Genomic DNA, 55,723 nt, shown 5'->3' on the forward strand with positions numbered 1-55,723 from the left:
CTCCCATTTCCCGCGTCCCAGTCCCGTCCGGGCGCCTCGCGCCCACAGATAGGCCGAGCCGAAGAGGAAGGCGGCATTGTCGACCGTATCGGCGCTACCCGGCACGAAGTCGAAGCCTTTCGACACGAAATCCGGCACGCCGGGCAGGCTCGAGAGGTTCGAGCCGTCCTTGGGAATGGAATCGCCCAGTGAGAGGCCGCTTCCGATCGCATAGGAAGGCAGGTTCCATTTGTCGGCCATCGGCATGGCCGGCCGGCCCGTACGGGCCTCGCGCACCGCCTTGGCGAAATAGAAGGCATTGCTTCCTTCGAACAGGGCTCCGCCGGCACCACCCAGAGTGACCGAGGTGGGGATGCCGGCCGCCTGGGTCGGCAGATAGCTCAGCGCATCGCCGATCTTCATGATGCGGCCCAGCGGCGTGTGGAGCGCCGTCCATTTGCCCGGCAGGGCCGCAGCAGCGCTCATGGTCAGACCGCGCCAGGCGAGACCGCCGGCTCGCATGTACACTTGGATATGCGGCGGCAGGGCCGGCCAGACGGCGGCGAAGGTGGCCGTGGCGGTCGTGGTCAGGGCGAGATCGTCGACGCCCATCGCGCGCATCTTCGCAAGCGCCCGCACCGGCGCCGAGGCGGGCGTGTAGCCGTTGAGGGCCGAGCGCTGGTCGGCCTTCAGCAGGGCGGTCTGGAATGGTTTGAGCACATCGACCTGAGCCGGCGTGAGGGCCTGCAATTGATCGTCCTTCAGGCCAGCCAGCTGGCTCGGCCTGAGTTTCCTCACCTGCTCCGGTGTCAACTCACTCAGTTGCGAGGGGGTGAGCTCGGCCAGATCGAGATATTTGATGCGTTTGGGCGCGATGGCGCGCAGCTGGTCGGGCGTCAGATCCCGCAACTGGTCGGGCGTGAGATCGATGATTCCGCCCGGCGAGAGGCGGGCCATGTCATCCGGAGACAGGTTGCGGACCTCGATGAGTTCATTGAGGAGCGTGCGCCCTTCCTCGCTCATCGCCTGCTTCTGGGCGTCGCCAACCGCCTCCATCTGTGCCAGCGTCAATTCGGGAATCTGCTGGCGCGTCAGGCTGGCTGCCATGTCAGCGACGGATGCATTGGGCAAAGCCCGCAGCTGTTCGCCGGAAAAGGCTCTGATCTGCGACTTGGTCAGTGCCGAAAGCTGATCGGGCTTCAGCCATCCGGCCTGGTTGGCGTCCAGACTGGCAATGTCGAGATATTTGACCCGGTTGGCCGGGATCGCGCCGATCTGGGCCTGCGTCAGTTGCCCCTGCAGGCCGGATCGCTTGAAGGCTTCCCATTGCTTCAAGGTCAGCCAGGAGACCTGGCTTGGCGTCATGGTCCCGATATTCAGGTCCGCAACGCGGTTCTCCGCGATCGAGCGCGTTTGCGCCCGCGACAGATGAGGCAGCAGCCCGGCCTGATTGAAGGCTTTCCATTGGCTGTTGGTCATCGCCGCGATCTGGGCCTGAGAGAGGCCGCCGATCTGTCTTTTTGTCAAACTGGCGCTATCGAGATATTGGACGCGATTGTCGGGTATCGCTCCGATCTGGCCTTGTGTCAGATGTTCCTGCAGGCCGGCCTGATGGAGCCCCTGCAATTGCTTGCCATTGAGGGCCGCAACCTGGGCCCTGGTCAGCGAGCGAACCTGGGATTTCGTCAGGGATCCGGCGTCGAGATTTCGCACCCGGTTTTCCGGAATAGCCTGCAATTGACTGCGCGTGAGCGAACCCTGCAGGCTGGCCTGTTTGAAGGCTTCCCATTGCTTGGGCGTGAACGCGGCGACCTGGTCCGGCTTCAGCCAGGGCACGTTCTTGGCGTTGAGCTGGGTGATGTCCAACTGCTTGGGATCGGTGGCCTGCAGCTGCTTGCGCGTGGGAGGCGTGCTTTTCGGCGATTGCCCCGAAGGATTGGGGCCGGTCTTCTTGCCCAGAGTGATCGGGTCGATGGGGCTATCACCGGCAACATGCACGTTGCTCGGGGAGGCAGGAGGCGCAGTATTCTTGCCACCTTTGAACCAGAAGCCCTCTTGAGCGGCATGATTGGGCTGCTGGAGTGTGGCTCCTCCGGAAATATCGGTCAGCGGCAGGCCGGGCAGTTCGACCACCTGCTTGCCGCCCTCAGCAGGCCGGATGGCGCCGGCGAGCTCGACAGGCCCGTCATAGGCGCGCGTCCGCACGCCGAGCCTGTCGGCCACCTCGCCGGCGAGAGAACGCGTAAGGGGACCGCCCGTCTGATGGTCCAGGGAGCCGGCGCGGCAGGCGAGGATCGTGATGCTCTGACCGTCGCGGTAGCCGGCATTGCGCAGGTCTGCGATCAGCTGGGTCGCGCCGGGCAGATTGGTCTCGTCGGCGATGACCAGGAAGGTGTCCTCATCGGCGGCCCCCCGATTGGACAGTTCGATCGAAAGATCCTTCGCCTCGACCGGCCGTCCCCCGACCGTCACCGTGCCATCGGGGAGGTAGTTCAGCGTGCGGCCGTTTTCCGAGCTGAACGCCCGCGAATTGACCGATGCAGGCACTGTCGTCGTGTGGGGTCCACCGGCCGCCTCGTCGGCCGCGACGAGCGGCCTGGTGGCTCGCAATCCCCTGACGCCGAGGCCCGTGCCGGCCACGCCGACGCCGAGGCTGGTCAACGCGCTGGCAAATTCCAGGCCGCTCATCTGGTCGCCATAGGCAGCCAGGTCGTGGGCCGACACCGCCGTCAACGGCACGCCCGTGCCGATGGCCGCCCAGTCGAGGCCGCGCGCGGTTCGGTTGAGCCCACCCGAACTCCTCATATAGGCGTCCGCCGTCGTCGCGGCGGAGGTGCCTTGCCCGGTCATGCCGATACTGGCCCGGAACGCCTGCGTCACCGACAATTCCGTGGTTTTCGCCATGCCGATGGTGCGCAGCACGCTGGATCCCATCGGCAGGACGGTGGTGGCCACCGTGCCGATGTTCATCATCGATTCCATGTCGCCCAGTTCGCCGCCGTGGTTGAGATAGTCCACTTCCTTGATAACGGCGCGGGTGCCGAGATAGGCGCCCCCGGCATAGGCCACGCCCGCGGCAAGCGGCGAGAAGGGGTTGGGAATGACGGCAACGGCCGTGGCGAGGGCGGTGCCGATGCCCACGATCGGATCGACGATCCTGTCCAAGGTCGAGACATTGCGGGCCTGGACCACCTCGAGGTCGATCTTGCCGTCGGCGCCGGGCTTCATGTTGAGGCCGGTCGGCACGATCAGCTTGCCGCTTTCCTGGAACTGGCGGTTGTTGTCCTGGAAATCCTTGATGGACTCGAATTTCTGGCCGGTGGCATCGACATACCAGGTCTTGTCGCCATTCTGGACGGCGAAAAGCGAGACCTGCTGCGCACCGACCTTGTCGTCGACATAGAACAGGGGCACGACCTTGACCGAGGCGGTGTTGCCGCCGATGTCGCGGATCTCGTCGACCACCTTGTCGAGGGTCGTGCGGCCGTCTTCGCTGGAGGTATCCAGGCCGAGGGTGCGAGCGACCAGCCCTTCCTGGGCCTGGCGACCCTCGAGCGGCTTGTATTGGTCATTATAGCCGGAATTGTAGAGGTTCTGGAACGTAGCCTGGTAGACCGACATCGCCTGGTCGCGATGGTCGTCGAGATAGACACTCTGGAGATGGGCGTAGTAGGGCGCCGATCCCGCATCGTCCAACAGCTTGAGCGGCTGGGTCAGCAGGAAGGAATACCATTGCTCGGAGCGCTCGGCCGATTGGCGGGCATTCTCGACGCTGGCGCGCTGATCCTGCGCCGCGTCGAGCCGGATCTGGGCCGCAGCGACGTCGGGGTGCACCCACAGCCACTGGCCGTTGATCTCGATGCGAACCGGCTTGCCGGCTTTGACGATGGTGTCGATACCACCGCGCTGCACGTCGCCGGCCATGTCGGGGGCTACCCCTACCTTCTGGCCATTGACCGTGACTTCCACGGGCTGGGTACCCTGCGGCAACAGGCCTGCCGGCGCTTCGACGCTGCCCGGACCATGCTGCTTGAGGGCTCCGTCGAGATCGGTCTTGAGCCCGGTGATCTGCTTGTCGAGACCGTCCCGCACCAGGCCGAGCTGGTCCTTCATCATGGCCTGGATCTGCTGGCCTGCGGAGACCTGCGCCGCCTTGGCCGCCGCGAGGCCACCCCGGCCGTCGGCATAGCACATAGCGGCATTGGCGGGATTGTTGAGAAGCGCCTGCCACTGCTTGTTGAGCTCGCCGTTGCGCAGGTCCTCGCGGATGTTCTTGTCGCTGGTCGAGAAGGTGAGCTGAACCCGCTTGGTGTCGTGCTCGTATTTGGTCTCCAGGTAGAGCTGACGATCCTTGGGATCCTCGATGACGTTCTGTTCCTTGATCTTGCCCAGATAGTCGCCGCCAGCGGTGGAATATTCTTCGTCCCAATCGAACATGTCGGGATGGGCAGCCTGGTACTGGGCCAGAATCTTCTGCCTGAGATCGGTGGCCTGAACTTCCTGGGCCGATAGCGTGCTCGTGGCCGAATAGAAGTTGGAATAGGCCGTGGCTGCATCGATCTGCTTGCCAGCATTCTCGCTCAATGTCCTGGCATCGCTGAGATTTTTCTCAGCTGCCGTGCGCTCGGGCGTGCCGGGCTTGGTGGCGTTGACCTCCTGCTGCCGGACGCCGACCAGATAATCCGCCAGCGCCTTGTCTCCCTGACTGGCGGAGAGCCCGGCCTGGTAGAACAAGGCGGTCACATCGTCGTGGGCCGCCTTGGACTGGGCGTCCTTCAGTTCGTAATTGGTATGGTCGTTGGTCGCTCTCACCGTCGCCTGCCCGGGCGGAGGCGGGGGAGGCGGCAATGTCGCCTGCTTGGTGATCGCCTGGTCGAGCAGGCCCTGGGCCTTCTCGTAGCTCTCTCGCGCCGTCGTCGCATTGGTGAGCTGGGTGTTGGTCTCGTCGAGGGCCTTCCGGGCGTCGGCGAGCGAGCCTTCCGGCGTCGGCGCGTTCCATTGCAGGCCGAAGGGAGCCAGCTTGTCGTCGAGCAGAGCCTTGGCGTCGGCCATCGCGCCCTTATAGGCGGGATCGAGCGCGTAGACGTTCAGTTGCGCCTGCGACTGGTTGACCTTGGCGCTTGCCTCTGCGCGCTGCCCGATAGCGACGTTTTCGGCGGCCATCGCCTTGGCGACCACCGGATCGACCCATTTGCCGTTCATCGGCACCCAAGCGCCACCCGACGGGGCCTTGCCGGGGGGCGGGGTGCCGTAGGGGTTTTCCGCCGTCGGATTGGTTCCCGGCTGGCCCTCGCCATATTTTCCGATGGCATCCTGGGTTTTCTGGTGCAGGTCGTCGACGGCCTTTTGCAGGCCCGGCAGCTCCTCGCCGGCGAAGATGCCGTCGAGCGTGGTCTTGACGATCTCCGCCTTCTTGGCTTCCTTCGGATCCGAACTCTTGGGATCGATGGAGACGAGAGTCTGGGCGAGCGCCGCCTCGGCGCTGTCGGGCTTGACCTTGACCTCGCGCCCGGTGCCGTCGTTGTGCAGCGTCATGCTGCCGTCCGGCTTGGTGGTCAGCGTATAGCCGTTGAAGGTCACGGAGACGGTGGTGTCCTTGCCCTGCTTTACGGTGCGCGTGGTGCGGCCGTTGACCTCGACCACGCTCTTGGTCTCGGTGCCGTTGGCTTGCGTGCTGGTGGTGACCGCATTGCCCTTGTCGTCGGTCGTACGCACCGTGTGGGAACCGTGCTGGTAGTCCTGGTAATAGCCGGTGACGGTCTTGCCGGTCCTCTGATCGACGATCTCGGTGGACTGCACGTCGCCATTGTCGCTGGTGGGCTGGCTCGTCTTGACCTCAAGGCCGGCGGCCGCCAACTGGGCGGTTACCTGCTCCCTGGTCAGTCCGCGCTCGGCGGCGATCTGGTCGATGCTCTTGCCGGCCGTGACATCCTTCTCGATGCCTTCCGCTCCCTTGCGGGTCGGATCCTGGCCGGCGGCGAGCGTGGTCGTCTGCCCCTTGGCATCGGTCACCACCGTGGTGGACTTGCCATCCGCACCGGTCGTCTTCACCGTCGTCACGCCATTGGAGAGCCGTGTCGTCTGGGTGATGGTTCCGGTTCCCAGATCGTCCTCGCGGCGGGTCGTCGTCGCCCCTGTCTTCGGGTCATATGTCGTGGTGATCTTCTGGCCGGATTCGTCGCGCACCGGCGTGTCGGTTTCCTTGCCCTTGGCGTCCTTCACCTGGGTGTAATAGCTGCCGTGCTGAAAATCGTAATATTCGGTGACGGTCTGGCCGGTCCTGGGATCGCGGATCTGTGTCGTGCGAACGTCGCCATTGTCGCTCTTCGGGTCGGTCGTCTTGATGTCGAGACCGCCGGCCTTGAGCTCATTGAGTACCTGGTCGCGCGTCAGCCCGCGTTCGGTTGCAATCCGGTCGATGCTCTTGCCCGTCTGCACGTCCTTGACGATGGCGCCGGCATCGGCCCCCGGTTTCGGCGTATCGGCGGGAGCCGGGTTGTCGACCGGTATGACCGCGGGCGTGCTGCTCTGGGTCGTGAGGAACAGGGCCGGGGTTGCAGTCGGCGTGCCGGACGTCTTGATCAGGGGCGTGTTGCTAGCCAGGGACAGCGGCGTGACGGCCGGGCTCGCTGCCGTCGTCGGCGGCTCGAGCTTCGTCAATTCCGTGTTGGTCTGCTTGAGTTCCTTTTGCAGCTTGGAGGCCTCTTCGGCCTCCCCCATCTTCTGCGCGAGTCGGATCTGCTCGCGCAGCTTCTGCGCCTGGGCCCGAAGTTCTGCGATTCGATCGATGTCGTTCTTGGGGGTGATCTTCGGCGGAGGCGGTGGTGGCAGAAAGATGGGACGAACGACCATGCGTTGACTCTCCAAAACCAATCCGATTCCTGCGCACCTCCACCGGAACGCCGGAGCCGGGTCTCAAAGTGATGGCGACAGCCTCATCGTGAGGGCGTCCAGTAGACATCGTATTCGCTGAGGTGCTGCTCCACGGCGCGCATCGCTTCCTTGACGTCGACGCCGGACCGTTGAGCAATGAGGGCGATCAGGATCTCCGCCGCCGCGAGGGCCGGCGTCACGCTCCTGAAGAAGGAATGGGATTCGACCGTGACGATGACGCTGGCGCGTGCCAGGCGCGCCAGCGGCGACACCCGGCTGTCGGTGATCGCCACGATGGTCACGCCGCGCTTGGCGGCACGGCGTGCCACCTCGACCGTGGCGCGGGCATAGGGCGCCATGCCGACCACCAGCATGACGTCCCCGGGACCGGCATGGCGAAGGGCGTCGACCTCGCCCTTGGCGGCAGCGTCGAGCAGGGTGCCGCGATCGTCGAACAGAGAGAACAGACGGGAAAAGTGAGTGGCGACGACCTGTTCCGAACGCAGCCCCAGGCAATAGACGCGCCGCGCGCCGATCAGGATGTCGGCGACGGCGACATGCTGCATGGCGCTGGTATATTCGCCAAGGCGGGCGACCTGTGCGGCGAGCATGTCGGTGGTTGCGCTGACCGTCGAATAGCCTTGACCGTCCTCCGCAACGCTCGGTGTCTCTACCGCCTCGGCCGGCTTGGCAGCGGATTTGGCGCCCGGTTCGCGCAGGGCCTGCGCATAGAGGGCGCGCATGTCCTCATAGGCTTCCAGACCCAGCCAGCGCGCCAGGCGCATCATGGTGGAATGCGAAACGCCGGCCCGTTGCGCCTGCTCGCGCATCGATATCAGCGCGACTTCCTGGGGGTGGTCCAGCACGAACCGGGCCGCCAGCTTCAGTTGCGACGGCATGGTCTCGAACCGCTCCACCAGGAGCTGCGTCAACGGACCTTCTCTCATAGCGGCGACCCAAATCTGTTGATGACGAGAGTATGACATGGCCTTCGCCAATGCAACAATTGGAACTTATTAATAGCACGCATTCCAAATGGACTTTCATTCCGAGATTCACTAGCATGCCAATGACGGCGATCCGAGCGATGCCCTTCGCGGTCTTGTGATCTCGCCGTTCGAAGCGCGATTCAAGGAGTGAACGATGTCCGTGTCTTCCCTAAATCCAAACGCATCCAGCAGCCCCAGCGGGGCTGTCGACGATGCGATCGCGAAAATGGAAAAGATGTTCTTGCTGAACCTGAAGCTTCAGGTGGCGACGACTGAAATCGGCGTGAAAAACAAGGCCGCCGACAACATCACCCGCGGCAGCAAGACCTGAGTGACGAGCGCCGCCGGCCGGGGCCGGCGGCGCTTGAACCGCATTGTCGGAGCCGCTTTCCGAAGGCGCAGATCGGAAGGAAGGCTTCGATTGGGGATTGGGGACTGGATCGATGCCCACCGGATTGATCGACAAGGCTCAAGGTGAGGCGCATGCCCTGCGTCGGCCCTCGCCACCGCCGGCCGCGGATGTGAACGAGACCCGGTTCGAGCCCGAATCGGCCGTGGATTTCCAGGTGACCGACGGCCTCCACAGGGGGGCCAGTCTCGCCCTGGACGAGGTCGACTATACGATTGGCTCGGGAACGGATGCCGACATCGTCCTGAGAGATGCGGGGATCGCGCCTGTTCATGCGCGCCTGCGCTGCCGCGGGCGCCGGGTGGAAATCGAGGCCGTCGGCGGGGCGCTCACCCTTCCAAAGGCGGAAGTTCTGCCCGAAGGCCATGGCCGCCGCTGCCGCCTGCCGCTCGAAGTCGGCATCGGCGAGGCGCGGTTTCGCCTGGGTTCCCGCCGTCGATCGGCGGTGGCGACGCGTTTGGGCGGCGGGACGTGGCTCGGGCGGTTGCTGTTCGCCAGCGGCGCGATCATCTTCGCGGTGGTGGGAGCCTCGCTCGCCCTGAACGGCCTGCCGAGCGCCACGGCATTTTCCTCCCAGGCTCATCGGGCCGAAGAGCCGCAACCGCTTGCGGCCAATTCCGAAAAACCGGCCGCGCAGCCGGCGGCCGTGAGCCTGACCGGCACGGCCGCCCTGGCGAGCCGGGCCCGCGACGAGCTGGCGGGCCGTTTGGCCGATGCCGGATTCTCCAACCTCACGATCACCGCCGAAAAAGACCGCCTTGTCGTTTCCGGCGCGCTGCCGGCGCAGCAGGGGGAGGCCTGGCGGGACGTCCAGGCCCGCTATGACCAGGCCTATGGCGACCGCGTTCCGCTCGTCTCGCGGGTGGAGACGGGCAAGCCGGTGCAGTCGCCCCCGCTCACATTGCGGGCGATCTGGTTCGGGGATCGGCCCTATGTCATCGCCAGCGATGGTGCGCGCTACCATGAAGGGGCTTTCGTCACCGGCGGCTGGATCATCGAGAAGATCGGCGAGGATGGCCTGCGGCTGGCCAAGAACGGCTCCACGCTGACCTTGAAATACCGATGACCCGACGACTGGATGCCATTCGCCTCGATGCCCCCAATCTCGGTTCGTCCGGCCAGGAGACGAACGTCAAGGGGTTGCAGGGGCCTGCCGTCAACCGGCGGCGGCTGCATTCGATCGAGTCACGCTCCGAAGAAACCGGCAAGGCGGGCAGGAGCGAGCGTTCGGAAACGGCGGCGCGATCAGCAGGCAAAGCGGCGGGGCCATCGGCTAAGCGCTCCCTCGACGACGAACTCCAGGACTTCATCATGCCCAAGGGAGCCGGCTCGGCCATCCTGCGCCGCTCGGTGCCTATTCTGCGCTACTGCATTTCCGACCTGGTGCCCCAACTGGAGGGGGGAGACCAACTGCGCAGCCTCGCCCAATCGCTGATGGAAGAGGAAATCGAACGTCATCGCGACCTGATGGCACGGCTGCAGAAGGAAACCGACAGCTGACCGACCGGCAGGACACCGTGAAACTGCTGCACCTGCTGGGCTATCTCTATGGCCGCCACGGCCAGGTCAAGCGCGGCACGGCCTATCTTCTGATCGCGGCCCAGCTCGAGCCGGCGAATGCGGAAGTCCTGCAGACCCTGGCTCATCTGCTCGTGCTGGGCGGCGAGGCAGGCAAGGCGCTCACCACGATCGAAAGGCTGGAGGAACTGGAAAGCGCGGCTCACCCCGCCCTCGCCCTGCTCAAGGGCAGGGCCCTGCTGGCGGCGGGGCGCCCGGTGGAAGCGCGGCGGTCCTTTCAGGATTTTCTTGCGCAACGAGAGCTGAATGACCATGCCTGACCGCATTCTGACGTTCCTTGCCAAGGCCGCCAAACGCGCCGATCTCGTCATCGCGATCATGATGCTGGTCGCGGTGATCATGATGCTCATCCCGCTGCCGACCGAACTGGTCGACGTGCTGATCACCATCAATATCGCGATCAGCGTGCTGGTGCTGCTCGCCGCGCTCTACGTCACCCATCCGCTGGATTTCTCGTCGCTGCCGTCCGTCATTCTGGTGGCGACGCTGTTTCGCCTCGCCATCACCATCACCACGACCCGCCTCATCCTGCTGCAGGCCGATGCCGGCCAGATCATCACCGCATTCGGCACCTTCGTGGTCGGCGGCAGCATCGCCGTGGGACTGGTGGTGTTCCTGATCATCACCATCGCGCAGTTCCTGGTCATCGCCAAGGGCGCGGAGCGGGTCGCGGAAGTCGCCGCGCGCTTCACCCTGGATGCCCTGCCCGGCAAGCAGATGAGCATCGACGCCGAGTTGCGCAACGGCGACATCGACAAGACGGAGGCGCGCCGGCTCCGCCAGCGCCTCGAACGCGAGAGCCAGCTCTTCGGCGCCATGGACGGCGCCATGAAATTCGTCAAGGGCGACGTCATCGCCGGCATCGTCATCATCCTGGTCAACCTGATCGGCGGTATTGCGGTCGGGACCCTGCAGCACGGCATGTCGATGGGCGTGGCGGCCTCCACCTATGCCCTGCTGACCGTGGGCGACGGTCTGGTCGCGCAGATCCCGGCCCTTCTGGTGGCGGTGGCCTCGGGCACCATGATCACGCGGGTCGCCGGAGCGGACGGGGAAGGCGATCTCGGCGGCCAGATCGCCGGGCAGTTGCTGCGCGATTCGCGCACGCTTGGCCTGGCGGCGGTCATCCTGGCCGGTCTCAGCCTCGTGCCCGGCTTCCCAACCATCATCTTCCTGATCCTCGCCGCCATATTGGGCGCCGGTGCCTATGCCCTGCATCGTAACGCCAAGGGGACGAAGGACGCGGAGCGGGCCGCTTCCGCGATCGCCTCCGATGTCGCGCGGTCCGGCATGGCTTCCGGCTCCCTTGCGGCAGCGGAAGGGCAGGAGACCCTGCCTTCGACCCGGATTCTGGTCCGCTACGGCAAGGGCACGCTGCTTGAGAGGGCTGCGCTGGATGAATATGTGGGCGGCATTCGCCAGCGCCTCTATGACGATCTGGGCGTCGAACTGCCCCGGATCGGCGTCTATGAAGACCCGGCCTTGCCGGGGCAGCATATCCGCATCGACGTGGAGGAGGCGCCGGTCCTCGAGGCGGATCTGCCCGAAGGGCGCATCAAGGTCGAGGGGGACGCCGCCAACCTCGCCTTGCTGGGCCTTGACTATGAGGAGCGTCCTGCCGGACCGCGGGAGAATGCGGTGTGGGTCGATGCCGGTGCAGCGCCGGCGCTGGCCGGGGCCGGGCTGGCTTCCTTCGGCCCGGGCGAAGTCGTCGGCAGATGGGCCGAGGAGATGTTGAAGCGCTATGCCGGGCATTTCGTCGGCATCCAGGAAACCCGGGCCCTGCTGTCGGAAGCCGAGGAAGATTACGGCGAACTGGTCAGGGAAGCGCGCGAAGCCGTGCCGTTGCAGAAAATTGCCGAAGTGTTGCGCCGCTTGGTGGCGGAAAACGTGCCGATCCGCAATCTGCGCATCATTCTGGAAGCCTTGGTGGAAGCGGGTGGCCACGAGCAGGACCCGGCCCTGCTTGCCGAGCATGTGCGCGTCGCCCTGAAAAGGCAGATCAGCTTCCGCGCCGCCGACCGCAACCGCGTCATCGCCGCCTATGTGATGCAGCCCTCGGCGGAGGAACTGCTGCGCGCCGGCCAGCAATCGGCGGCGACCGGCGGCTTTGCCGGCCTGCCGGAGGAGCAGGCCCAATCCATCGTCGCGCAGATCGGGCGGGCTCTTCGGGAAACCGCGCCGGATGCTGCGCCGGTCATCCTGGCGGCGGGAGACGTCCGGCGCCACATGCGCGCCTTCCTGGCTCAGCACGGCATCGAACTCGCGGTTCTGTCCTATCAGGAGCTTGCGCCCGAATTCAACGTGCAGCCGCTCGCGACCATCACAAGCCTGCAGGGCCAGGGCGCTGCCCGGCCCTCGCTCGCCACCACCCGCCCGGCCAAACAACATGAGGGGGCCGCCTGACACGGGGCAGGCACGGGCGCCATCGACAGACGACAGGAGAGGAACGGAATGACAAGTCACGGCAGGGCCGGCCTTTGCATGATCTCACATGCATCAGGCTTCGCCCCGGAAATCGGTTGGTCTTACCTGTATCGGCAACTGGCCGTGCTTGCCGCTTTCGCGCTTCTCCTGCTGGGCCTGGTGCAAGGCGCCCATGCCCAGACCATGACCAGCCTGCCGAGCAAGCCCAGCGTCGACCTCGCCGTGGGGCAGGGACGCCTGTTTCGCTTCAAGCAGCCGGTCGAATCCGTGCTGGTCGCCGATACCACCATCGCGGACCTGCAGATCGTCTCGCCGCAACTGGTCTATGTTTTCGGGCTGAAGCCGGGCCTGACCAACCTGATCGCGGTGACGGCCGACCAGAAGGTCGAGGCGACCACGGAATTCCGGGTCAGCACCGATCCCAGGCCCGCCCAGCGGGCCCAGAAGGTGATGCAGCCGCGCGGGGCGACCAATCTCACCATTTTCGGGGACCGCATCGTCGCCAGCGGCAATGCCGGCAGCGTCGACGAGGCGCTCGATACCGACGATGTCGCGCGCACCTATTCGCAGCCGGACCGGCCGCCGATCAACGACACCACCATCTCCGGCTCGCAGCAGATCAACATACGCGTGCGCTTTGCCGAGGTCTCGCGCTCCGAACTGCTGTCCTTCGGCGTCGATTGGGGCGTCTTCGCCACCTCGGGGAACTTCTCCTTCGGCCTGTTGAAGACCGGCGGCGTGAGCGAAGGCGGCGGCAATCTCGGGCTTGGCCTGCGATCCAATGCCGTCAATGTCAGTGCGCTCATCGAGGCGCTGCAGCGCAACGGTATCGTCAAGATCCTGGCCGAGCCGAACCTGACCGCGGTCACGGGCCAGACGGCGAGCTTCCTCGCCGGCGGCGAAATTCCCGTGCCGATCCCGCAAAGCCGCGATACCGTGACGGTCGAATACAAGTCCTTCGGCGTCTCGCTCAACTTCACCCCGACGCTGCTCCCCAACAACCACATCGCCATCCACGTCAAGCCGGAGGTCAGTTCGATCTCCGATTCCGGCGGCGTCAGCCTCAACGGCTTCAACCTGCCGAGCTTCGTGGTGCGGCGGGCAGACACCACGGTGGAGGTGGCAAGCGGGCAGACCTTCGCGATTGCGGGGTTGTTCCAGCAGAGATTTGCCAAGAGCCTGCAGAAATTCCCCTTCCTGGGCGACGTGCCGGTGCTCGGCACGCTCTTCCAGTCCGAGCGTTTCCAGCGCGAGGAAACCGAGCTGGTGATCCTGGTCACGCCCTATCTCGTCCAGCCGGTGCGAAGCCATGACCTTGCCACGCCGATCGACCGGCCGGCCCGAAACAAGAAGGCCCGCAAGCCGGCGAACACCGCCGGCATGGGCCTCATCGTGAAATAGGAAGGACGGCAGCATGCACGCGAATTTCCTGCGGGCCGGCCTTTGTCGGGGCATGGCGTTGCTCGGCCTGATCGCATTGGCCGGCTGCTCGGCGGGTCCCACGGCCGATTATTCGCCCGGCTACAGCTATGTGGCGACCAATGCGGGCCATGGTTCGGCCAAGGGTGCGACAGGCTCGGTGCTGGTGCCCGATGCCTGCCTCGGACCGCCGGCCGATGTCCAGCGACCGGCCTGGGGCACGGTGGAAGCGGCCATGCCCGATCTCGGGGCCCACCTGCCGCCGGGCTGCGCCAATGCCTACAATTTGCAGCGCATGACCGAAAGGCAGAGTGACCTCGTCGAAGGCCGACGCATGGGTCCGGCCGCCGGGGTCACGACTGCGCGTGCGGCGCGAAAATATCTGCTGGGGGAGAAAGAGGGGGATGCATCCTCATCGGAAAATCTCGGCGGTGCCGGCGGCAGTGCGACGCAGCAGTCCTCCGACTAGGATCGGATCCCGGTCCAGGGAAGCATCAGGCCATGGCTTAGCTGGCGCTGGCCGCGCTATTCATCAGGCCGAGCGCCTCGGCGCGCTCCTTGGGGCTGGCCTTGGCGCGGATCGAGCGGGTGCGGGCCAGCAGCGCGTCGACCTCGCCGCTGGAAAGACCGACGGGCGGGGCGGCGCGGACCTGGCTGTCCTGACCCAGCAGGCCGTAGCAGACCACGAGGTTACGCTTGTGATGCAATTGCGCGTCCGGAGCGGCCGCGACCTGCTGGATGAACGGCATCGCCTTCGATGCGTCGCCGGCGAGGGACGCGGCGAGCGCCATGTTGGCCTTGATGTCGAGGTCCGAGGGCGACAAGGCAAGGGCGCGCGAGAAGGAGGCCTCGGCCGCGCCGGTCTGGCCGGCCACGGTCTGCGCCACGCCGAGCCGATTATAGGCGCTGGACGTGTTGACGATCTCAGCGCCTTCGCCGAGGGCGCGGAGCCCGGCCTCGTTGTCGCCGGTCGCCATCATGGCCGAGCCCAGACCGACGAGGGCCTTGCCGTCCTTCGGCGATTTCGCCAGCGCGGTGCGGTAGGCGCTTATCGCATTGGGGTAGGAGCCGGCCCGCACATAGGCATCGCCGACCTCGACATTGGCCGTCGCGGAGGCGTCGGGCGCGGCGGCTGCCCGTTCATAGAGGGCGAGTGCGGTTCCTTTGTCGCCATGCGACTCGACATCGGCGGCCAGCCGCATCAGGCGAGAGGATTGGGTGTTCGAAGCACTGCCGAGACCGACAGCGGGCGTGTTGGCATTATGCGCCGTGGTGCAGGCCGAAAGCACCATCATCGCAAAGACGGGACAAAACGCCGTGCGCAGCCGCATGCCGATCCTCCTGAAAGCCGCGGGATCATATCGCAAGCCTCCTGGCGCGGAAACCATATACGCAGGTCATCCACGAGGAACCTTGGAGCCGCGCAAAGCCGCGCAGGAAATAGCGTGCTCGCGCATGGTATAGGGCGCTGACATGTCGCAGGAAAGCGAAGAGAAAAAGCTTCCCGCTTCGGAAAAGAAACTGCGCGATGCACGACGCAAGGGTCAGGTTTCCAACAGCCGGGACCTGGTTTCGGGCTTTTCGATCTTCGCGGCGCTGGCATTCCTCTATATCGCCGGCTCCGGCATCATGGATCGCATCAAGCAATTCGCCGAGCTTGTGGCGAGCGCCCAATCGGCGCCCTTCGCCCCGGCCGCCAGCGCCCTGATTCACCAGGCGATGCTTACGCTTCTCACCATCGTGGCGCCGCTGGCGGGGGTCGTGGTCTCCGTGACGATCCTGGTCAGTACCATCGCAACGCGTGGCCCGGTCTTTTCCTTCGAGCCGCTGAAGCCGCAATTCGAGCATGTCAATCCGGCCAAGGGCCTGAAGCGCATCGCCTCCATGCGCAATGTCGTCGAATTCGCCAAGAGCCTGATGAAGACGCTGCTGCTGGCGGCCGTGTTCGTCGCGATCATGGCGGCGTGGCTGCAGCCGCTCTTCGAGGTTCCCGGCTGCGGCCAGTCCTGCCTCGAGCCGACACTGCTCGCCATCCTCACGCCCCTGGGGGCAGCGGCCGCGCTTGCCTTCATCGTCGTCGGCCTCATCGACGTGCCGATCCAGCGCGGCCTCTTTCTGCGCGACATGCGAATGACGAAAACGGAATATAAGCGCGAGCACAAGGATTTGGAGGGCGATCCTCAGATTCGTCAGGAACTTCAGCGCCAGCGCCGCGACGTGGCCGGTCGGCCCTACAGGCTCGGCCTCGCCAATGCGGTGCTGGTCGTCGCGGGCCGGGACCATCTGGTGGGCCTGCGCTATGTGCGCGGCGAAACACCCGTCCCGGTCCTCGTCGGCAAGGGCGAAGGGGCGGCCGTGGCGGGCCTACGTGCGCAAGCCCGCGACCTTGATCTGACGATCGTCGAGGATGCGGCCCTGGCCGAGGCCCTGTTCGCGCGCACGGCTCCCGGCGCCTATGTCGAGCCGGACTATTTCCCGGCCATCGTCGCCCATCTGGTCAAGAACGGGCTGGTCTAGCAGTAGCAATCTCCATTTGAACGGAATTCGGAATGTCGACCTTCGGTCGACGAACTCGGACAATGTCGACCGAGCGCCTCGTTGGGAACGTGCATCTGTCGGACTACGGCGGCGCGCCAGTTGTGACTTCGGCTTCGACGGGAGCGTTTCTCCAGAACCGGTCAGGCCACGGGAATGGCGATGCCGAGTGCCGCAAGCGCGACATCGATCTGCGCGACCGAAGCCGGCCCGGCTTCGCCCTTGCGAACCTTGGAGGCGGTATTGTCGATGTGGACGGTGACCTCGCCCGAACCGTAATCGTCGGGAGCCGTGAAATCCTCCTTGGCATTGAAGCGCGAGGGATCCGTATAGGCTGAGTCGGACGACGACGTCTGCGGCAGCTTGGAGGCATCGCCCTTAAGGCCGGCGAGCGTATGGTGCAGGTTGCTCACCAGCGTGTCGCGCGCCGCCTCGGGCATGGCGTTGATCCAGTCGATGAAGGCCTGCCGGCTGGCGGTATCGTTCATCTTGAAGCCCTTGAGCTCGCCATATTGGATGAGGAGGGGCACGGGGCTGTAGCCTTCGCGGCTCTGGTTCCTCAGGGCGGTGGCGGCCTCTTCCGACAGGCCGGCATGCTCGAGGAAGGCGGTCGCGTCGGCGGTTTCGAATTCGTGGTTGTCGCGGTTGCCTGCCACGACGAACTGGGCGATTACGGCGCCGATGACGACCGCGAGCCCGATCGGGCCGAAGGCGGTGCCGGTGCCGAGCGCCGCCATCACCGTGCCGCCGCCGGCGACGAGGGAGAGGCTGCCCATCGCCGGGTCGCCCGCCTTGAAATAATCGACGGCGTTCCAGACATCGAAGACCGCGCCCACGGCACCGAGCACCTTCACGGCCGGCTTGCTGCTGGATCCGAAGACCTCAACCGATTTGTTGCCGCCCGAGAGAAGGCCAAAGCCGTGCGAGATTTCGATCACGCGCTGGCTGACGCCGGCGGCGTCGATCACCATTTTGAGCCCACCCTTCCAGGTGGGGTTGTTGGCAAAATTGACGCCGGAATTGGCCAGGCCCGCCAGGGTGGCGGCGGCGCCGATGATGCGCAGGATCTTGCCTGGCGTCGTGTCGTTCCTGAAGGCCTTGATGCCATCCCTGTCGGTGATGTCGTCCAGCCCCGCATTGAGCTGGCGCATCTTGCGCTCCACCTCGGCGGGGGCGTCCCCGGCTTTTGGCAGTGAATCCTCGACCAGCTTGATGGCCTTGTCGAGATCACCCTGCTTGATGCCGAGCATCCTGGCCATGCTGCCGTCCTTGAAGGAGACGAGCGCATCGTCGACCTTCTTGAACGTTGCCGGATTGCCTGGGTCGAAATCGGCGAAGCTAGGGATCACGGTGCGCCGGATCAGCTGGGTTGCAGCTTCCTCGACGATCTTGCGGCCGCGGTCGGTCAGGCGCAGCGTGCCTGCGAGCTTATCGAACTTGGGCAGGCCGAGCAGGGCCGGCTCCTGCGTCAGCGTCATGTTGAGCGCCATCGCGGTCTTGTCGTCGGCGAGCAGCTTGGCGACCGTGTCGTTGGCATGCTTCTGATACGAGGCGAGTTCGGGCGGCAGATGGCCCAGCTGGTCGATCTGGACCAGGAGCTTCTTGCCGTCCTCGCGGACCTGGGCGGCGAGATCCTGCTCCTTCTGCTGCCATTGCGTGCCCTTGCCCGTCTTGTAGTCGGCGATGGCCTGGGTGAGCTGCTCGGGCGTCATCAGCGGACCCTTGCTGGCGATCAGATATTGCAGCTCCTTGGTGTGTTCCAGATAGGCGTCGACATCCTTGTTCACGGTGCCGGCCGCGAATTGCTGCACATTGGGCGTGATGGTCTCATCGACGGGATAGCCGAGGGCGAGGGGGTAATCCAGGCGCGAGCCGTTGGCGATGGCCTGGGGGATGGAATTGATGTTGTAGCTTCCGATCTCGGCGAAGCGTTCGACGACTGCCGAAGCGCCCGGAGCATCGCCGATCTTGTCGATGATCGCCATCAGGTTCGACAGGCCTTCCATGCCGATGAGATCGGTGCCGATCTCGCGCTGGCGCGTGGCATTGGCGGCCTCGATGGTGGGCAGGGCAGCCTGCATCAGCCTGACCGCCAGGTCGGGGTCGGCCTTGTCCACCAGGCCGCGCAGATTGTACATCACCGTCGCGGCATCGCCCTGGTCGCTGGTCGCCGTCTTGGGGTCATAGTTCTTCAACGGCTGCGTTGCCTGGTCGGCTGCTGCCTGGATGAGGGGCAGCACATCCTGCGAATTCGCGATGGCCTGCCTCACCTCGGGTGTCGCCTTGGCGTAAGCCTCGGCCAGTTTCTTGAAGGCGTCGCCTGGGCTGCCCGCGGTATTGGCTTCATCGATGATCTTGCGAGCGGCTGCTTCCACCTGCGGCCCGGCATGGCCGGACGGGCGCAGGGCAATGCCCAGCTCCTTGCCGGCGGCCTCGATCGCGCTCAGCGCAGGACCGCCATCCGTCCAGTCGCGGTCGAAGAGGCGCTGCAGGGCGGCCGGCCGCTCTGCCTCCGGCAAGCCGGCCAGATAGGCCTTGGTATCGGCCGTGAGTTGTTTTTGCTCGGCCGCGAAATCATAGGTGGGGTCGTCGGAATCAGCGCCCTTGTTGCCGCGTTCGTAGAGGCCTTTTGCAAAGGCCTCCTCCGGATCACTCTCGAGGCCGCGTTCGCGGATTGCCGCTTCGGCACTGGCCTTGGCCGGCCCGCCGTCCGACCAGTCATAGCCGGCGATCCGCAACGCGGCTGCCTGGCGCTGGGACGGCGGCAGGGCATCGAGATAGGTCCCGATATCGGCCTTGATCGCCGCGCGGCCGGCATCCAGCTCCTGCAGGGAGATGTCGTCCTGGTAAGCGAGTTTGTTGCCCTGGCCATAGAGATCGTCGAGGAAGGCCTTCTCTCCGCTCGGTGCGCCATCGGCGCCGGCCGGGGACCTGGCGACCAGCTCGGGCGCGCTCTCCGGGACGATGATCACATCATTGGGGTGAATCGCCTCGCCATTGGCGTCGAAATGGCCCTTGTTGGCCGCGAGGAGGTCCGCAAACTTCACATTGCTCTCCGCGGCGATCTTCCACAGGCTGTCGCCCTTTTCGACGACGACCGTCTTCTCCGTCTTCGGGTCGAGCTGCTTGGGCCCGCCGGCATCGGCCCGTTCGCGCACGGCCTTGTCGATCTGCGATTCGAAGAATTTCTGCTGCTGCGGGGGCAGCGCGAAGCTCACATTCCGGATCGGGTCGAAGCGAAACCGTGCGTTCGGATCTATGCGATAAGACATGCTTCATCACCCCGCCAAGATCAGTCGTGCCATGGCAGCAGCGCGTCCGCCGCGAGCGGGCGCGCGGCCAGTTTGTGGATGGTAATATGGCCGGGGGTGGATGATGGTTTGATGACACGCCGGACCTATTTGGCGAGGGTCCGGCAGGTCCTGCGAGGCGTGTGCATCCGACACGCCGTTGCGCGCAAAGGCCCGAAGAGGTCGAGCGCCGCCTGCGGCAGGCACTTCACTGGGCGCGAATTCGATCCAGATTCTTCTTGTCGTATCTGTATGTCGCGGCAAGGGAGGCGCAGTTTCGCGGCGTAGCCTTTTGGTCGGCGGAGCGAAGCGGTGCCCCCATCTCCAGGCATTTGTCCAGGCGTCGCTTGGTGTCCGCCGCCTTGCGTTCGGCGGATTTGACATCGTCTGCCTTCATGTCAGCGGCATTGGACCTGAAGGTGAAGCAGCTCTTCGAAGGGCTTGTATTGCCGGCGTAGTTGCAGTTTCCGAAGGTGAAATAGATGCGGCCGCCGACATCCACGACCTCGTAGCCCCCGACATTGCGCTGATAGGTCACCTTCTGGAATCGCCGCAGTTTGATGCAATCGGAAGGAAGCGGGCGCCCCGCCTTGATCTTGTCGAGGGAGACGAAAAGCGTGCAGGCAGGCTGGTCGGGATACCGCGTATATTTCTCGCCGAGCATCTGAGCTGATGCCGATGTTGCTGCCGCAAGCGACAGCGACAAGATCATGACGAGAGACGAACTATGCATGACTCGCTCCTACTCCTCCATGGTTGCACAAATGTGATCACCCCGGTGTGGAGTAAGTGAGGCCTGAGGCTGCCCGCGAGGCCTCGCCCCTGATTTTAGCGGCCGAGAAGTCGCATTTCAGCCTTGGATCCGGTTCAGCACGGCGTCGCAATGGTCGACGAAGGCATCGGCATGCTCCTTGCCGAAGCAGAGGGGAGGCCGGATCTTCAGCGTGTTGCCACAGGCGCCGGCGGCGCCGATCAGGACACCGCGCTCGCGCAGGCCGTTGATCATGGCGCTCGCCGTTTCCGGCGCCGGCGTCTTGCTTTCGCGGTCCGTCACGAATTCCAGGCCGATGAACAACCCCGCGCCGCGTACTTCGCCGATGGTGAGATGGCGGTTGGCGATTTCCCGCAGGCCGTCGCGCAGATAGCGGCCGACATCGCGGGCATTCTCGATGAGGCCTTCGTCCCTGATAATATCGAGCACGGCGAGGCCCGCGGCAGCAGCCACGGGGTTACCGCCGAACGTGTTGAAATATTTGTCGCTGGCGTTGAAGGCGGTGAGCAGATCCGGCCTCAGTGCCATGCCGCCCATGGGGAAGCCGTTGCCCATCGGCTTGCCCATGGTGACGATGTCGGGAACGATGTCATGGCGCTGGAAGCCCCAGAGAGCGTCGCCGGTGCGCCCGAAACCCGGCTGGACCTCATCGGCGATGAAGAGGCCGCCCTGGGCGTGTACGACGGCGACGACCGGTGCCAGCAGGCCGGGCGGATCGGCATGGACGCCATCGCTCGAAAAGATGGTGTCGGCGACCATGCCGGCAAAGCGGATGCCCTTGTCCGCCATGTCTGCGATCGCCTCGCTCACGGCGGCTGCCATCGCCTTGCCGGGATGTTCGTCCGGCTTGCGATAGGAATCCGGTGCCGGCACGGTACGCACATGGGGCGCCAGCGGGCGGCCGGGGCGCGAGGACGGCGAGATGTCGGTCACGGCCGCCGTGTTGCCGTGATAGGCCATCTCGCTCACGATAAAGCCGCTGCCGCCGGTGGCCGCCCGGGCGACCCGCAGGGCAAGGTCGTTGGCCTCGCTGCCGGTGCAGGTGAGAACCACATTGCCGATCGGCTCCGGCAGGTTCGCCAGCAGGCGCTCGGCATAGCTGTCGACGACCGCGTTGAGATAGCGCGTGTGGATGTTCAGCGTGCCGACCTGGCGCCTGATCGCCTCCACCACGCGCGGATGGCAATGCCCGACGGAGGGGACGTTGTTGTAGACGTCGAGATAGCGCCTGCCGTCCGCTCCCTGGATCCACACGCCCTCGGCGCTCACCGCCTCGATTGGCTCGCGATAGAACAGCACGGCGCCGCGCCCGAAAGTCCCGAGGCGCCTTGCCACGGCACGGCGCGTCTGCTCGTCACCCGCCTCGGCCGCCTGCGGATCATAGGCGTTGAGGGCGAGGATTTCCTTCTCGATCTGCATGGCAGGGTCCAGGCGGGTTCCGGTGCGGCTGACGGGCATCTTCAAGGGGAGACGAGCACCTTTGCAACTACCATCAAATTGTGTGTGAGGTTCCACAATCTTCAAACACGCTCAGCACAGATTTTGCAGAATATCGGCATCTCCTTTCGGAATGCTGCGAGGATTGTACGAAAAGCGACATCGTTTTTATCCATTTGGTCAAGAAACGGAACAGTTCAAGGCGCGGCGGTACCATGTGGATGTGAGGAAGGTTCCGCATTTTTTGTGGACATTCCACATCGATCGCGACAAGATTGGAGGAGAGGGCCTCCAAGTCCCATTTCCAGCAGCGACGCCAACCGGTGGGGTAATCGATGGCAAGCGATGCGCCGTCCGCGGAGAAGGAAGACAGATATCCCCGTCCGGCTCAGCCAAGCCAGGAACGGGACCGACTGTCGAAGGAAGTGCGCCAGCAGCGCATCATCGCGCAGCTTTCCGCCGCGCCGACCTTGCGGGCCTCGGAACTCGCCGCCGCGCTCGGTGTCTCCGGCGAGACCATCCGGCGCGACCTGCTCGAACTGCATGAGCAGGGCCTGATCAACCGCACCTATGGCGGGGCTTCCCGTCCCTTCGCGCACGAACCCTCGCGCAGCGATCGACGCCATGTGATGATCGCCGAGCGCGAAGCCATCGCCGCTGCCGTGTCCGCCATGATCCTGCCCAAGGAAGTGCTGATGCTGGGCGGCGGCACCACCACCTATCACGTCGCCCGTTTCCTGGCCGCGCGCAACCGCGACATCACCGTCATCACCCATGACTTCGCCGCCGCGATGGCGCTCGGCACCAATCCGACCATCCGCGTGCTGTTCTGCGCCGGCCGCCTCCACGCCAGCGAGGGCTATCTCCTGGGCTCGCAGACCATCGCCAGCATCAATGGCTACGAGGCCAATCGCGCCATTGTCGGGGCGACGGGCCTGGGGGCTCGCGGCATCTACGATGCCGACGAGGAGGCGGGCGCCGTCTATGCCGCCATGGTCCAGCGCGCGGCCGAGGCGATCGTGGTGGCCGATCACGCCAAGTTCGATCAGCTCGCCGTTGCCATCTGCTCGCGCTGGGATGCGATCGACCGCCTCGTCACCGATCGGCAGCCGCAAGGCTCGCTTGCCGGTGGTCTCAAGGAGGCCGGCACCGAGATCATCGTGGCCGGTCCGCGCAACGAGAATGCCGGGGAGGGGACACGCTGACCCTCACCAAGGTGGCCGCAGAGCCACCGACAGGGCAGGGCCGCACCCGATGCGGACCGAACGACAACAAGACCGAACACCATCCATACAGACCGAACGGGGCCACCTCATGCATCATCCTGCCACTCGCGCCCGCTCTGCGGCATCACGGCCGATCCATATCGGCCGGCTAACCCTGGAAATCACGCAGGCCGAGGGGGAGCGGATCTGCAATTGCGAGCCGGTCAAGGGCGTGGGAGAAGCCTGCTACATGCTCTTGGTGCCCCTGAGCGGGACGCTGCACTACGCGCAGGCCGGCCGCACCGGCAGTGTGGGGGCGGGGGAATATGTGCTGCTCAGCCAGATGGAGTTCCACGAGTTTTCCGCCCCGGCGAACGCCTCGCTCATGGTGCTGCGCATTCCCACGTTGGAATTGCGGGGCCGGCTGACATCCGTCGACGATCACATCGGCCGCCGCTTCGGCGCCAATGTGCAGATGACCCGCCTCATGGTGGAGCTGCTGCGCAGTGTCGCGGAGGTCTTCGCCGATTGTCCGCCGCCCAATCCGGAAGCGCTCGCCACCGAGATCTTCAGTTTCGTGGCGCTCGCCATCGGTGCGGAGGATCGCGGTTCGACCGTCGATGTGCGCAATGCGCGCTATCACCTGCGGCGGCGCATCTTCGAGTTCATCGAGAAGAATCTCGGCGACCAGGAGCTGACGCCGCGCAAGATCGCCGCCAGCAGCAGGATCTCGCTGAGCTATCTCTACAGCCTGTTCAACGACGACGACACCACGGTCAGCCAGTTCATGCAGCTCAGGCGCCTGCAGCGGGCCTATGAATTGCTTGTGGCCGATCCAGGAGGACGCCTGACGGTCTCGGAGATCGCCTATCAGGTCGGCTTCAAGAACGTCTCGCATTTCTCCCGCAGCTTCAGCCGCCAGTTCAACATGGCGCCGCGGGATGCGCGCCGCGCCGCGCAGGAGACGCCGGAGCCGAAGGCGCCACTGCCTGCCGTGGAGACGCAGGAGCGCCTGCCGCGCCACCGTTTCACAGGCCACACCCTGCAGGCTTCGCCCTGATCGTGATTTCCGGGTGCGCGGACCAGACGTCTGCGTACCCCGGGGCAAACTCAAATCTGCCGCAACCAGCTTTCCCAGCGCGGGTCGTACATCACCTGGCGCGCGCGCATATATTTCCACACGCCATATTTCTGGTAGTCGAAGTCCCAGCTGTTGAGCTTGCGGTTGACCACCGCCCAGCTCGCCCATTTGACGTCGGCGAGGGCCCGGTTGAGCATGACCCGTGCCACCATATCCGGCCGCACGGCGCCGCAATATTGCTCGATCAGCTCGAGGGTCTTCTGCTCGTCATAGAACATTTCGGCGAACAGCACGCCGAGCTCATAGGCCCGTTCATTGTTGGAGGCGAACTCGTAGTCGATCAGTTTCATCGGCCGCGAGTTGGGCGCGCCGTCGGCGCTGATCAGGAAGTTGCCGGGCATGGGATCGTTGAAGCAGGGCACGAGATCGAGCCCGGAGGCCAGGAAGGCGGCCTTGGCCTGGCGGTAGCGATGCTCGATCCAGGGCATGGCCGGCGGGAAATGAGCGCCGAGTTCGCGGCCCTGCTCGATATGCTCCTCGATCATGTCGAAGATGGTCTTGGTCAGCGACAGGGCAGGGCTGGCATGCAGGCGGCGATAGATGCCGAGCACGTCGGCCTGGATGGCCGGATCGGAGAAGTCGGCATTGGTGCAGGCCCGGTAGCCGTCGAGGAATTCGCTGATCTCCAGGCCATCCGCCGAATCGAAGAACACCACTTCCGGCGCCACGTCGATGGCATGCGCGTTGCGCGCGGCTTGGTTGGCGGCGACGCGGTCGATGAACATTTCCGAACCCGCCCCGGGCACCTTGATGAAATAGCGCCTGGCGTCGCCTTCGATTTCCGCGACCCAGTTCTGGTTCATCAGCCCGCCAACCAGGGCGGTATAGTGCACGCTGCGGCCCTGCCAGAACGGTACCCTGGCAATGGCCGCCTCCAGGCGGTGTTCGGCTTCGCTGGCGGCCTCGCCGAGGCGTTTCTTGACGGACATCAGACCCTCCGCAGCGCTTCGCCGAAATGGGGCGAATGCACCGCCATGCGGCAGCGCACCAGGCGCCAGCTGGCGAATTTATGGAATTCCAGGGTGTTGCGCGGCGAGCGGGCGGCCACGAGGGTGCCGATCAGGCCCCAGCGCAGATCATCCGCCACGCCATAGAGCCAGGCGCGGTTATAGGCGGCCTCGTCGAAGCCGCCCTGGGTGCGGGCGAAGGCGTCGCGCGCCTCCGGCTCCTGGTCGAAGGCTTCGGCGAGGAAGCTGCCCATATCTTCGAGCGGGTCGGCGTTGCCGGCCCTGTCCCAATCGACCAGGCGAATCTCGCCGGTCTCGCTGATCATGATGTTCGAGACATTGCCGTCGCCATGGCTGGGCACCGGCGCCCTTCGGCCTGATGCCAGCACCTGCCCGGCATAACGCAGTTCCGCCAGCAGCCAGTCCGCATCGGCAGGCAATTGGCCTTTGGCCGCGCGGGCATCGCGATGAAAGCGCTCGATCTCGTCGAACACGCTGCTGGTGCGGCTGAGCGCGGCGCTTTCCTGGAAGCGCCCTCGCGCTGCCAGGACGCGATCGACGATGTCCTGGTCGAGCAGGCGTTCCAGGGTGGCGGTACGCCAGCCGGCGTCGAGATCCTCCATCACGAGGACGCCCGTATTCTCCTCCGCCAGGAAGACACGCGGACCGATGCCGAGCTCGGAAGCCTGCCGCGCCGCCTGGAAGGCGCAGGCGATATCGATGTAGAAGGCGGCGTCGGGATGCATGAGCTTGACGAACAGGCTCTCGCCGCTCGCCTTGTCGCGCACCCGCCAGGGCGAACCGTCGACGCCCCGCCAGCTCGGTGAGGCAAGCACCGGTATGGCAGGCTCCGTCGTGATCGTGCGCGCCGCCCAGCCGGGCAGCTGTCGGACATGGGCCTCCGCCCGTACCCGCTCCTCCTCGAACATGCTCATTCCGTCGTCGGCCCCCGAAGCCTTTGTGATATCGAAAGGAATCGCAAAGGCATGTCGAAACAAGGAACTAGGGCAGGAGCGTTTCGCGCGACGCATTTTGCCCTAGCGATGGTGGTTTTGGAGGCGATGGCGCAGGCCATTGCCCCGATCCTATCTTCGCCGCGAAAGGTCGTGGTGAGGATGCCTGATGCTCCATGATTTCTTGTCCGGCAGACCGTGCCCCTACCCGAGCTTGAGCAAAATCCGTTAGGTCGAGCGATATCACCGGCGCTCGAAATCGTGCCGGAACAGGGAGCCTTCCATGTCCATCACCAGCCTTGTCGCCATGAGTGTCGGTGAGATCGTCGACGCCTATGCGGCAGGGGAGCTTTCCCCGGTCGAGGTCACGCGCACGGTGATCGAGCATTCCGAGGCGACCAATGCCGCGGTGAACGCGCTCTTCTGTCTCAGGCCGGAGGAGGCGCTCGCCACGGCCCGGGCCTCCGAGGCCCGCTATCGGGCCGGCACGCCGGCCGGTGTGCTCGACGGCATCCCGGTCACGGTCAAGGACAGCGTCGCCATGGTGGGCTGGCCCTATAGACACGGCATCGCCGCCAATCGGCACCTGCCGGCTTCCACCTACAACGCACCGCCGGCCCTCGCCCTCATGGAAACCGGCGCCCCGATCTTCGCCAAGACGACCATGCCCGATTGCGGGCTGATGGCCTCCGGCATCAGCTCGCTGCACGGCATCACCCGCAATCCCTGGGGCCTGTCCTGGAATACCGGGGGCTCTTCGTCCGGCGCCGGCGCCTCGGTCGCGGCCGGCATGGGTTTCCTGGCCGTGGGAACTGACATCGCCGGCTCGGTGCGCCTGCCCGCCGCTCATTGCGGGCTCGCCTCCCTCAAGCCGAGCCATGGCCGCGTGCCGCACCTGCCGCCCGATACCATGCGCATGGCCGGCCCGATGGGTCGGCGGGTCGAGGACATCGCCCGCATGCTGAGCGTGCTCACGCGTTCCGACGAGCGCGACACCTGGAGCTTCCCGGGCGACGGCCTGCAATATCACCGGCATCTCGCACGCGACCTCAGGGGACTGCGCATCGGCGTTCTCACCGATATGGGGTTCGGGCCGAAGCCGGAACCCGCCGTGCATGCAGCCGTAGAGGCCGCAGGCCGGCTGCTGGAAGGCGCAGGAGCGATCGTCGAGCCCTTCGTCTCGCCGCTCGAGCAGGATGCCTATGCGCCGATCGATCTCTACCTGCAGGTCCGCGGCTTCGTCGAATGCAGCGACCTGCCGCCGCATGACGGCAACGGCATCAACGCCTATGTGCGGGATTGGGCGCAGCAGGGAGCTTCGCATTCCGGGGAGGATCTCTTTCGCAGCCTCGGTGCCATCACGAGGATGAAGGCGGCGTTGCTTTCCGCCTTCGAGGGCTGGGATTATGTGATCGCCCCGACCCTGCCCGTGGTGAATTTCCCTGCCGAGGAGCCGGGTGTTTCGCGGGAGGTGCCGCTGGCGCACACCGTCTTCACGGCCCTGTTCAACCAGACCGGCCAGCCGGCCTCAACCGTCTGCACCGCCTTCGACGAGCGGCATCTGCCGATCGGCATCCAGGTCATCGGCCATCGCTGCGACGATCTCGGCGTCTTGCAGGTGACCAAGGCACTGGAGGACCTCAGGCCGATCACCATGGACTGGCCGCTCCAGCCCCGAGCATGAGGCGCCCATGACCTCCACACTGAACCGCCTGCTGGAAACCTTCGCACGGATCGGCGCCACGCCCGACGGGGGTGTCTGCCGCCTGACCGGAACGCCTGAAGACGGTGGGGCGCGGGCACGGCTTGCCGCCGAGATCGTCAGCCGCCAACTCGGCCTGCATGTCGACCCCGTCGGCAACATGTTCGGCGTTGCCGCCCTGGCGCCGTCGTCGCAGGAGGCGGTGATTGTCGGCTCCCATCTCGACAGCCAGCCGACCGGTGGGCGCTATGACGGCGTTTATGGCGTGCTGGCGGGCCTGCTGGCGGTCGAGGCTGTCGCCGCCCGTGCGGCGGCCGAGCCGGGCAAGGCCAAACGCAATCTGGTTGCCGCCAACTGGACCAATGAGGAAGGCGCCCGCTTCCAACCGAGCCTGACCGGCAGTTCCGTCTTTGCCGGCACGCTGGCGCTCGACGCAGCCCTCGGCCTTGCCGATGGCGCCGGCGTCACGCTTGGGGAGGCGCTGGCCGCCATCGGCTATCGCGGCACAGCGGATCTCTCCCTGGCGCCGCGGCGCTATGTCGAGCTTCATGTCGAGCAGGGACCGCTCCTGGAAGAGAAAGGTGTCGAAATCGGCATCGTCATCGGCTGCTGGGGGGCCCGCAAGCTGTCGCTGGTCTTTCATGGCGAGCCCTCCCATACAGGGCCGACGCGGATGGCGCGCCGCCGTGATGCCCTGCGGGCAGCCGCCAGGGCGATCGAACTGCATCATTGCCTGGTCGAACTCGGCGGCAGCGGCGCCCATGCTTCGGCGGCGCGCATCACCGTCGATCCCAATTCACCCAATGTAACGCCGAGCCGGGTTCAGGTCTGGTTCGAGTTTCGCCATGAGGATGCTGCTGTGGCCGTCGCTTTGGGCGATCGCTTCCTGGCCGAGGCCGGGGCCGCGGTGGCATCCCTGGGCGTTGATATCGAGATCGCGGTCGACGAGCGTCGCGGTACGGCAACGCTCGATCCGCATGGCGCGGCGCTGACCGCTGCGGTCGCACGGGAGCTGGGCTTCTCCGCGATGGAAATGAAGACGATCGCCGGCCATGATGCGCTCGCGCTCAACAAGCGCATGCCGGCATCGCTGATTTTCGTGCCGAGCCACAACGGCCTCAGCCACAACCCCGCCGAATTCACCGACGAAGCCGCGCTGGACAAGGGGCTGGCAGTGCTCACGGACGTGCTCTGGCGCATGGTGACGGAGGAGTAGCGGTGGGAATTGTCTCGCAGAATGGGGCGCGGAGAGCCTTCTCCCCTTGCGGGAGAAGGTGCCCCGAAGGGGCGGATGAGGGGAGAAACGCGACCTTGCAAGTGTCGCACCGACACCCCTCATCCGACCTCGCTCCGCTCGGCCACCTTCTCCCGCAAGGGGAGAAGGCTATCCGCGCCTCATTCTCGACCGTTCGACCCACTCAAGCCGCCACCGACTTCTCACCCGCCTCGATGTCGAGCAGGTGGCAGGCAGCCAAGCTGCCCGGGCGGTATTCCCTTAATGCCGGCGTCTCCGTGCGGCAGCGCGCGAAAGCCTTGGGGCAGCGGGAGGCGAAGCTGCAGCCGGGCGGGATGTCGATGGGGCTCGGCGGTTCGCCTTCGAGCAGGTAATCCTGAGGGTCGAACGGCTTTTCCTCCAAGGTCGGCGCGGCCGAAAGCAGGGCCTTGGTGTAGGGATGCTGCGGCTCGAAGAAGAGATCGTGGTTGTCGGCGATCTCGACCATCTCGCCCAGATACATCACCGCGATGCGGGTGCACACCTTCCGGACCATGGCGAGGTCGTGGGAGATGAAGACATAGGTGAGATCGTTCTTCTCCTGCAGGCTCGAGAACAGCTCGATGAGCTTGGCCTGTTCGCGCTGGTCGAGGGCGGACAGGGTCTCGTCGAGGATGAGCAGCTTGGGCGAGAGCACCAAAGCGCGGGCGATCGAGATGCGCTGGCGCTCGCCGGTGGAGAGGGCGTTCGGCAATTCATCATAGAGCCGCGGCGACAGGCCGACCTCCTGCATGGCGGCGATGACGCGCTCGTGCAGGGCCTTGCCGGAATGGCTGCCGCGGATCAGCAGGCTTTCCTCGATCATCCGTCCCACCGTCGTGCGCGGCGGCAGGGCATTGTAGGGATCCTGCAGCAGGAGCTGGAACTCGCCGCGCTTGGCGAGCAATTGCTGGGCGGAGAGCGTGCGCAGCGAGACGTCGCCGAGGATGATGTCGCCCTTGTCGGGCGCCTCCAGCCAGGCGAGCAGGCGTGTCAGGGTCGACTTGCCGCAGCCGGATTCGCCGACGATGCCGAAATTCTCACGCGGCAAGATGTCGAAGCTGACGCCGCGCACCGCCCGGATGTGGCGGTAGGTGTTGAAGGTGCCACGCTTGCGGGCGAGATAGGTACGATGGGCCTCGGCCACCCGCATCAGCGGCGCGTCACTGTCGTTCCGGCGCGAGACCGGCTGTTCACGCGTCGACCAGATGCGCGGCACGCTGGCAATGGCACGGCGGGTGTAGTCGTCACCGGGCGCCCGCATCAGCTCGGCGAAAGGCTGTTCCTCCACCAGGCGACCTCGATGCAGCACGGCCGTGCGGCCGCCGAACTGGCCGAGCGTCGCCAGCGAAGACGACAGGTAGATCGTCGCCATCTTGTGGCGCTGGCAGAGGTCGTGCAGCAGCGCCACAATCTGGGCCGCGATGGTGACGTCGAGCGGCTGGGTGATGTTATCCGCGATCAGCACGGCCGGTTCCGCGCAGATGGCGTCGACGATCATGGCGCGCTGCATCATGCCGCCGGAGAATTTGGAGGGATATTCGAAGTACCGCTCCCGGGGGGAGGGGATGCGGACTTCGCTGAGCAGTTGCACGACGCGCTCCTGGCATTCCTTCCTGCTCCAGGCCGGGCGCACGCTGCGCAATTTCTCGCAGATCTGCACGCCGACGGGCTGGGTCGGGTCGAGCGAGCTCTGTGGCTTGGATCCGATATAGGCGATGTCGCGGCCGACGATGAAGCTGTTGCCGGCGGAATCCGTCGTGACGTCCTTGCCCGCGAACAGCACCGAGCCGCGACGATAGGCGAGACTCTCCGGCAGCCAGTTGGCGAGGGCGCGGGTCAGCACCGTCTTGCCGGCGCCGCTCTCGCCATAGATGCCGAGGATCTCGGCGCTATGGAGCGTGAGCGTGATGTCTTCGAGCACCGGCGCCTCGTCGCGGGGCGAACCGACGGTGAGATGGCGAGTTTCCAGGATCGGCGAATTGTCCATCTCAGGCGCCTCCATAGATCTTGTTGCGCGCCTTTTCGAGGGCGGATCCCATCAGGTTGATCGAAGTCAGCGCCAGGGCCAGGAACACGCCGGGGCTGGTGGCGATCCACCAGGCATTGATGAGATATTTGCGGCTGTCGGAAATGATCGAGCCGAAGCTCGGCGTCGGCGGCTGGATGCCGAGGCCGAGGAAGCCGAGGATCGCCTCGAAGATCATCATGCGGGCGACGTCCAGCACGGCGACGAAGGCGATGGGCGGCAGGATGTTGGGGGCGGCATAGAGCAGCAGGATGCGCCAGTCGCCGGCCCCGAGCACGCGCAGGCCGCGCACATACTCCTTGCCGCGCTCGGCGACGGCGGCGCTGCGCGCGACGCGGGCATAGAGCGGCCAGCCGGAGAGGGCCAGCACGATGATGATGGTGTGCACTTCCGGCTTGGTCACGCCCAGGATGGTGATGGCCAGGATGATCATCGGGATCGAGAGCTGCGCATCGGTGATGCGCATGATGACGGTGTCCCACCAGCCGCCCTTGAAACCGGCGAGCAGGCCGAGCCCGCAGCCGATCAGGAAGACCAGCGCCACCGTGACCACGCCGATCAGCAGCGAATAGCGCAGGCCGATCAGGCAGCGCAGCAGCATGTCGCGGCCGAGCTGGTCGGTGCCGAGCGGATGCAGCCAGGTCCATTTCTCGCCGAGGAACAGCGGCGGAATGAACTTGTCCTTCACCACCATCTTGGTGGCGGAGATCGAGGAGAGTTCCGGATAGATCGCCGAGACGAGAAGCATCGCCAGGAAAACGAACAGGCCGACGCGAAAGCTCGGCATGGCCCAGGCGCTGGCCAGGATGCGGCGGCTGATCGACTGGGCCCGTTCGAGGGTGGGCGCGGCGTCGCTGGTCATGGTGCTCATGCTCAGATCTCCACGCGGGGGTCGATGAGATAGGCCACGAGATCGACCAGGATGTTGATGAAGACGAAGACGGCGCTGGTGGTGATGGCGATGCCCTGGATTACCGGAAAGTCGCGGCCGAGCACGGACACCACGGTGAGATTGCCTAGGCCCGGATAGTCGAAGATGTATTCGATCACCAGCACGCCGCCGATCAGGGTGGAAAGCTGAATGCCGAGCAGGTTGACCAGCGGCACGGAAGCGTTGCGCAAAGCGTGGGAATAGACGATGCGCCGGCGCGAGAGGCCGCGCACCCGGGCTTCGTCGATGAAGGGCGCCTGCATCACCTCCCCCAGCGAGGTGGTCAGCGTGCGGATGATGAAGGGCGAGATCTCGACCGCCAGCACGAAGGCCGGCAGGAGCACATAGCTGAAGCCCTTGTAGCCCAGAGCCGGCAGCCAATCGAGCTTCACCGACAGGAACAGGATCAGCACGATGGCGAGCCAGAAATTCGGGATGGAGACGAAGAGTGACTGCACCCCGAAGGCCAGCGCATTCGGCCAGCCATGCTGGTTGAGCCCGCCGGCAAGCCCGATCGGAAAGGAGATCAGCAGCGCGAAGACCAGGGCGACGCCCGCGAGCTGCAGGGTCAGCGGCAGGCGCTCGAGGATGAGGTCTGCCACCGGCGCCATCTCGGCCTTGGTCGGATCGACATATTGCCCGCCCGCCGCGACGCCGCCGCTGCGCGGCCTGATATAGGACTGGCCGAGATCGCCCTTGGCCAGGCCCATCATGTAGCGGCCGTACTGCACGATGATCGGGTCGCGCAGGCCCATCTTGGTGGCGACTTCCTCGACGACATTGTCCGGCGCCATGCCGCCGACGATCAGGCGGACGGGATCGCCCGGGACCACGCGCAGCAGCGTGAAGATGATCAGCGATGTCAGGGCCACGATGAGCAGGCCCTGGGCGATCCGCTTGATCAGGAATTCGACAATCAGCATCGGCAAACGGTCTCAAGCAATCGCGTGACGGATAGTGGCCCGCCGGGATCCCCATGACCCTCCCCTGGAGGGGGAGGATAAAAAAGAGGAGCCGGCCGGGGGGACCGGCTCCAGTCCCTTGCGGCTCAGGCCAGGTTTGCCTTGCTCATGTCCTGCACGCCGTTCGGGTAGATGTAGAGACCGTCGAGCTTCTTGGAGTAGGCGTGGATGAACACCGAGGTGAACAAAGCCAGCGCCGGCGCCTTGCGTGCGATGATCGGCAAGGTTTCCGTCTGCAGGATCTTCTTGCGCTCCTCGATGGAGCCGGCGTTGCGCTCCTTGTCGAGCACCGCGTCGATTTCCTTGTCGACGATGCCGGTGATGCGCTTGGAGGAGGAGTGGAAGTGGGTGCGGATCACCAGGTCCGGTTCGGGCGAACCCGTGCACCAGCCGCAGTCGATCATATGGCCTTCGCCACCGCCCGGCTTGTCGTAGAGCAGGTTGCCCCAGGCCGCGACTTCCAGGGTTTGCAGGTTCACCTTGAAGCCCTGTTCCTCCAGCATGCCGGTGATCAGCTCGGCATATTCCTTGGTCTTGGGATAGAAGCCCACCGAGGAATAATAGGTCAGTTCCGGCAGGCCCTCGCCCTTGGGGAAGCCCGCCTCGGCCAGCAGGGCCTGGGCCTTGTCCGGATCATATTCGGGATAGTCGGCGACTTCGGTATAGCCGAACTTCACCGGCGAGATATGGGCCTTGGAGAAGGTGCCGGAGACGCCGAGGACCTCCAGCACCTGCTTGCGGTCGATCGAATGGCAGGCGGCGAGGCGGATGCGCGGATCGTCGAAGGGCTTCTTGGAGCAGCGGAAGAACAGATATTTGTTCTCGACCGATACCGCCTTGTGGATGGCGAAGCGGTCGTCTTTGGCGATGGTGTCGACCTGCTCCTGCTCCAGCCGCTCGATGATGTCGGCCTGGCCGTTGAGCAGGGACAGCGTGCGCGTGGTGGTGTCGCCGACGAAATGATATTCGACGCCCGGGATCTTGGGTGCGCCGAAGATGAAATCGGTGTTGGCGGCCAGGATGGTGGTGTCGCCCTTCTGGTCGACATATTTGAAGGGGCCGGTGCCGTTCATGCGGGCCGAGAGCTGCGCCTTGTTGGCGACGTCCTTGGCCGCCATGATCGGCAGGAAGGACGAGAGATAGTAGTAGAGCGCCGCCGGGTAGCCATAGTCCTTGGTGTTGATGTGGCAGGTGTGCTCGTCGACGATATCGACCTTGACCGGGCCTGGATACCATTGCGCCGGCCTGTCGGGCTGGGAGCCATATTCGTAGGTGGCCTTGACGTCGGCCGAGGTGAAGGGCGTGCCGTCGTGGAACTTCACGCCTTTGCGCAGCTTCACCTCCAGCGTGTAGGTGTCGATCGGCTTGAGCGACTCGGCCAGCTCGAACACCAGCTCTTCCGGATTGTCCGGCTTCATCGGCGCGCGCGTGAGATAGCCGAAGACGAAACCCTCGACGATGAGCTGGCCGAGATTGGTATGGGTGGTCGGATCCCAATTGCCGGTCAGCGCTTCGGCGCCGAGGAAGCGCAGCGGCCGGCCTTCGGCGGCGAAGGCCGAGTTGACCAGGAAGTCGGGGTTGACGCGGCCGAAGCCGAAGGCGCCGGCTCCAGCCAGCGCGCCCAGCATAAGGTCTCTGCGGTTGATCATCTCTCGTTCCTCTGAATGGGGGCGCAGAAGTTTTTCGGGCTCGCCTTCCGATCCGACGCAGTGCCGAGCCGTCCCGCCTTGTCGTTGGCGGGTGATGAAACTCTAGACCAGATGGCGCCGGAGCCTGATGCCTGCCGCTCCACGATTCCATTGCTGACCCTTCTCGCGCCATGCCCAATGAAAAGGCATGGAAACTGGGGTCTGTATCGACGCGGCTGCCGGCACAGGAATGGAGGAGTTCGGGCAATAGCCGCCGCGTGCCGGGCCGGCCTATGATCGGGGCCGAATCGTGTCAGGGAACCTCGGCGATGCCGTCATTCGAATCCATCAATCTGAAGGGGATCGTCTCGGATCTAGACGGGGTGGCCTATCGTGGCAGCAGCCCGATTCCCGATGCCGTCGAGGCCTTCCGGCGCTGGCATGCGGACGGGATTCCCTATGCCTTCGTCACCAACAACGCCACCAAATCCGCGGCCGATTTTGCCGCCAGGCTCACGCGGATGGGAATTGTCGCCGAACCGGAACAGGTCTTCTGCGCGGTCTCGGCCACGGCGAGCCTGATGCGCCGGCGCTGGCCTGCGGGAGCGCGGGTCTTCGCCATCGGCGAACGGCCTTTGTTCGAGGCGCTGGAGGCCGCCGGCTTCACCCCGGCGGGGGACGATGCCGAGGTCGTGGTGCTCGGCTTCGACTATCAACTGAACTACACGAAACTGAGCACGGCGGTGCGTGCCGCACTCGGCGGAGCGGCGGTGGTGGTGACCAATCCCGACCTGCTGGTGCCTATCGAGAACGGCTATGAGCCCTGCGTCGGCGTGCTGATGGCGGCCGTCCAGGCGGCGGTGCCGGCCTGTCGGCCGATCGTGGTGGGCAAGCCCGAGCCGCTGATGATCGAGGAGGCTCTCGGCTTTCTCGGCACGCCTCGGGACGGGACGATCATGATCGGCGACCAGATCGCCACCGATATCCTGGCCGGCCAGCGGGCGGGCCTGCGCTCCGTGCTGGTGACGACGGGCGTGGCGGTGGCCGCCCGGACGGATGTGACGCCGGATCTCGAAGTGGCGAGCCTGCTGAAACTGATTGCGGATTGAACCTCGTCATCGGCAGACGACGTTATCGGCTTTGCTGGAAAACGGTTCAGGTGGCCAGGGCGCGCCATTTCGGGCACCCTGGCCCTAAGAAACCGAAAACTATTGATTGATCTCGGGCTCGACAAGCCGCGCCAGATTGCGCAGTGAGTCCTGCCAGCCGAGATAGCAGGCCTCTGGCGGGATGAGGTCGGGGATGCCGGCCTGCTCGATGTTCAGTTCGGTGCCGCAGGATACTTTCTTCAGCGCCACCGTCACCACGATCTCCCCCGCGAGATTGGGATCGTCGAACTTGTCCGTGTAGCGCAGCCGCTCACCCGGCACGAGTTCGAGATATTCGCCGCCGAACGAATGGCTATGGCCGGTGGTGAAGTTGCGGAACGACATCTTGAACGTGCCGCCGACCGCCGGCTCGAAGTGATGCACGGTGCAGGTGAAGCCGTTCGGCGGCAGCCATTTGGCGAGGGCGTCCGCTTCGAGGAAGGCCCGGTAGACCTTCTCGGGACTGGTCGCCAGGACGCGGTGCAGGCGGATGGTGCTGGGCATGGTCATGATCCTCTTGGCTTGGAAGAACGCTCGTGGCTTGAAAAAACGCTCGGCTTGGAGAGAAGGAAATCCTGGTGGAAAGCATCTTGCCATGCTCCAAGGACGAACGCTCTTCCGCCGGCCCGACAGAGCGGCGCAGATTTTTTCTGGGCACCGGCTTCTGCCCGCTGAAGCGTCCCGAATATCCGTTCCAAGACGGCCCGGCGGGTGCGGCGTGTCGGGTCCGTCCGGGAGACAAGGTCTGGGCCGGCCGCATCGGCTCAGCAGCAAGCCTTCAAGGCGAATTTCAACCGGAGGTTTGACGGTACCGGTACATTGCCTCTCAAAGCCGGTTTCCGCTATATTGTTCACTCAACCCGACAGTGATGGCCACAGATGGTTCCCGCGGCCACGATGGGCCGGGTGCGACACCATCGTGGATCGAGGCTGGGGAACGACATGGCGAGCTTCGTTCAGTTCCTGCAGCAGTCGGGCGTATACACTGCGCAAAACTTCATGATTGTTCCGTATGGTGGCTTCAACCTGGTCTGCCTGCGGGATGCCAAGGGCGTGCACCTGGCCTACGATCACGCCCGGCTGCAGATCGACGATATCAAGCTCGAGCAGGTCGAAGGCGTCGCTCAGGACTATATCGATGCGCGCTATGGGCCGCAGAAAAGCCAGGAGCGCGACGATCAGTTGCTGCGCCTGCGCACCGCGCTTTATGGCGCCATACGGCCGCAGGCGGGGGCACGCGCCCTCAAGATCCAGGCCAGAGGGACCGGCATTCCCACGCTCACGGGCACGCGCGGCAGCACGGTCATCAAGCTCGATGTCGCCATCATGCCGCGCAAGAGCTACTCGATCGCCTTCAAGTTCCTCAGGCATTTCGACCAGGCGGGCAAGGTTGTCAACGCAACGAAATTCAAGCCGGAGGACGCGTCCTGGTTCCTAACCCGGCTGAACTGGATCTTCGGGGCCCAGACCAACATCTTCTTCACGCCGGCCGGCGCCGACTGGATCATGGTGGAAAAGGCCCTGGGCCCGAAGATCATGCGGGACGTCTTCCGCCAGGACATCGTGCCGCTCAAGCAGCGCGGCGCCGATCTCACCTGCTTTCTGGTGGGCGACTACGATGCCACGGCGAGCGAAGCGGCCGGGCAGTTTCTGCCCGACGAGCAGGTCTGCGTGGTCGTCGACCAGGGCAATCCAGGAGTGTTCGACCTCGGCGAGGCGTTCATCGGTGTGATGGCGCATGAGGTCGGCCACTTCCTGCACCACAAACGCAATTTGGGGGGGAGCGGCCACCATGACCGCGGCGGCATCCTGCTTTCCAGCGGCCTGGAAAGCCTGTGGCTGGACAGGCAGCTCGTCAGCGACCTCAATGCCTGGACATAGCGCCCGGATTTCGGGGCGTCCCCGCTTTTCTTCAGCGCTTCTTGCGAGGCCGCAATGCCGCGACCTCAGCGATAAGGCAGCAATCCGCCGGAAACCCGCACGGGCCTTACGCCGGTAGGACGACCACCTTCGTTCCAACAGGCGTCTGCGCATAGAGGTGGAGCATGTCCTGGGTGAGAAGGCCGGTACAGCCGCTCGTAACGCCGGAGCCGATCGACTGTGGAATGATGGTGCTGTAGATCGTGTAGAGCGTGTATTTGCCGTTCTGATAGAGATAGAGCGTGCGGGCACCGAGCGGATTGTTCAGGCCGGGCGGCATACCACCCGCATATTTGGCGGCCTCCGGCTGGCGCGCGATCATCTCCCTGGGCGGCGTCCACACCGGCCACTCGGCTTTGCGCCCGACATAGGCTTCCCCATGCCACAGGAAGCCCTGACGGCCGACATTGGCGCCATAACGGGTGGCGATCCCGTCGCCCTCGATGCGGTAGACATAATATTTGCTCGGATCAACGATGATCGTGCCGGCCGCTTCCTTGCTGGGGTACTGCACTTTCCGGCGATAATATTTCGGGTCGATCTTGCTGACATCGACCGCCGGGATCGGGAATTTCTCCTCGGGCACCGCCGCATAGAGCCTCGCGGCCTCGGCGCGGCTCATACCGCCGGAGGTTGCGCAGCCGGCCAGCCCCAGGGCGCCGAGACCGACGGCGGCAGAGCCGATCAGAAACGAGCGGCGGCTGACGGGCCCCGATCCAAGCCCAAGCCGGGCGACCTCGTCCATCTCGCCGGCATCGGCAATTCCACCGTCCATGATCATGATGTGCGCGTTCCCATGTCCCGTTGCCCGACCGGAGAAGCCAGCGGCATCGGCCGCCGAGTGTCTCGCTGGGCTGAAATTTGCCCTTAGACGGGCCGATTGGCAAGCTCCGGCCTCTGCCGAGCCCCCCACCATGCACCAAAATCGGCGGCCTCAGGCGGCGTCCCGGGACCGAGCGGGCATTCATGCCTGGCCTATGGTGACGGCAGCCCGCGGCTTTTCCAGTCGCTGCGCGGGACCGGACTGCCGACCTGGAAGGCGAAGGCGGTGACCTTGGTGGCCTGGGCATCGACTTCGCAACGATAACTCAGATCGTACCATTGCGAATTGGAGGAGAACGCCGCCTTGGCATCTTCGAGCACGCTGCCTTGCTCGAGCCGCTCGCGAGGCAGCATGTCCGGGATATAGGGAGGTGAGGCGTGCAGCAATTGCTCATGCAGCTCCGTGATGCAAAGCTGGCCGGCCCGCTCGCCGCGGGACATGTTGCCCATCGCAATCATTGCGTTGATGTCGTTGGACGTCTCCTGCGAAAACAATGTCTTGGCTTCGTGAAGCTTAGAACCTGGTTGAACTTGAATCCGGACTTGAGCTTGAGTTTGGGCAGGTGCAGCTGCCGTCTTTGTCGAGGCATCCGGGGGGCCCTGCTCGGTTGCAGCCGTCGTCACGGGCGGCGTTGTCGGGACAGTTGCCTGAGCCGGATCAGGTCGGGCCGGGGGGCGGGCAGAACCGGTTTCAGAACTATTGCCATCCCAAGCTTTTCGGGGCCCACGGTCCTTGTCGCCAAACAGAAACACCGGCTTGATGATAGGCTGCGTGGCCTGCCGTTCATCCGCCGCCTTGGGTGACAGTGGTTTCGCCGCACCGTCTGCTGGTGGCGGCGCGGGCTTGGCAGGTGGCGGAGCTTCGGCTTTCGGTTTCGGGGGCGGTTCGATCGATTGCACCAGGTCGACCGTTATCGCCTGCTCCTCCTTCAGGGGCGAGACCAGCGATCGCGGCAGGATGAGCGCGGCGACCAGCAAATTGAGGAAGAGCGAGGCCAGCAGGCTCCACCTCCACAATCGCTGATCCGGCTGGTCGTTTCTCATCCCGAAAGATGTGGAGTGAAATATCGGCGGTATCAAGCGCGCCGGCCGGCCGGATCGAAATATCCGTCCGGCGGGGAGGGTGGTGTGCGGATGCATGCCGGCGCTCGGGCATGGCGAGACAGGACCCAAGCCTTACGGATTTACCCACTTGTTTTTCGGGTTCTTCAGCCAATCCTGATAGTGCCGGATGATGTCGTCGCGCGTGATCTTGTAACCTTTTCTCGCGGCGGCTGCCTCAATATTGTCGATCATCATCTTGCCCATTGCCTGCATCACCTGGTCGGCGTCGGGATTGCCGGTGGTCCAGCTCGTCGGCCAGCCCGTATAAGGGTTCCAGGGAACCGGTACGCCGCCCAACTGAATGGGCGACAGATTGTCGGACGCGATCTTGAGCCCCATGGTGCTGACATAGGCAAAAGCTGCGTAGGGCGCCGCCTGATCGAACGCCTTGTCCCAGTCGATATTGGGTTGATCGAGCGCATCCAGGATCCCGGGCGGCTGCCATTGGAAGGTGACGACCACGGAGCGGTCGCGTTCGTCCTCGTCGAGTGATTCCAAGTGGGGCCAGGTATCGCGATAGAATGGATTGGCGGATACCTGCTGCTTGGCGCCGGAGCCGCCGGAGGTGAAGAACTTTGCCGATGAGCCGGCGAGCTTGCGCAAATATTTGTCGATGTTTGCCGCGCGTCGTTCGGAAAGACCGCTGTTGTCATATCTCTCCCCGCCAGTCCGGCTGGCGTGGCCTTCGACGCCGATCCTGAGCTCGGCATTTGCCTTGAGGAACAAGCGCATCACACCGTCTATCGCCTTCAGGTGCAGCGGCTTGGGCGCGTCGCTGCCGACATCGTAATTGTAGAGGAGAAAGAACGCGAAGTTCTTCATCGGCGCTGGCAGCCAGAGGGCGAGGCCGTCGCCGGTCTTGTTCGCATTGCCGGGTCCCTTGCCGCTAAGCTGGGCCAGAACCTCGTCGCGAATGCGAAGCCATTGGACCACGAGATTGTGGTCCGCCTTCGGGTCGAGCTTGCGCGAGATGCCGGTACGCGCGCGAAACCGGCGATCGGCCTCTCCGGCCACATAGTCGCGTTCGGGGGCGGAAAGTTGTTCGTAACGCGTCGACCAGATGCCGGGTATGTATTGGTCGGTCATGTTCGCTCCACAAGTCCATTCCTGGGCGGAACGATCGGCCCGAGCGCATCGCCTGGCGAGCTGCGGGACCGATCGCCCTGTTGCGGGTTGGAGAAACCGAGAACGTCATGGAAAGGGATTTTGCGGCTGCTTAACCGCCTTCATGCATGAGATCGCGAGGCCCGCCCTGGCGGCTTATTTCAATTCACCCGCCGCCAGCACTTCCCTGCAGCCAAAAGCGGGCGGATCAGGGCTCCCTACCCAGCCGCACCGTTGCCGGATCACGCTATATTATGCCTCCGGTCCGATCCGTATATCCCCCAAAAGCGGGACCCCGGATAGGTATCGTCAAGGCCGGGCATATCCACCGAGAACGAGGGGCCCGTTTCGTGAAGCTCGTGCCGGCCGGCGAAGCTCTCACCCGCGAAAAGTCTTGCTCGACGGCCGCAAGATCCATACCGTGCTGGAGCAGCGCTCCGGCCATGCGCGCATCGATCAACCGGCTGATCTGCTCGACGAGTGCGCCACGTTCGCAATGAAGCCTAAAACGGCCGTGGACTTTAGGTGAACCGGTGACCGCGCCTGCTTCAATCCTGCACGAGCTGCCCGGCGGAGAGGAACTGCTCGCCTGGTTCGGCCGCGTGCCGCGCTTCCATGATGGCCATTTGCTGGAGATCGCCTTCTTCGGCAAGGGGCAGGGGCTCATGCGGATCCATGCCTGGATCCTCACGGACAAGGCCGATGACGACGGCCATCTGCTCACCGAAAAACATGCCGTCGTCACTTTCGCCCTGGAAGGCGTGAGCACCATCGAGTGCAGCGATTTCGACATGGTCCCGGGCATCATCTTCGAACTGGATGTCACACGGGTCGAGCAGGGCCTGCGCTTCGAATGGAGCGCGAGCTACGGCGTGAATGGCACGGTCACGGCTCGGCAGGCCCGCATCACGCTGGAGCCAGGCAAGCCCTGACCGGCGCCCATCGCGCGTCGGGCCGCGGTTGGTTCACCCCGATACCTGACGAGTCGAACATTCATAGATCCTGCTTCCCGTGCGGGCGTCGACGCCCTCCAGGCTCACTTCGTAGCCCCAGAGGCTGCGGATATGACGCAGCGTCGCGTCGCGGCTGTTGGGCTCCAGCACGATGCCGTCATTGACCTTGTGCTGCAGGCGCAGTTGCCGGTCGCCCAGCAGATCGACGTCCACGACCTGGATGTCCGAGCGGTTCGCGCCGATATCATAGCTGTGGGCGAGGGCGGCGCGGACATTCTCATAGCCGCGCTCATTGTGGATCGAGGCGACTTTGTAGAAGGATTCGTTGGCGGCGTCGGACAGGACGAACATCCGCCATTTGCGGATCAGCGTCGGGCTGAGATATTGGCGGATGAAGGACTCATCGCGGTAATTGGCCCAGGCGTCGAGCAAGACCTCGCGCCAATTGCCGTTGCCCGCAAATTCGGGAAACCAGTCGCGATCTTCCTGCGTCGGTTCGGTCGAGATGCGCTGGATGTCCTGCATCATGTCGAGGCCCAGCGCATAGGGATTGATCCCGGAAAAGCGGGGATCGTCATAGCCCGGCTGGAATACCACGTTGGAGTGGTTGCGCAGGATCTCGAGCATCGCGCCTTCGCTGATCCGGCCCCGGTCGAACAGCGCGTTCATCAGGGTGTAATGCACGAAGGTCGCGCAGCCTTCGTTCATCACCTGGGTCTGGCGCTGCGGATAGAAATATTGCGCGATGACGCGGACGATCCTGAGGATCTCGCGCTGCCACGGTTCGAGGATCAGGCTGTTCTTCTCCAGGAAATAGAGCAGGTTTTCCTCGGGAAGATTGAGAGCCTTCTTGCGTTCGGGAGAGCCGTCCCTGGCGTCCTCCGCTTTGTCCCCGCCCTTGGCGGGCGGCAGCGTGCGCCAGAGATCGTTGTAGGTGCGCTCTTCATATTCCAGCCGCTCGCGCACCCCCTCGCGCTGCTTTTCCGAGGAAAGCTTGGGCGGGCGGCGATATCTGAACACGCCCTGTTCCATCAGCGCGTGGGCGGCATCGAGAATGGCCTCCACCGCAGCCACGCCATGCCGTTCCTCGCAGCGGGTGATGAAGCCCTTGGCAAAATCGAGATAGCCCAGGATGGCGCCCGCATCCGTCCATTGCTGAAACAGGTAGTTGTTCTTGAAGAAGTGATTGTGGCCGAGCGCCGCATGCGCGGTTACCAGGGCCTGCAGGGCCATGGTGTTCTCTTCCATCAGATAGACGACGCAGGGGTTGGAATTGATGACGATTTCATAGGCGAGTCCACGGCCGCCCTTGCGATACATCAGTTCCTGATGGAGGAAATGCTTGCCGAACGACCAATGCCGGTACATCAGCGGCATGCCGACGGACGAGTAGGCGTCGAGCATCTGTTCGGAGGAAATGATCTCCATCTGCACCGGATAGGTGTCGAGATGGAGCTCCTCCACCGCCAGCGCCTCGATGGCGTCATAGGCCCGCGACAATGTCTTGAAATTCCAATCCGAGCCGGAGAACAGCAAGTCGGTGTTGGGCGCGTGCTTGGGCGTCGGCTTGGGCATCGGCGCTCCTTTCACCCGCCCTGCGAGGCGGGCTGCCTGGTGAAGAGCTGGCGGAAGACCGGGTAGATGTCCGAAGCCTTGGCGATGCGGCTCATCTGGAAGTTCGCCCAGCGCTCGGTGACGGCCGCATAGGCCTGCCAGAGCGAGGTTCCGTTCTCGGTGCCGCCGAAGATATGGCTCTCGCGCTCGTCGATGATCTCGACATAGGCGAAATATTGACACAGCCGCATGATCTCGCCGTCCAGCAGCGCGATGCAACGCCCGGAATCGGTGGCGATGTTGTCGCCGTCCGAAGCCTGGGCGGCATAGATGTTCCATTCATTGGAGGGATAGCGCTCCTTGATGATACGCTGCATCTCTTCGAGCGCTGTCGAGACCACGGTGCCGCCGCTCTGGGTCGAATAAAAGAAGGTCTCTTCGTCGACCTCCTGGGCCTCGTGGGTATGACGGATGAAGACGATGTCGGTGCGTTCGTAGCGCCGCTTCAGGAACAGGTGCAGCAGGACGAAGAAGCGCTTGGCCAGATCCTTTTCCCGTTCTCCCATCGAGCCGGACACGTCCATCAGGCAGAACATCACCGCATTGGCGTTCGGCAGCGGCTGCGCATCGAAGCGATTGAAGCGGATGTCGACGGGATCGATATAGGAGATCACCCTGCGCCGGCGCTCCAGCCGGTCGAGTTCCGCATGCAGCTCGGCGATGCGCTGCCGGGCTGCGGCACCGGCCGCACCGGAATCGAGCTCCTGCAATTCCTGGAGGATAACGTCCAGCTCCTCCTGTTTCGGGCGCTTGAGAGCAATTCGGCGGCCATGGCTGTTGCGCATGGTACGCCCGACATTGATGTTGGTCGGCGAGCCGCTCACCGAGAAACCGGCCCGCCGCGGCTTGACGATCAGGATCTCCTTGAGGTTGAGCTTGACCATGTCGGGCAGTTCGAGATCCTCGAAGAAGAGGTCGAGCACCTCTTCGCGAGTCAGCACGAAGCGGAAATCATCCTCCGAGGCGGTCAGACCCGGAGCCGAACCCGATCCGGCACCCTGATTGGGCTTGGAAACCCTATCGCCCGGCGCGAACTGCTTGTTGCCCGGCAGAACATGATGACGGCTGCCGCTGTCCCGCGCCTCGCGAAAGGTCGGCTCGCTCGTGCCGTGCACCGGCATCGAGACGGAATGCTTGGCATCCACATCCGCGATCTTGCCGGTTTTGATCTGATCGCGGATGCTCTGCTTCAGCTCGGCTCGCGCACGGCGCAGGAAGCGCTGGCGATTGCCCAGGCTCTTGTCCTTGGGGTTGAGGCGGCGATCGATGAAGATTGGCATGGGGACCCCACCCGGCCGGGATCAACCCGCCTTGTTTACACGCATATACCAATCCACCAGCCGACGCACCTGCCGCTTGGTGTAGCCGCGCTCCACCATACGCTGCACGAATTCCGTATGCCGTTTCTCGGTGACGCTGTCCTGCTTGGAGCCGAAGCTGATCACCGGCAGGAGATCCTCCACCTGCCCGAACATCCGCTTCTCGATGACTTCGCGCAGCTTTTCATAACTGGTCCAGGCCGGGTTGCGGCCATGGTTCTTGGCGCGGGCGCGAAGCGTGAATTTCACCACCTCGTTGCGGAAATCCTTGGGGTTGGCGATGCCCGCCGGCTTCTCGATCTGGGACAGCTCCTTGTCCAGCACCTCGCGGTTGAGAACCTGGCCGGTATCGGGATCCTTATAATCCTGATCCTCGACCCAGGCATCGGCATAGGCGATGTAGCGGTCGAACAGGTTCTGGCCATATTCCGAATAGGATTCCAGATAGGCCTTCTGAATCTCGTGTCCGATGAATTCGGCGTAGCGGCTCGCCAGCTCCGACTTGATGAAGTCGAGATAGGCCGTTTCCGTCTCCTTCGCGAACTGCTCGCGCTTGATCGCCTCCTCCAGGATGTACATCAGATGCACGGGATCGGCGGCCAGTTCCTGGGTGTCGTAGTTGAAGGTCTGCGACAGGATCTTGAAGGCAAAGCGCGTGCTGACGCCCGTCATGCCCTCGTCGACGCCGGCGGCGTCGCGATATTCCTGAACGGCCTTCGCCTTGGGATCCAGCTCCTTGAGATTTTCGCCGTCATAGATGCGCATCTTGGTGTAGAGCGGCGAATTGTCGAACTCGGCCAGCCGGGTCGACACCGAGAATCGGCTGAGAATGTCGAGCACTTCCGGCGCACAGGGGCTGCTTGCCAGTTCGCTTTCGCGCAGCAGCTTCTCGTAGATCTGCCTTTCCTCGGTGACACGCAGGCAATAGGGAACCTTGACCACGAGAATGCGGTCGAGAAAGGCTTCGTTGTTCTTGTTGCTCTTGAACTGCAGCCATTCCGACTCGTTGGAATGGGCCACGACGATGCCCTGATAGGGGAAGGCGCCGAAATTCTCGGTGCCGTTGTAGCTGCCCTCCTGGGTGGCGGTGAGCAGGGGGTGCAGAACCTTGATCGGCGCCTTGAACATCTCGACAAATTCGAGCAGCCCCTGGGTCGTGCGGTTGAGCCCGCCGCTGTAGGAATAGGCGTCGGGATCCGATTGGCTGAAATGTTCCAGCTGGCGGATATCGACCTTGCCGACCAGAGCCGAAACGTCCTGGTTGTTTTCATCGCCGGGCTCGGTCTTGGCGATGCCGATCTGGCGCAGCCGCGAGGGCACCAGTTTGACGACGCTGAATTTGGAAATGTCGCCGGACAATTCGTCGAGGCGCTTGGCCGCCCATGGGGAAATCAGGCCGTTCAGACGCCGCCGTGCGATGCCATATTTGTCTTCCAGGAGGTCGCCCATCCGGTCCGGATTGAAGAGGCCGAGCGGCGATTCGAAGATCGGGCTTATCTTACCGCCGACCTTGAGCGTGTAGATGGGGCGTTCTTCCATCAGCTTCTTCAGCCGTTCCGCCAGGGAAGACTTGCCGCCGCCAACGGGACCGAGGAGGTAGAGGATCTGCTTGCGTTCTTCCAGGCCCTGGGAGGCATAGCGAAAATAGCCGACGAGACGCTCGATCGTATCCTCCATGCCGTAAAAATCGGCGAAGGCCGGATATGTCTTGACCGTGCGGTTGGCGAAAATCCGCCCGAGGCGCTCGTCCTTGCTGGTATCGACCAGTCTCGGCTCGCCGATCGCGTCGATCATCCGCTCGGCCGCGGAGGCGTACATCGACGGGTCCTCGCGGCACGCCAGCAAATATTGCTGGAGGCTCATCTCCTCCTGGGCCGCATTGGTATAATGTTCCGCAAACAGGTCGAAAACGTCGCTTCTCTCAGTCATGGCAGCCTCCCATGGTGGCTGATCGGGTCGACTGCGCCCTTGCTCACTCAACTGCAGGAAACCCGTAGAGTTCCGAGTGACTCACAAAGAACATCCGCTAAGATTGCGGCAGATTATGGTAGTCTGGTGCCGGTAAGTATTTTTATCCAGATGCGATCGAAAAATTAATGTTCGTCGCTCCGCCACCTCACGCTTGTGGCCATCGCCGCAAGTATGAATCGGCTGATCAACAAAGCTCAATCTAGCGCATCATCGTTGATTCGTCCGTGCATGTGCGCACCGTTCACAGCCAAAATACGCTGCCGGGGAACCCAGAAGGGTGGCGTGATGCAGAGGTGTGCTTTGCCGCCCCCGGCAAGCCGCGGCAAAGCGACGCGACCGGCGTCGGGGCAGCCGCCGCTGCTATCGATAGCGGGCAAAAACCTGGGTGGTCCCGTCCTTGCGCAGCAGCAGGACATCGTATGGCTCGGCATCGGCGCTGCCTTCGCCCATGCCGGGCGAACCGATGGGCATGTCGGGTACCGCCAGCCCGACCGCATCGGGGCGTTCGGAGAGCAGGCGCGCAATCTCGCGAGCCGGAACATGGCCTTCGATGACATAGCCGCCGATCAAGCCGGTATGGCAGGAGGCGAGATCCGGCTTGACGCCCGATTGGAGCTTGCGCCGCTGGAACTCCTCCGACGGAAGTTGCCGGACATCCGTCGCATAGCCCTGTTCCTGCAGATGGCGGGCCCAGGCGAGGCAGCAACTGCAGCCCCCGGTGGTGAGGATCTCGACGGTCGGCCCGGCCGCATTGGCAAGGCCGGGCAGGGAAACCAGCGCCGCAACCGAAAGGCTTCGAAGGATCTTCTTAACTGAATTTCTTTTCATTTTCAGGCTTTTGAATCGATAATTCGACGTAATTTCTGAAGTTTGGTCTCGCGCGGTTCGTGCAGGTCCAGCATACTGGCGAACTTGCCATTGGCGTCCATCACATAGACGCCGGCGCTATGATCCATGGTGTACTCGCCGCCCTCCATCGGTACCTTGCGGGCATAGGCGGCAAAGGCCTTCACCACGGCGTCGGTATCCGCCCGACTGCCGCGCAAGGCGAGGATGCGCGCATCGAACGAGGCCATGTATTGCGCCAGAAGCTCCTGGCTGTCCCGTTCGGGATCGACGGTGACGAAGAGGACGTTGAAAGCATCGGCGGCGGGGCCGAGCGTGCCCATCAGTTCCGTGAGATCGGACAGGGTGGTCGGGCAGACGTCGGGGCAATGGGTGAAGCCGAAAAAGGCAAGATAGGGCTTGCCGGCCAGACGCGCATTGTCGATCGTCTCTCCCTTGTGCGAGCTGAGCCGGAAGGGGCCGCCGACCCTGGCCATGTCCATGACGGGCCGGTCGGTCGCCGGCTTGGCAGCCCCGTCTTTCCAGGCTTGCGGCAGCACGGTATTCGCCGCGAGTAGGAGCGTGGCTCCGGCGACGGCGCTCCAAGCGGCGATGCGAATGATTTTCAGGACTGTCATCGTGCCCCTGCCAATTCCAACGTCAATTCCGTTCGGCTCCTTTGTCCCGGTGCGTTCCCGGTCTCCTGCTCGAAGGCGCGGAGCGTATCGGCAACCTCGGTCCTGAACCAGGACGAAGCCGGATCCTGATCGAGGCGGGCCGACCAGACCATCGAGACAGCTGGCAGCGTGAGATCGAGCGGAGCGGGGCGCGCCGCCAGGCCGAAGCGCGGCCCGTAAAGCTGCGCCATGCGCGTTGGTATCGTCGTGATCGTCGGGGAGGCGGCTACCGTCGCCAGCACGCTCAGAAACTCGGACGATGCCGATACCACGTTGAGCTTGGCATCGATGGCGTCGAGGGCGGCTTCAAGGCAACCTTGCAGGCTGTCGGTCAGCGTGACCAGCGCATGTGGCAGCGCCAGATAATCGGTCAGGCTGATCGACATGCCGATATCGAGCTGGCCAGGATTGAAGACGCAGCTCAAGGCCTGCTCGAACAGGAATTGCGCCTTGTGGCGCTGAGCGACGGCTTGGAAGCAGCCGACGGCAAGGTCCAGGGTGCCGTCATCCAGCAGGCGATGGACCTCGTCGCTTCCGGTCTGCCGGCTAAGCAGCCTCACGCCGGGTGCGGCGCGGCGAAGGCGTGCCGTGAGTTCGGGTATCAGCAAGAGTTCGACCTCGCTGGAGAAGCCAAGGCGGAAGGTGCGCTCTTCGGTTGCCGGCTCGAAGATCGAGGGGGCATGGAGAGCAGCCTGAATCTGTGCCAGCGCGACGCGGATGGGTTCGGCCAGGGCGAAAGCATAGGCGGTTGGCTGCATCACAGTTCCCACGCGGACGAAGAGTTCGTCCTGCAGCAGCACGCGCAAGGTCGACAGGCTGTGGCTCATCGCCGGCTGTCCAACCTTGAGACGGGTTGCCGCCCGCGTGACACTGCGCTCCTGCATCAGGGCATCGAAAGCCACCAGCAGGTTGAGGTCGAAGGAGCGAAGATCGAAATGGTTGATGCGCGACATGAGCCGTATCGATTTCTAATATGATCTCGATAGAGCTAAATCCTGCACCGGACAATGCCTTTCTTCGAGACGGCAGACGTCAAGCATAGGGAGCAGGACATGGAACGCGCCTTCGGATCCTATCGGGTCGGTGCAGCCACCATCACCAAGATTCCGGAGTTGGCACTCGATGGGGTCGACCCAACCCTTCTCTATCCCGATTACGATCCCGCCGCCGGAGCCGACGAAGCGCGAAGGCTGGGACCGGGATCGGTCGATCGGCACACGGGGCTGTTGCGCCAGAGCATCCACGCCTGGCTGGTGACGACGCCCGATCGGGTCATCCTCGTCGACACGGGCTCCGGCAACGACAAGGAACGGCCGGGCCTGGCGGTACTGCATCATCTCAACGAGCCGTTTCTCGAGCGCCTGGAGGCGGCGGGCGTCAGGGCGGACGACGTCGATCTGGTCCTGCTGACCCACATTCATGCCGATCATGTCGGATGGAATACGAGCTGGACGGGAGAGCATTGGGTCCCGACCTTTCCGAACGCCCGCCATGTCTTTTCCGCCCGTGAACGCGCCTATAACGCGGCGCTCGCGGCGGCGACGGGTTCGGATATGGATCTGCGAGCCGAAGCGGGCCTCGGTCCCATGGCACGCCTGCCGCTACCCGGCGTCTACGAAGACAGCGTGGTTCCCATTGTCGAAGCTGGGCTCGCCCGCGAAATCACGGTGGATGGCTCGCAGGCGGAGGAGGGCTTCTTCTTCCTTCCCAGCCCCGGCCACAGTATCGATCACGCCTCGATCGGCTTTCGCTCCGAAGGCGAATACGCCCTGTTCTGGGGCGATGTGCTGCATCATCCCCTCCAGATTGCCAGGCCAGACTGGAACTCGGCCTATTGCGAGTTTCCGCAGGCGGCCACGGCCTCGCGCCACTGGGCACTGAACCATGCCGCCGAGACCGGCGCCCTGGTACTGACCACGCATTTTGCAGAGACCTCCGCCGGCCGCGTCCGCCGCGACGGCAACGCCTTCAGCTGGCAATTCGTCTGATCGAGGAACCTGTCATGACTTCAACCGAAACCCTGTCGATACCGCACATCATTGCCCGGGCCCAGCTGATCGCGAGCGACACGCCGGGCGTCCAGCTGCAGCTCCTCAACAAGCGGCCGGACGGTATGAACACCTTCAGCCCCGAGCGAACCCTGGTGATGATGCACGGTGCGACGTTTTCATCGGCGAGCCTGTTCGACGTGCTCGTAGGCGAGGGATCGTTCATGGATGTATTGGCACGTGCGGGCTACGATGTCTGGGCCGTCGATGCGCGCGGCTATGGTGGCTCCACCCGTCCGCCCGAGATGGAGCAGCCGCCTGAAGGCGGCGTTCCTCAGACGCCGGCCCTCACGGCGGCGCGGGACCTTGCCGCGGCGGTCGACTTCATCCGCCGCGAGCGTGGCATCGCGCGGCTCAGTGTGCTCGGCATGTCCTGGGGCGCGACAATTGCCGGCATCCTTGCCAGCCGGCCCGAAGCGCCTGTCGAGAAATTGGTGCTGGTGACGCCCCTCTGGCTCTCGGAAAAGCCATTGCGCATTGATGCGGGAGGGCCGCTGGGAGCCTATCGCCTGGTGAGCCCGCGGGCTTTCGAGGCAGGATGGCAAGCGCCGGCGCCCGAAGAGGCGAGGGGGAGCCTGATTCCCAAGGGCTGGTTCGAGACCTGGGAGAAGGCGACCCTGGCGACCGATGCGAATTCGCCCATGCCGGGCACGATCAGAGCTCCTTCCGGTGCCGTGCAGGACGTGCGCGAGCATTGGACCGCTGGCAGGCCGCTCTACGATCCGGCCGGCATAAGCTGTCCGGTGCTCGTGATCGGTGCGGAGTGGGATGTCGACGTCCGGTTCGACATGGCGCATGACCTGTTCGCCCGTCTCACCACAGCGCCTTACAAGCGGTTCGTCGAGATCGGGCAGGCAACGCACATGGTGCTCATGGAAAGAAACAGGGCGCAGGCTTTCGATACGGTGATCGGCTTCCTTAATGAAGGTTTCATGCAGGGCGACTACTTGGCTCGATAGCAGGAGCGCGTTCGCACATGCCGAGCCTTTGACGGCTCCGGGTGTGTGGGGCGGGCCATCGGGATCGATGGCCCAAGGAAAGAAAGGCACGAGGATGCGCGCGATCGGCTGGCGCAGAAGCGTGATGGCTCCCGCCATCGCCGCCGCACTGGCCGGCCTCGCCCCGTTCTTCTTCCTCGCAAGGTTTCTCGATCCCGATGCCCTCTGGAAGGTCGTCAATGGACGATGTGTGCCGGAACAACAGCAGCAGGCCGAGCTCAAGCATTGCGCCGAGGTCGACCTCAGCAAGGGCGTCGATCGTGGCTTTGCCGTCCTCAAGGACAATGCTCCGACAAAGCCCTATAATTACCTGCTCATCCCGACGAAACGCATCACCGGGATCGAGGACGGAGCCCTGCTGGCGCCCGATGCGGAGAACTATTTCGAGCATGGCTGGGCCGCGCGCTCCTATCTCGGCGCGATCCTCAGGCGCGACCTCGATTGGACTATGGTCGCACTGGCCGTGAATTCGGCGAAAGACAGATCCCAGAACCAGCTTCATATCCATGTCGGCTGTGTCAGGCCGGACGTTCGCAAAGCTCTAGAGGACAGCGAAGCGCAGCTTTCGGAAGGCTGGTCGCCCTTGGCGCTGCCGCCACCCGATCCACCCTATTTCGGTCTCAAGCTGGCGCGGGACGGTCTCTCCGGCTTCAACCCGTTCCATAAGCTCGCCGATGACATTCCCGGCGCCAGGACAGCGATGGGCCTTTACACCATCGTCGTGGTCGGTGCGGTCTTCAAGGACGGGAGCAAGGGCTTTTATATACTCAGCCGACGCCGGGAGGACGGCTCGCCGGCTCACGGCGAGGATCTGATCGATACGACCTGCCTGCTGGCCAAGCCGTCGCGATAGATCGGCTGGGAGCAGAGCCCGAGCGCTGCTACGATGCAGCGCGATGAGGCCGAGAGGATTGAACGGGAACGGGCCGGCGCGGTGCGGTAAGGCTCGTCGGGCATTCGGAAGACGTGCTCTGCAAAGACCTCGGGCTGGCCGAACCTCAGCGTGCGGCCGTCTTTGATCGCCTTGCCGCGCGCTAGGATAGGTTTGCCCGCCGGCAGGGCCAGGAGATCGATCTTGAATTCGGCCGTGATAATGCTCCGAGCGCAGGCATGCGGGCCTCGACCTGCGCAATGTCCGGTTCCGGCACAGGACTGCCCTTCGATTTCGAAGCGGCATTGGTCGTGGTGCGAAATGCCGCGGTACTACGGTATACGAGAGCCAAGTGTGGTTTCTTCGAACCGTACTTCTTCCAACTCTATGTTTCGACGCGCCTTTGCGATTGGCGGTTCCTCTCTAATCGCCAAATACTTCGCCGAATAAGCCGCCTATGCGTCCATGATATCATTGAGGGAAGAACGGTTTCGGTCGATCGCAGGTCTCGCTTCCCAAAATGTCTTGGACTCTACGTCGAACGGACTGCCGAGGATAATAAGACGCATTGAAATCACTTGGTTTTCTTGAGATAATGCAGGCAGTGCGAAGAACGCCCGGCTGAGGATGTTCTCAAGCAGCGCACGGTGGTCCTCAAGGGCGTTTGAGCCAAGCTCATCGTAGCCTGAGAGGAGGCGCGTTATGGCAACATTCAAAGTCATGGGGCCCTTGGGGCTCTTGCAGCACCGACGCTGGGAGGACATCGCCTCGATGATCCTCGGCGTCGCAATCATCATATCCCCGCTATGGCTCGGCATCACCGAAACGCCGACCGTGATGCTGGTCACAGCCCTGATCGGCGCGGCCGTCGTAGCGCTCGCCAGCCTGGAGGTGGTATTCCTGCGACGCTGGGAGGAAATCCTGGCGCTCGCCTGCGGCGTGTGGCTGGCAATACAGCCCTTCGTGTTCGGCTATGATCCTCCGTTGCGCAACTGGCACATCGTGCTTGGCGCGCTCGTGGCGATCCTGGCGATCCTGGAACTCTGGCAGGACCGCGATCGCGACATGTCGGCCTAGGTGCGTGACCGCATGGATGTGGCCAGGCCTTTCGCCAGGCCTGGCCTGCTCACCAGGCAGCCCCCGGCCAGAAGCCGGTCATGGCCCGATCCTATCCAGCAAATCGAGGAGGGCGCTATGCGGCGCGAACCGCCGGTCGGACACGCTTGGCGGCGGATCCAATTGCTGTAGTGTCTCCGCTCCGGATGCGAGTCGCGCCAGAAGGGAAGAGATGATGACTGCCTTGTTGCCGAACGTGGATCCCGACGGTCTCCTCGAATACTCGGTGGTCTTTACCGATCGCGCGCTCAACCACATGTCGCAGGTCTTCCAGGGTGTCATGCGGGACATCTCGCAAACGTTGCGCCGCGTCTACGGCGTGGAAGAAGCAGGGGGCGTGGCCCTGGTGCCCGGCGGCGGCACCTATGCGATGGAGGCGGTGGCACGCCAGCTCGCCCAGAACAAGAAGGTGCTGGTCATCCGCAATGGCTGGTTCTCCTATCGCTGGACGCAGATATTCGAGATGGGCGCCATCCCCACCGAAAGCATCGTGTTGAAGGCGCGCCAGACGCAGGCGGAATCGGGCGCGCGCCAGCAACCCTTCCAGCCCGTGCCGATCGAGGAGGCTGTGGCCGTCATCGAAGCGGAACGCCCGGCTATCGTCTTCGCGCCCCATGTGGAGACCGCCTCCGGCATCATGCTGCCGGACGGGTATTTGAAGGCAATCGCCGATGCGGCGCACAGGGTCGGGGCGCTCTTCGTCCTCGACTGCATCGCTTCGGGCTGTGTCTGGGTCGACATGAAAGAGATCGGCGTCGACGTGCTGATCTCCGCGCCGCAGAAGGGATGGAGCGCCTCTCCCTGCAGCGGCATCGTCATGCTGAGCGAAGCCGCGAAAGCGCAGGTGAAAGCCAGCACCAGCTCGTCCTTCGCCTGCGACTTGAAGAAGTGGCTGGAGATCATGGAGGCCTATGAGAAGGGTGGCCATGCCTATCATGCCACCTTGCCGACCGATGCCTTGCGCGGGTTCCGCGACGCCGTGCTGGAGACCGAGGCGAGGGGCTTCGAGAAGGTGAAGGCGGCGCAGCTCGAACTCGGGGCTCGCGTGCGCCAGCTCTTCGCCCAGCGCGGTTTTGCCAGCGTTGCCGCGCCGGGCTTCGGAGCACCCGGCGTCGTGGTCTGCTACACCGACGACCCCGGTATCAAGTCTGGTGCCAAATTCGTTGCGGTCGGCGTGCAGGCGGCCGCCGGCGTCCCTCTCATGTGCGACGAGCCCGCCGATTTCCAGACCTTCCGTATCGGCCTTTTCGGCCTCGACAAGCTCGCCGACATCGACCGCACGGTGGGCAATCTCGAACGGGCGCTGGGCGAGGTCGTGGGCACCGCGAACATCCGGTAGCCGCCAGGCGGGATTGCCTGCGGCGATCTGTCTCTCGAGGAGATCACGGCGACAGGTGAACGGCGGCAGGCGCGTGCTGAAAGTCGGGCAACTGCTGGCCGCAGCGGCCTCTCAAGAGATCGGCCGCATCCCGGACCACTTTCGAGATCTCGAGGAGTTGTTTGACGAGGGGGCTGGTCTTGCGCCAGATCATACCGATGGTGCGCGAGGGCTGGGGATCGGCGAAACGGGCGATGGAAACCTGCGCCGAGCGCGTTTCCATCGGCACGGCCATTTCGGGGATCAGGGTGACCCCGATGCCCGCCCCGACCATCTGCACGAGGGTCGACAGGGAGCTGCCGTCCAGCAATTCGCGCGTCCGCAGGGAGGGAACATTGCAGAAGGCCAGTGCCTGATCGCGGAAGCAATGGCCTTCCTCCAGCAGGAGCAGCCGCATTTCGCTGAGCATCTCCCGGTTCGGCACAGGCTTTCCCTCCTCTTCGCTCGGCCGCACCAGCACGAAGCTTTCGGTGAACAGGGCGACCTCGTTGAAGGAAGGTTCCGATACCGGCAGGGCGACGATGGCGGTGTCGAGGCGGCCGTCGATGAGCTCCTGGATTAGCCTGGGGGTCACGGTTTCGCGCACATGAATGTCCAGGCCCTCATGCGAGCGGGCGAGGTTGCCGATGAGGGTCGGCAGCAGATAGGGGGCAACGGTGGGAATGACGCCGATGCGCAGCGGCCCGACCAGTTGATCCTGCCAGGCCTGCGCCAAATCTCCCAACGCCTCGACCGCACGCAGAATGTCGCGGGCCCGTGTGGCGAACTCGGTGCCGAAACTGGTGAGCCGGATCTGACGGGCGCCTCTTTCGAACAGGGCCAGGCCCAGGCCTTCTTCCAACTCCTTGATCTGCATCGACAGGGCCGGCTGGGAAATCGCGCAGGCATCCGCCGCCCGGCCGAAATGGCTGTGCCGGACCAGGGCCTCGACATAGCGCAGCTGCCGCAACGTCAGATTCTTCATAACCCAGCCTTATCGCGACTATCGGAAAAGCTGACTTAAACTGATGATCAGACTCTAGTAAAGCTCTAAACGGGGACGGTGATGCGAGTCGAAGGCGACCCGAATCACGCATATGACCCCGCCAATGCCGCCCTGAGGGCGTACAGAATCCGGGTGGCCGCGATTAATGTCGTTTGCAAGATGTTCCTTTGCTGTGAGCGGCTGGCGCAAAGGCTGCGCCGCGCCCGGCATGCCACTCGTCCCGCCGGCCGTGACACGCACTTGTCGTTCTCAGACGTGATAGTTCCCGGCCAGGCATTTTTCATCAGCAAGTACCATTGGAGGCAATGATGGACGGAAGCGATACGCCGAACACGGGCAAGTGCCCGGTAGCGCATGGAGCGCGTCCCGGTTTTGAGGTTCGCTCGAACCGTGACTGGTGGCCGAACCAGCT

At 64.3% G+C, this 55,723-nt stretch carries 44 protein-coding genes (1 of these 44 cut by a window edge); 21 read left to right on the top strand and 23 right to left on the bottom strand.

Translation table 11 applies throughout. The annotated features are described in order from the left end of the window. Together J8I29_RS18445 and J8I29_RS18450 are read right to left on the bottom strand one after the other, a co-directional pair. Positions 1-6,831, bottom strand: the 5' portion of a protein-coding gene (locus J8I29_RS18445) for an SH3 domain-containing protein (RefSeq protein WP_209432773.1). It extends 777 nt beyond the left edge of the window; the window shows 6,831 of its 7,608 coding nt (coding positions 1-6,831); it begins with the start codon at positions 6,829-6,831; its stop codon lies off the left edge, out of view. Between the two features lie 83 nt (positions 6,832-6,914). Then, the gene (locus J8I29_RS18450; protein ID WP_245197118.1) at positions 6,915-7,784 is read right to left on the bottom strand and encodes a MurR/RpiR family transcriptional regulator; all 870 of its coding nucleotides are present in this window, start codon (positions 7,782-7,784) and stop codon (positions 6,915-6,917) included. A gap of 211 nt (positions 7,785-7,995) precedes the next feature. Between J8I29_RS18450 and J8I29_RS18455 the strand changes: the two genes are divergently transcribed. The 7 genes from J8I29_RS18455 (at position 7,996) to J8I29_RS18485 (ending at position 14,143) form a co-directional block, all read left to right on the top strand. After that, complete coding sequence (locus J8I29_RS18455; RefSeq protein ID WP_181160973.1) at positions 7,996-8,172, top strand: hypothetical protein; 177 nt, start codon at positions 7,996-7,998, stop codon at positions 8,170-8,172. 112 nt (positions 8,173-8,284) lie between these two features. Then, positions 8,285-9,316 carry an EscD/YscD/HrpQ family type III secretion system periplasmic domain-containing protein gene (locus J8I29_RS18460; RefSeq protein ID WP_209432775.1) on the top strand — a complete coding sequence of 344 codons (1,032 nt, stop codon included), beginning with the start codon at positions 8,285-8,287 and terminating at the stop codon, positions 9,314-9,316. Beyond that, on the top strand, positions 9,313-9,750 hold the full coding sequence (locus tag J8I29_RS18465; RefSeq protein WP_105860330.1) for a hypothetical protein: 438 nt from the start codon (positions 9,313-9,315) through the stop codon (positions 9,748-9,750). The genes J8I29_RS18460 and J8I29_RS18465 overlap by 4 nt, the downstream gene beginning before the upstream one ends. 17 nt (positions 9,751-9,767) lie before the next feature. Then, positions 9,768-10,088 (top strand): hypothetical protein, encoded by a 321-nt coding sequence (locus tag J8I29_RS18470; protein WP_245443176.1) that lies wholly within the window; start codon positions 9,768-9,770, stop codon positions 10,086-10,088. Continuing rightward, a complete protein-coding gene (sctV, locus tag J8I29_RS18475; RefSeq protein ID WP_209432776.1) occupies positions 10,075-12,234 on the top strand; it encodes a type III secretion system export apparatus subunit SctV in 2,160 nt (719 codons plus the stop codon). Before J8I29_RS18470 ends, sctV begins: the two co-directional genes overlap by 14 nt. Before the next feature lie 144 nt (positions 12,235-12,378). After that, positions 12,379-13,656, top strand: coding sequence for a type II and III secretion system protein family protein (locus tag J8I29_RS18480; RefSeq protein WP_245443178.1), 1,278 nt, complete (start codon positions 12,379-12,381; stop codon positions 13,654-13,656). Positions 13,657-13,669: 13 nt separating this feature from the next. Continuing rightward, complete coding sequence (locus J8I29_RS18485) at positions 13,670-14,143, top strand: hypothetical protein (RefSeq protein WP_209432777.1); 474 nt, start codon at positions 13,670-13,672, stop codon at positions 14,141-14,143. A gap of 37 nt (positions 14,144-14,180) precedes the next feature. Here the strand turns inward: J8I29_RS18485 and J8I29_RS18490 are convergent, their stop codons facing one another. Next, positions 14,181-15,005, bottom strand: a complete 825-nt coding sequence (locus J8I29_RS18490; protein ID WP_209432778.1) for a tetratricopeptide repeat protein — start codon at positions 15,003-15,005, stop codon at positions 14,181-14,183. A gap of 142 nt (positions 15,006-15,147) precedes the next feature. Here J8I29_RS18490 and J8I29_RS18495 point away from each other — a divergent pair, with 142 nt between their 5' ends. Then, positions 15,148-16,191 (top strand): EscU/YscU/HrcU family type III secretion system export apparatus switch protein, encoded by a 1,044-nt coding sequence (locus J8I29_RS18495; protein ID WP_209432779.1) that lies wholly within the window; start codon positions 15,148-15,150, stop codon positions 16,189-16,191. 161 nt (positions 16,192-16,352) lie between these two features. Here the strand turns inward: J8I29_RS18495 and J8I29_RS18500 are convergent, their stop codons facing one another. The 3 genes from J8I29_RS18500 to J8I29_RS18510 form a co-directional block, all read right to left on the bottom strand. Continuing rightward, entirely contained in the window at positions 16,353-19,481 is a 3,129-nt protein-coding gene (locus tag J8I29_RS18500; protein ID WP_209432780.1) for a LysM domain-containing protein, read from the bottom strand. Between the two features lie 226 nt (positions 19,482-19,707). Next, on the bottom strand, positions 19,708-20,232 hold the full coding sequence (locus tag J8I29_RS18505) for a hypothetical protein (RefSeq protein WP_209432781.1): 525 nt from the start codon (positions 20,230-20,232) through the stop codon (positions 19,708-19,710). Positions 20,233-20,349: 117 nt separating this feature from the next. After that, positions 20,350-21,729 (bottom strand): aspartate aminotransferase family protein, encoded by a 1,380-nt coding sequence (locus J8I29_RS18510; RefSeq protein WP_245197136.1) that lies wholly within the window; start codon positions 21,727-21,729, stop codon positions 20,350-20,352. A gap of 314 nt (positions 21,730-22,043) precedes the next feature. Between J8I29_RS18510 and J8I29_RS18515 the strand changes: the two genes are divergently transcribed. Both J8I29_RS18515 and J8I29_RS18520 read left to right on the top strand, forming a co-directional pair. Then, positions 22,044-22,913, top strand: coding sequence for a DeoR/GlpR family DNA-binding transcription regulator (locus J8I29_RS18515; protein ID WP_105860337.1), 870 nt, complete (start codon positions 22,044-22,046; stop codon positions 22,911-22,913). A 109-nt stretch (positions 22,914-23,022) separates the two neighbouring features. Further along, positions 23,023-23,973: a helix-turn-helix domain-containing protein gene (locus J8I29_RS18520; protein WP_105860338.1), complete on the top strand. Its 951-nt coding sequence runs from the start codon at positions 23,023-23,025 to the stop codon at positions 23,971-23,973. A gap of 50 nt (positions 23,974-24,023) precedes the next feature. On the opposite strand, the gene J8I29_RS18525 is transcribed toward J8I29_RS18520, so the two are convergent. Continuing rightward, positions 24,024-24,983: a choline kinase family protein gene (locus J8I29_RS18525; protein WP_209432782.1), complete on the bottom strand. Its 960-nt coding sequence runs from the start codon at positions 24,981-24,983 to the stop codon at positions 24,024-24,026. Then, positions 24,983-25,936, bottom strand: a complete 954-nt coding sequence (locus tag J8I29_RS18530) for a phosphotransferase (RefSeq protein ID WP_245197120.1) — start codon at positions 25,934-25,936, stop codon at positions 24,983-24,985. Before J8I29_RS18530 ends, J8I29_RS18525 begins: the two co-directional genes overlap by 1 nt. A gap of 301 nt (positions 25,937-26,237) precedes the next feature. Between J8I29_RS18530 and J8I29_RS18535 the strand changes: the two genes are divergently transcribed. Further along, positions 26,238-27,638, top strand: a complete 1,401-nt coding sequence (locus J8I29_RS18535) for an amidase (protein WP_209432783.1) — start codon at positions 26,238-26,240, stop codon at positions 27,636-27,638. Between the two features lie 7 nt (positions 27,639-27,645). After that, positions 27,646-28,872, top strand: a complete 1,227-nt coding sequence (locus J8I29_RS18540; RefSeq protein WP_209432784.1) for an allantoate amidohydrolase — start codon at positions 27,646-27,648, stop codon at positions 28,870-28,872. A gap of 202 nt (positions 28,873-29,074) precedes the next feature. Here the strand turns inward: J8I29_RS18540 and J8I29_RS18545 are convergent, their stop codons facing one another. From J8I29_RS18545 to J8I29_RS18560, 4 genes are all read right to left on the bottom strand, one after another. Continuing rightward, positions 29,075-30,898, bottom strand: coding sequence for an ABC transporter ATP-binding protein (locus J8I29_RS18545; protein ID WP_209432785.1), 1,824 nt, complete (start codon positions 30,896-30,898; stop codon positions 29,075-29,077). A gap of 1 nt (position 30,899) precedes the next feature. Continuing rightward, the gene (locus J8I29_RS18550) at positions 30,900-31,808 is read right to left on the bottom strand and encodes an ABC transporter permease (protein WP_209432786.1); all 909 of its coding nucleotides are present in this window, start codon (positions 31,806-31,808) and stop codon (positions 30,900-30,902) included. Between the two features lie 2 nt (positions 31,809-31,810). Continuing rightward, positions 31,811-32,791, bottom strand: a complete 981-nt coding sequence (locus J8I29_RS18555; RefSeq protein WP_105860342.1) for an ABC transporter permease — start codon at positions 32,789-32,791, stop codon at positions 31,811-31,813. Between the two features lie 125 nt (positions 32,792-32,916). Continuing rightward, complete coding sequence (locus J8I29_RS18560; RefSeq protein ID WP_209432787.1) at positions 32,917-34,479, bottom strand: ABC transporter substrate-binding protein; 1,563 nt, start codon at positions 34,477-34,479, stop codon at positions 32,917-32,919. A 308-nt stretch (positions 34,480-34,787) separates the two neighbouring features. Between J8I29_RS18560 and J8I29_RS18565 the strand changes: the two genes are divergently transcribed. Continuing rightward, complete coding sequence (locus J8I29_RS18565; protein WP_209432788.1) at positions 34,788-35,567, top strand: HAD-IIA family hydrolase; 780 nt, start codon at positions 34,788-34,790, stop codon at positions 35,565-35,567. A gap of 99 nt (positions 35,568-35,666) precedes the next feature. Here J8I29_RS18565 and J8I29_RS18570 read toward each other — a convergent pair whose 3' ends face one another. Next, complete coding sequence (locus J8I29_RS18570; RefSeq protein ID WP_209432789.1) at positions 35,667-36,110, bottom strand: SRPBCC family protein; 444 nt, start codon at positions 36,108-36,110, stop codon at positions 35,667-35,669. 438 nt (positions 36,111-36,548) lie between these two features. Here J8I29_RS18570 and J8I29_RS18575 point away from each other — a divergent pair, with 438 nt between their 5' ends. Beyond that, positions 36,549-37,487, top strand: a complete 939-nt coding sequence (locus J8I29_RS18575) for a hypothetical protein (RefSeq protein WP_105860345.1) — start codon at positions 36,549-36,551, stop codon at positions 37,485-37,487. A 106-nt stretch (positions 37,488-37,593) separates the two neighbouring features. On the opposite strand, the gene J8I29_RS18580 is transcribed toward J8I29_RS18575, so the two are convergent. From J8I29_RS18580 to J8I29_RS18590, 3 genes are all read right to left on the bottom strand, one after another. Further along, entirely contained in the window at positions 37,594-38,307 is a 714-nt protein-coding gene (locus J8I29_RS18580; protein ID WP_209432790.1) for a L,D-transpeptidase, read from the bottom strand. Between the two features lie 194 nt (positions 38,308-38,501). Beyond that, positions 38,502-39,488 (bottom strand): DUF930 domain-containing protein, encoded by a 987-nt coding sequence (locus J8I29_RS18585; RefSeq protein WP_209432791.1) that lies wholly within the window; start codon positions 39,486-39,488, stop codon positions 38,502-38,504. Between the two features lie 36 nt (positions 39,489-39,524). After that, on the bottom strand, positions 39,525-40,538 hold the full coding sequence (locus J8I29_RS18590; protein ID WP_209432792.1) for an OmpA family protein: 1,014 nt from the start codon (positions 40,536-40,538) through the stop codon (positions 39,525-39,527). 412 nt (positions 40,539-40,950) lie between these two features. Between J8I29_RS18590 and J8I29_RS30305 the strand changes: the two genes are divergently transcribed. Together J8I29_RS30305 and J8I29_RS18595 are read left to right on the top strand one after the other, a co-directional pair. Further along, positions 40,951-41,085 (top strand): hypothetical protein, encoded by a 135-nt coding sequence (locus J8I29_RS30305; RefSeq protein WP_280870788.1) that lies wholly within the window; start codon positions 40,951-40,953, stop codon positions 41,083-41,085. A 4-nt stretch (positions 41,086-41,089) separates the two neighbouring features. After that, positions 41,090-41,488: a hypothetical protein gene (locus J8I29_RS18595; protein ID WP_209432793.1), complete on the top strand. Its 399-nt coding sequence runs from the start codon at positions 41,090-41,092 to the stop codon at positions 41,486-41,488. Between the two features lie 33 nt (positions 41,489-41,521). On the opposite strand, the gene J8I29_RS18600 is transcribed toward J8I29_RS18595, so the two are convergent. The 6 genes from J8I29_RS18600 to J8I29_RS18625 form a co-directional block, all read right to left on the bottom strand. Beyond that, positions 41,522-43,084 carry a SpoVR family protein gene (locus J8I29_RS18600; RefSeq protein WP_209432794.1) on the bottom strand — a complete coding sequence of 521 codons (1,563 nt, stop codon included), beginning with the start codon at positions 43,082-43,084 and terminating at the stop codon, positions 41,522-41,524. Between the two features lie 11 nt (positions 43,085-43,095). After that, positions 43,096-44,403, bottom strand: a complete 1,308-nt coding sequence (locus J8I29_RS18605) for a YeaH/YhbH family protein (protein WP_209432795.1) — start codon at positions 44,401-44,403, stop codon at positions 43,096-43,098. Between the two features lie 21 nt (positions 44,404-44,424). Further along, positions 44,425-46,371 (bottom strand): PrkA family serine protein kinase, encoded by a 1,947-nt coding sequence (locus tag J8I29_RS18610; protein WP_105860352.1) that lies wholly within the window; start codon positions 46,369-46,371, stop codon positions 44,425-44,427. A gap of 402 nt (positions 46,372-46,773) precedes the next feature. After that, entirely contained in the window at positions 46,774-47,241 is a 468-nt protein-coding gene (locus J8I29_RS18615; RefSeq protein ID WP_209432796.1) for a DUF411 domain-containing protein, read from the bottom strand. Between the two features lie 2 nt (positions 47,242-47,243). After that, a complete protein-coding gene (locus J8I29_RS18620) occupies positions 47,244-47,876 on the bottom strand; it encodes an SCO family protein (RefSeq protein ID WP_209432797.1) in 633 nt (210 codons plus the stop codon). Beyond that, the gene (locus J8I29_RS18625) at positions 47,873-48,868 is read right to left on the bottom strand and encodes a LysR family transcriptional regulator (RefSeq protein WP_209432798.1); all 996 of its coding nucleotides are present in this window, start codon (positions 48,866-48,868) and stop codon (positions 47,873-47,875) included. Before J8I29_RS18625 ends, J8I29_RS18620 begins: the two co-directional genes overlap by 4 nt. Before the next feature lie 99 nt (positions 48,869-48,967). Between J8I29_RS18625 and J8I29_RS18630 the strand changes: the two genes are divergently transcribed. The 5 genes from J8I29_RS18630 (at position 48,968) to J8I29_RS18650 (ending at position 54,287) form a co-directional block, all read left to right on the top strand. Next, positions 48,968-49,903, top strand: a complete 936-nt coding sequence (locus J8I29_RS18630; protein WP_209432799.1) for an MBL fold metallo-hydrolase — start codon at positions 48,968-48,970, stop codon at positions 49,901-49,903. 14 nt (positions 49,904-49,917) lie between these two features. Then, positions 49,918-50,922, top strand: a complete 1,005-nt coding sequence (locus tag J8I29_RS18635; protein ID WP_209432800.1) for an alpha/beta hydrolase — start codon at positions 49,918-49,920, stop codon at positions 50,920-50,922. A gap of 94 nt (positions 50,923-51,016) precedes the next feature. Then, the gene (locus J8I29_RS18640; RefSeq protein ID WP_209432801.1) at positions 51,017-51,814 is read left to right on the top strand and encodes a CDP-diacylglycerol diphosphatase; all 798 of its coding nucleotides are present in this window, start codon (positions 51,017-51,019) and stop codon (positions 51,812-51,814) included. Positions 51,815-52,534: 720 nt separating this feature from the next. Then, positions 52,535-52,909, top strand: a complete 375-nt coding sequence (locus J8I29_RS18645; RefSeq protein ID WP_209432802.1) for an SPW repeat protein — start codon at positions 52,535-52,537, stop codon at positions 52,907-52,909. Between the two features lie 214 nt (positions 52,910-53,123). Next, complete coding sequence (locus J8I29_RS18650) at positions 53,124-54,287, top strand: aminotransferase class V-fold PLP-dependent enzyme (protein ID WP_209432803.1); 1,164 nt, start codon at positions 53,124-53,126, stop codon at positions 54,285-54,287. A gap of 43 nt (positions 54,288-54,330) precedes the next feature. On the opposite strand, the gene J8I29_RS18655 is transcribed toward J8I29_RS18650, so the two are convergent. Next, positions 54,331-55,290, bottom strand: a complete 960-nt coding sequence (locus tag J8I29_RS18655; protein WP_209432804.1) for a hydrogen peroxide-inducible genes activator — start codon at positions 55,288-55,290, stop codon at positions 54,331-54,333. Positions 55,291-55,723: the final 433 nt, after the last annotated feature.

It is taken from the genome of Labrys sp. LIt4 (genome assembly GCF_017813775.1).
Classification (GTDB): domain Bacteria; phylum Pseudomonadota; class Alphaproteobacteria; order Rhizobiales; family Labraceae; genus Labrys; species Labrys okinawensis_A.

Bases quoted from the DNA above. Each gene is read 5' to 3' on its own strand.
- J8I29_RS18455 (WP_181160973.1), top strand. From the start codon at position 7,996: ATGTCCGTGTCTTCCCTAAATCCAAACGCATCCAGCAGCCCCAGCGGG.
- J8I29_RS18460 (WP_209432775.1), top strand. From the start codon at position 8,285: ATGCCCACCGGATTGATCGACAAGGCTCAAGGTGAGGCGCATGCCCTG.
- J8I29_RS18465 (WP_105860330.1), top strand. From the start codon at position 9,313: ATGACCCGACGACTGGATGCCATTCGCCTCGATGCCCCCAATCTCGGT.
- sctV (WP_209432776.1), top strand. From the start codon at position 10,075: ATGACCATGCCTGACCGCATTCTGACGTTCCTTGCCAAGGCCGCCAAA.
- J8I29_RS18485 (WP_209432777.1), top strand. From the start codon at position 13,670: ATGCACGCGAATTTCCTGCGGGCCGGCCTTTGTCGGGGCATGGCGTTG.
- J8I29_RS18490 (WP_209432778.1), bottom strand. From the start codon at position 15,005: ATGCGGCTGCGCACGGCGTTTTGTCCCGTCTTTGCGATGATGGTGCTT.
- J8I29_RS18495 (WP_209432779.1), top strand. From the start codon at position 15,148: ATGTCGCAGGAAAGCGAAGAGAAAAAGCTTCCCGCTTCGGAAAAGAAA.
- J8I29_RS18500 (WP_209432780.1), bottom strand. From the start codon at position 19,481: ATGTCTTATCGCATAGATCCGAACGCACGGTTTCGCTTCGACCCGATC.
- J8I29_RS18505 (WP_209432781.1), bottom strand. From the start codon at position 20,232: ATGCATAGTTCGTCTCTCGTCATGATCTTGTCGCTGTCGCTTGCGGCA.
- J8I29_RS18510 (WP_245197136.1), bottom strand. From the start codon at position 21,729: ATGCCCGTCAGCCGCACCGGAACCCGCCTGGACCCTGCCATGCAGATC.
- J8I29_RS18515 (WP_105860337.1), top strand. From the start codon at position 22,044: ATGGCAAGCGATGCGCCGTCCGCGGAGAAGGAAGACAGATATCCCCGT.
- J8I29_RS18520 (WP_105860338.1), top strand. From the start codon at position 23,023: ATGCATCATCCTGCCACTCGCGCCCGCTCTGCGGCATCACGGCCGATC.
- J8I29_RS18525 (WP_209432782.1), bottom strand. From the start codon at position 24,983: ATGTCCGTCAAGAAACGCCTCGGCGAGGCCGCCAGCGAAGCCGAACAC.
- J8I29_RS18530 (WP_245197120.1), bottom strand. From the start codon at position 25,936: ATGAGCATGTTCGAGGAGGAGCGGGTACGGGCGGAGGCCCATGTCCGA.
- J8I29_RS18535 (WP_209432783.1), top strand. From the start codon at position 26,238: ATGTCCATCACCAGCCTTGTCGCCATGAGTGTCGGTGAGATCGTCGAC.
- J8I29_RS18540 (WP_209432784.1), top strand. From the start codon at position 27,646: ATGACCTCCACACTGAACCGCCTGCTGGAAACCTTCGCACGGATCGGC.
- J8I29_RS18545 (WP_209432785.1), bottom strand. From the start codon at position 30,898: ATGGACAATTCGCCGATCCTGGAAACTCGCCATCTCACCGTCGGTTCG.
- J8I29_RS18550 (WP_209432786.1), bottom strand. From the start codon at position 31,808: ATGAGCACCATGACCAGCGACGCCGCGCCCACCCTCGAACGGGCCCAG.
- J8I29_RS18555 (WP_105860342.1), bottom strand. From the start codon at position 32,791: ATGCTGATTGTCGAATTCCTGATCAAGCGGATCGCCCAGGGCCTGCTC.
- J8I29_RS18560 (WP_209432787.1), bottom strand. From the start codon at position 34,479: ATGATCAACCGCAGAGACCTTATGCTGGGCGCGCTGGCTGGAGCCGGC.
- J8I29_RS18565 (WP_209432788.1), top strand. From the start codon at position 34,788: ATGCCGTCATTCGAATCCATCAATCTGAAGGGGATCGTCTCGGATCTA.
- J8I29_RS18570 (WP_209432789.1), bottom strand. From the start codon at position 36,110: ATGCCCAGCACCATCCGCCTGCACCGCGTCCTGGCGACCAGTCCCGAG.
- J8I29_RS18575 (WP_105860345.1), top strand. From the start codon at position 36,549: ATGGCGAGCTTCGTTCAGTTCCTGCAGCAGTCGGGCGTATACACTGCG.
- J8I29_RS18580 (WP_209432790.1), bottom strand. From the start codon at position 38,307: ATGATCATGGACGGTGGAATTGCCGATGCCGGCGAGATGGACGAGGTC.
- J8I29_RS18585 (WP_209432791.1), bottom strand. From the start codon at position 39,488: ATGCATCCGCACACCACCCTCCCCGCCGGACGGATATTTCGATCCGGC.
- J8I29_RS18590 (WP_209432792.1), bottom strand. From the start codon at position 40,538: ATGACCGACCAATACATACCCGGCATCTGGTCGACGCGTTACGAACAA.
- J8I29_RS18600 (WP_209432794.1), bottom strand. From the start codon at position 43,084: ATGCCCAAGCCGACGCCCAAGCACGCGCCCAACACCGACTTGCTGTTC.
- J8I29_RS18605 (WP_209432795.1), bottom strand. From the start codon at position 44,403: ATGCCAATCTTCATCGATCGCCGCCTCAACCCCAAGGACAAGAGCCTG.
- J8I29_RS18610 (WP_105860352.1), bottom strand. From the start codon at position 46,371: ATGACTGAGAGAAGCGACGTTTTCGACCTGTTTGCGGAACATTATACC.
- J8I29_RS18615 (WP_209432796.1), bottom strand. From the start codon at position 47,241: ATGAAAAGAAATTCAGTTAAGAAGATCCTTCGAAGCCTTTCGGTTGCG.
- J8I29_RS18620 (WP_209432797.1), bottom strand. From the start codon at position 47,876: ATGACAGTCCTGAAAATCATTCGCATCGCCGCTTGGAGCGCCGTCGCC.
- J8I29_RS18625 (WP_209432798.1), bottom strand. From the start codon at position 48,868: ATGTCGCGCATCAACCATTTCGATCTTCGCTCCTTCGACCTCAACCTG.
- J8I29_RS18630 (WP_209432799.1), top strand. From the start codon at position 48,968: ATGGAACGCGCCTTCGGATCCTATCGGGTCGGTGCAGCCACCATCACC.
- J8I29_RS18635 (WP_209432800.1), top strand. From the start codon at position 49,918: ATGACTTCAACCGAAACCCTGTCGATACCGCACATCATTGCCCGGGCC.
- J8I29_RS18640 (WP_209432801.1), top strand. From the start codon at position 51,017: ATGCGCGCGATCGGCTGGCGCAGAAGCGTGATGGCTCCCGCCATCGCC.
- J8I29_RS18645 (WP_209432802.1), top strand. From the start codon at position 52,535: ATGGCAACATTCAAAGTCATGGGGCCCTTGGGGCTCTTGCAGCACCGA.
- J8I29_RS18650 (WP_209432803.1), top strand. From the start codon at position 53,124: ATGACTGCCTTGTTGCCGAACGTGGATCCCGACGGTCTCCTCGAATAC.
- J8I29_RS18655 (WP_209432804.1), bottom strand. From the start codon at position 55,290: ATGAAGAATCTGACGTTGCGGCAGCTGCGCTATGTCGAGGCCCTGGTC.